We start from the raw sequence: 57,671 nt of genomic DNA on the forward strand, positions 1-57,671 counted from the left end.
CGGATTAACGGACTCATTGCCGAGGCAGTACACAAGCAGGCCGCTGCTCAGGAGGCTGAACTGCTAGCGCTCAAGCATCAGATTGATTCCCATTTTCTCTATAATACATTGGAAAATTTAAAAATGATGGCGGAGATAGAACGGCAGTATCCGCTGTCGGATGCCCTTACCTCCCTTGGCTCGATGATGCGTTATAATCTCCAATGGTCCGGGTCGTGTGTTGCGTTGCGGGATGAAATCCGACATATCCAGCATTACGTGGCCATCATGAACATTCGCCACGATAACCAAATTGGATTGGAAATTCATCTATCGTCGGCGTTTATGGAACTGGAGATGCTGAAAATGTCGCTGCAGCCTGTAGTCGAAAATGCTATCAAGCACGGTTGGAGTACATTGCAAAGCCCATTCAGCATCACGATTGAAGCCTGCTCTAAGCAGGATATCATAGAATTGCGTATACAGGATAACGGAGTGGGGATATCTGAAGAAAGAAGAAACGCCATCATGGCTGGTCTAGCGCGAACGGATATGGATTCCCATGAGCCCGGGATGAATGGGGGAATCGGTTTGTATAATGTGCATCGCCGTTTAAGTATGCAGTATGGCGAAGAGTATGGCATAAGACTGGACAGCATCCCCGGACAATCGACGACAGTGACCCTAATTTTGCCTAGACGTTACATGATGAGGGGGGCGGACCATGACGACCAAGCTGTTGATTGCGGATGACGAGAAAAATATTCGAATGGGACTTCAAGCTATGATCGAACGGGAATTTTCCGGTCTCTATGAATGTGTACTGGTCAAGGACGGAAGGGAAGCCTGGCAGCATGTGAAGCAGTTTTTGCCCGAGTTGGTGATAACGGATATCCGTATGCCTGTTATGGATGGCATTATGCTGATGCAGCATATTCGCGAGCTGGAGCCGGAACGCAGACCTTTGGTGATCATTCTCAGTGGATATGACGAGTTCCAGTATGCGCGCGAAGCGATTCGCTGCGGGGCACGGGAGTATTTGCTCAAGCCGATTGTAAGGGAGGAGCTGTTTGGTGCGCTGGCAGTTTTGAATGAGGAATTGAAGGAGAGGAACCACCTCATAGACGATAGTGTTGTCAGCGTAGAGAAAGGTAGACTGGCTGGCGCGAGTGTCATCCCCGATAGAAATGGTAGCATGACACGTGCTATCCAATACATCCATGCTCATTACAGCGAGGATTTAAATATGGCAGTAGTATCCAATTCAGTATCCTTGAATTATACGTATTTTAGTCAGGCTTTCAAAGCCTATACAGGCCTTAGCTTTGTTCAATATGTAAAAAGGCTGCGCATTGCAGAAGCCAAAAAGCTGCTGGAGTGTCAAGGGGGCAAGATTTATGAAATTGCGGCTAATGTGGGTTTTGACAATGCAAAGCATTTTAACAAAGTATTTCGTGAGCTGGAGGGGATGACCCCACAGCAGTTTCGAGTGCAGAATCAAAAGGGTAATTAGATATAAAGAGGCGGAAAACTTGCCTGCCTTTTTACCCTTATCCTGATATAATAAACGTAAGCATAACCATGGCCTTCGATCAGAGAGTTTGTACACTATCACACGAATCGCCGAACGGAAGGGGAGAGCATATGGTTATTTATGAAACGGACCAAGCTTATATCATGACGACGCAGCATGACCATGCCCATATTTCGGGTGAGTTGGCTTCGCAATGGGAAGAGAGTGCCTTCAAGAATAGACGTCATAAGCAGGATTTTGTATATGCAGCAAGGGAGCATGATCGGGGTTGGATACAGTTAGACGCTGCTCCTTTCTGGAATGATCATGTGTCTGCACCTTATACATTTATTGATTTTCCGCTCAGTCCACGTTTTGTTTTCTATCGTCTTGGGATTGATGAAGTCGAACAAGGAAGTATATATGCGGCGTTACTGTGTAGCTTGATGTACAAGGAGCTAGTCGGACGGACCGAGCATCAAAACGCTCAGGACAAGCAGATTACGCATGCTTATCAGGAGGCGGAGGAACAGCGTCGGCAGAGGCTCAAACAGGAGCTGGCATGTGGCGTAACCTTCGACCATCAAGTACGGACCGATGTACGGAGAATGTTGTTTTGCGACGAATTGAGTCTGTTTTTGTGCAGCCGAGAGCCGGGTACGCCTACAGCAGATTATGAATGGTTTGCTGAAGGTTTAAGCTTCCCGGCTGTTCGACATGAAAGCGGGCGAGTTTGGGCCGAGTGGCTATCGGATCAGACTGTAGGTCTTTCCTTTTTTCCTTTCAGGGGAAAGGTAGGGATTACTCATACCTTTAAGAAGGTGGACAAGGAGAAAATTCGTTCCTTTGGTCTCCTAGAGGCTTACCGTTCTTCCGAATGGACGCATCGAACCTTTACCGTTGAACATATCATGGAAGTAGAAGAACATAAGGAGAATGCCTGACCGTCTACGGATACAGCCTCGAACCATATTTTGTTCGTAGACGCAGAAAAAAGTCAGAGCAAAGCCTCCCTGAACCATGATTCAGAGAGGCTCGCTTTTTCTACCTTTAACATTCTACGATTTTGCAGATGTTTTCGCACGATTGACAATGGTCTGTACTTTATTCAATACCTTATCGCGTGCCCCTTTATTTTTCATCAGATACGTAACACCCATTCCCAATGCTGCTACCACCCATTTTTTATTCTTCATGAATAACGCCTCCTTATGATCATGTTGTCATACACGAATACTTTAAAAGTATCCAAAATGTGAAAAGATGAACGGGATTTTACGATTTAGTGATTCCTTGCACTCGTTCCGCATAACTATGATTTTACCCTTCTCCATCACATCTTACCCGTTCCTTCGCCAATGAAACGATTACGACTGTCTTTTCATGTTTAATGGATATTATCAAATATCCCGCCACAATTGCTTCAGACGCACATGACAGGGAGGTCTTTGTTATGAGAAAGAAGGAAGTGGTTGCCATGCTGCTCGCCGGCGGACAAGGCAAAAGACTCAAAGGACTTACCCGTACACTAGCCAAACCGGCAGTGTTTTTTGGAGGGACTTACCGCATTATTGATTTCCCTCTCAGCAATTGCACTCATTCTGGTATAGACACCGTAGGCGTATTGACCCAATACGAGCCGTTGGTGCTTCATTCCTATATCGGCGTAGGCAGCGACTGGGATTTGGATCGCCTGGATGGAGGAGTGTTCGTTTTACCTCCGCACGAGAAAGAAAATGGAAACAACTGGTACAGGGGCACGGCGGATGCAATTTATCGAAACCTGCATTTCTTGGATCAGTATGACCCGGAGCATGTACTCATTCTGTCAGGGGATCACATTTATAAAATGGACTACAGTCGAATGCTCCACTATCACAAGGAGAAGGAAGCAGACTGCACCATTTCTGTCATCAATGTCACGATTCAGGAAGCCCAACGATTTGGGATACTGAACGCCGATGATGATCTGAAAATATACGACTTCGAGGAGAAGCCTGAACAGCCGAAAAGTACATTGGCCTCCATGGGCATTTATTTGTTCAAATGGGAGGTGTTGCGTCGCTATTTACTGGAAAGCGCAAGCGATTCTGAATCCTCACATGATTTTGGCAAGGATATCATTCCATTGCTGCTTCAGCATGGCCGGTCGCTGTATGCGTACCCGTTTGCCGGGTACTGGAAGGATGTAGGTACCATTCAGAGCTTGTGGGAGTCCAACATGGATCTTCTGGTTCAGGATCCGCCTTTGGATCTGAACGATCCTTTCTGGCGCATCTATACCCGCAGCCCCAATCAACCGGCCCAGTATATAACCCAACGGGCGATTCTCAAAAACAGTATTGTAAATGAAGGCTGCATGGTGGATGGAGAAGTAAGGCATTCTGTACTATTTTATGGGGTCGAAGTAGGTGAAGGGAGCGTTATTACCGATTCTGTCATCATGCCGAACGTAAAAATTGGGCGCAATGTACGTATCCACCGGGCTATCGTGAATGAGAACATCGTTATTGAAGACAACGCGTTTATCGGACCTGAAGATAGTTCTGATGAGATTATTTTGTTCGATCAGGAAAGCCAGCTTCATGCACGAATTTAACCCGGATAAGGACGGTGTCTGCTATGAGCCGACTCATTGGAGTTATCAACCTGGATCACGAACTGGATCAATTGAAGGAGTTGACCTATTTCCGGTGCGGGGCCGCAGTTCCCTTTGCCAGTCGATATCGGCTCATTGATTTTACCTTATCCAACATGATGCATGCAGGGGTGCATGATATTGCACTGTTTATCCGCCGCAAATACCGTTCGCTGCTGGATCATCTGGGTGAAGGTCGGCCTTGGGATTTAGACCGCAGACGGGGCGGGTTGTTTATTTTGCCACCGGACTGGAATGATCCGACGGATGCATCACGTGGAGATTTGCAGCATGTGCACAACAATCTGGATTTTTTTCATCGCTCATCGGGGCAAACCCTTGTTCACGCAGGAACTCAGCATGTCAATAAGGTTGATATCGAGGATGTATACCGTTATCATCGGGAGAAAAATGCAGATGTTACCCTCGTATATAAACCCATAGACCAGCTCGAATCTGAACATGCTCCTTGTGCACGACTGGAGATTGATGAGAACGGACGGGTGACTGGTATTCATCAGGAGCAGGATCATCATAATATTTATCTGGAAATGTTCGTGATGGACAAAGGCTTGTATCTGGATCAGGTGAAGCATTGCATTGCCCATCAGGATAATCATTTCTTTCGCGATGCCATCCAGAAAAACCCAAGTGGGCTGCGCATTTATGCGTATCGTTATGAAGGTTATCATGCAGTCATTAATTCTATCGAGAGCTACTATAAAAATAGCATGAAGCTGCTGGATCAGCAGCAGTATCAAGCACTGTTCCAGAATCAGCCGGTGCACACCAAAATCAAGTATGAAGCCCCGACTCGTTATACGCACAGCGCCGAGGTGGATCATTCGCTTGTTGCTAATGGCTGCACCATTGGGGGCAAGGTCGAGAACAGTATTCTTTTCCGTGGAGTGCAGGTGGAGGAGGGCGCGCGGGTAAGCAACTCGATTATTATGCAAAAATGTGTCATCCGTAAAGGGGCAGTTGTGGAGAATGTGGTTTTAGATAAAGATGTACAGCTTTCACCAGATCGAACTCTGATTGGAGACATTAGAGTTCCCTATGTCATTGCCAAGAATAGCGTAATTTAAAGGATATACTTAGCCATTAAAACGGAAATAACAGGAGGTACAACTTTGTTCAGCAATAAAGAAGCTTTTAAGCAGGCTTTTCGAGAGCAACTGGTCGGAAGGCTGGGCAAACCGATGCAGGAGGCTCAGTCGGAAGACGTATATAAGGTTTTGGGTGGCATGATTCGTGAACAAGTCGGCAAGAATTGGGCAGAAACGAACCAAGCCTACAAAGAAGGACAAGAGAAGCAGATTTATTATTTTTCACTGGAATTTTTGATAGGTCGTCTACTGGGCAGTAATCTGCTGAATTTGGGCGTACTGGATATGGTTCGGCAGGCATTGGGTGAACTGGGCTGGGATCTGGAGGAAATTGAAGAACAGGAGGCGGACGCGGGGCTAGGCAATGGTGGTCTCGGCCGTCTGGCGGCTTGCTTCATGGACTCGCTGGCATCCCTTGGCTATGCAGGACATGGCTGCGGCATCCGATATAAATATGGTCTGTTTGAACAGCGTATTGTGGATGGAAATCAGGTTGAACTGCCGGATTACTGGCTACAGAAAGGGAATGTCTGGGAGGAACGCCGTCCTGACAAAAAGGTCGAGGTTCATTTTTGGGGAAGAGTGGAAACCCGTGAACAGGAGGGACGTCTTGTATTCGAGACACAGGATGCCGAAACAGTCTGGGCTGTCCCTTACGATATTCCGCTGGTGGGCTATGGTCATGCGCAGGTGAATACGCTGCGGATTTGGAGTGCGGAATCAGCGCTTGATCCCGTTCGAGGACCGATTCGAGGCGAGGGCGGTTATTACCGCTTTCTCGACTACAATCGATCGGTGGAATCCATCTCGGCATTTCTATATCCGGATGACTCCAATTATGAGGGAAAGCTGCTTCGCTTGAAGCAGCAGTATTTCCTGTGCTCGGCCGGATTGCAAAGTATTTTACGTACGTTCGAGAAGCTTCGTTTACCTTATAGCCAGTTGCCCGATAAAATAGCACTGCACATTAACGATACACATCCGACGCTGGTTATACCGGAACTGATGCGTATTCTGATAGACGTGAAGGGCTTGGGCTGGGACGATGCATGGGATATTACGACGCGAACCGTTTCTTATACGAATCATACGATATTAAGTGAGGCGCTGGAACAATGGCCTGTCAATATGGTACGGGAGCTACTTCCTCGCATTTCCTTGATCATTGAAGAAATGAACAAACGTTATTGCGCTATGCTACTGGAGCGTTACCCGGGTCAGGACATCAAAATTGGTGAAATGGCGATTATTCACGGTGAACAAATCCGTATGGCTCACTTGGCAATCGTCGGCAGCTACAGCGTTAATGGGGTAGCTGCGCTGCATACGCAAATATTAAAGGAACGAGAGATGAAGTCGTTTCACGAGCTGTACCCTGACCGTTTTAATAATAAAACAAACGGGATTGCCCATCGCCGCTGGCTAATACATGCCAACCCGGAGCTGGCAAGCTTGTACGATGAGACCATCGGCACACGTTGGAGGACCCGTCCAAGGGAGCTCATCGACCTGCTTCGTTACAGTGGGGACGAGTCGTTCAAAGAACGGATACAGGCGATTAAGCGAAATAATAAAGTCAGGCTCGCTGAGCATGTTTTTGCAAAACAGGGCGTGCGGCTGGATACGTCCTCCATTTTTGATGTACAGGTCAAACGGTTGCATGGTTATAAGCGACAGCTGCTCAACATTTTGCATGTGATGCATTTATACAGTCAGCTTAAAAGTAATCCTGGCCTGGATGTGACGCCACGCACGTTTGTTTTTGGAGCCAAAGCCGCCCCCGGTTATTTTCTCGCCAAACAGACGATCAAGCTCATTAACAACGTGGCGGACACGATCAATCGGGATGTAGATGTCAAGGACAAGCTGAAAGTCGTTTTCCTTGAAAATTATTCGGTCTCGCTAGCCGAGCTGATTATTCCTGCGGCGGATGTCAGTGAGCAGATTTCCACGGCAGGCAAGGAAGCCTCAGGCACAGGGAACATGAAATTTATGATGAACGGTGCGCTCACAATAGGTACATTGGACGGAGCCAATGTTGAAATGCATGAAATGGTAGGCGATGCCAACATGTTCATTTTTGGATTGAAGGTGGATCAGATCGAGGCATATTACCGAGACGGCCAGTATTCGGCGCGCAAAACAGCCAACAGTGACGAAAGACTGCGTGAAGTGTTGGATCAACTCGTGAACGATGCTCCTTTTACGCGGCATGAACGGGAATTTGAGGCCATTTATCAATCCCTGATTGATCATAATGATGAATACTTTGTGCTCAAGGACTTCGCATCCTATGTGGATACACAGGTTCACATTGAACAAGTGTATCGGAATCCCTCGGAGTGGACTCGGCGTGTTATTGTGAACATGGCCCATTCCGGGAAATTTTCTAGTGATTGTACGATTCAGCAGTATGCAACTGAGATTTGGGACATTGTACCTCTCCAAAACGATGTCAACAAGCGAATTCTGTCCTAAAACGGCGAAACAGGCGGAATAACATTGCTTTTCGAACGCTGAGGGTTATAATGACAGTATAGACATAAGTAAGGATGGGAGCTGTATTGACTCATTCCTGAACTTGAATAGTACTGTTGAAGGAGTCCTCCTATTGATAAAGCTCAATCCGAAAAGGCTCAAACCTCATAAATCGAAGAAGAAATATAATATGTTTCAAAATATATGGCGTGCGATTCGGCTGAATTTCATCAAGCTGTTGCGCGCCCCTGGTGGAGTTAAAAAGATTTCTTTGGGCTTCGCCATTGGCTTTGCGTTGGAGATGATCGTGATTTCCACGGCTTCTCTGGTATACCTTGTTTTTTATCCGATTGTTCGTCTCTCTGGCGGCTCGCTGCCTGCGGCCATTGTGGGTAACGTTGTAGGTAAGCTGACCTTTTTGCCAATTGTACTGATGCCATTCGCCAAGCAAGTGGGAGCTTGGATTTATCCAACTCATTATCCGGTACATGTCAGGGGTGGACGACTTCACGAGCATTCTTTTATGGAGCTGTTTCACGGCAACTGGTCTGTATTCAGAGACTTGCTGCACGGAGGCTTGCACATCCTGATCGGCATGTCGATTTTCGGTGTGGTGCTGGGCATTATCTCGTATTTTGTCATACAGGTTCTGTATAATCGTTCGCTGCACAAACGGTTGGAAAAGCGGAAGTTGCGTCATGGTGCAGCATTTTCGGCGGCCAGACTGCTGAAGAATGGATAATGTAGTGAATGAGAAGCTCCTTGAGCCTAAAAATTAGGCTTGAGGGGCTTCTTTTGGTTTAGGATTTCTGGATGAGGCTTGAAGAGCGATTAGAGTAGGTAGCAACTTTTTACTTTTGTGACACGTCTAAGGGATATTGTGCTTTAATCATTAAAGAATTTTTTGTAGACAACAGGAGGAAATGGACTGAATGAAAAAATGGAGTTCTGTCACAGTAACTGCGGCGGCAATATCAATACTTTTAGGATCGGCGCCAATGGCGTTGGCACAGCAGCCCGCTGCTGACAAAGTTCAAACCGCACAAACCACTGTTAAACTGGATCAGACTGTCACCAAACGATTAACGGATGTGTTGAACAAATTGGCCGGGAAGCAAACGATAGAGTTTACAAGTGTCGAGACTGCTTTTGATTCACGGATTATAAACGGAACTTTGCGCGGCACAGCTAATGCTGATTTTATCCAAAATTATGATTCCAAAAAAGGAATCGTGCAGTCCACCAGCATCATCTATGATTCCGCTGATATGAACAAAGTTATGGATCATAACCTGCGCAGCAAGGTTGCATCTTTCCTGAAATCATTCGATACCGATAAAGTTTTTAAAACGGAGGCCATATGGCGCGTATATTCCCCGGTAGACGAAGTAGGACTCCAAAATTATTGGGTGCTGTGGGGGAATGATCAAAGTATTTATATTGATCTTGATCATGGAAATCAAATAACAGCCAGCTTTATGTATTCGCTCAAAGACTTTAAAGCTGCCTTAACCAACAAAGCGAACCGTTCGCTTAAAACACTTGGTATGGCTACAATCAAGCCGTTTGAATACGTGCTCCGTCAGCAGGAAGGTAAGGATACTGTCTGGAACTTCCGGGACGATGGTGGATCAAACAACGTACTGATTGGTGTAAAAACCGGTAAAGTATGGGCCGTAAAAAGTGAGTATGGTATGGACTGGGATGGAGATAAGGGCTTTGCCAAAGCATTTGCCAAGCCAAGGCTCAGCAAAACCCAGGCACTTGCAGCCGCCAAGTCGAAAGTACAATCCCTTTTTGGAATTAACCTGAAAGGATACACCGTAAAAATGAAGGATAACGAGTATACATTCTCCAAAAAAGGTGGGGTTACTGTTGTGGGAAAAATCAATAAAAAAGGAGCATCTTATTCCCTAGAGGCTATGCCCGCGAATGGAGTTCGAAATTAAGCAGATTGATTTTATTGAAAAGCGTATGATCTCTATAAGTGTCATACGCTTTTTACATATTTTGTAACAGGATTGGCTTCATTCGCTCGAATCGTTTACAATACGTGTGCATACAACAATGGACGACAGGTTAATGTACATACGAGGAGTGATGAAGTTGCGGAAGATATGGCAAATCTACTTAACAGACTGGAGAAATGTATTCAAAGTATCGACCGGGACTTTATTAGTCATTGGCATCATTCTTTTGCCTTCCGTCTATGCATGGGTGAATTTGAAAGCGATGTGGGATCCGTATGCGAATACATCTGGGATTAAAATTGCAGTAACCAGCCAAGATCAGGGTGCAGAAGTGAATGGTAAAAAGATTAATATCGGCGATGAGGTTTTGCATAACCTTCAAAATAACAAGAAGCTGGGTTGGACTTTTGTCAATGAAGCGGAAGCACGAAAAGGTGTGTTGAATGGTGATTATTATGCCAGCCTGCTGATCCCCAAAGATTTTTCAGAGAAAATTACAAGTGTGCTGACGGAAAATCCGCAAAAGCCAGAAATTGATTACGCCGTAAATGAAAAAATTAATGCAGTAGCTCCGAAAATTACATCTTCGGGGGCAACCTCTCTGACGAACCAGATTAGCCAAAACTTTATTGAAACTGCCAGCCAGGCAGTATTGACGAAGTTGAAGGAAGCCGGAGTCAAGTTGGAGGAGGAGCTCCCGACGATTCGTAACATTGAGAACCGGGTGTTGGAGCTGAATAATCGATTGCCAGATATCGAAAGGTTGGGCAAACAGGCATTGGAACTGGAGCAAAATTTGCCGAAAATAAAGGCACAGGGACAAAAGATCATTGCATTGAAGGAGAAAATTCCTGAAATTAACCGTGCCGGTGACCTGGTACTCAAAATTGACAAAAACATGCCTGAGCTGGACAAGGTAGCCACTGTTATTTTGGATATCCAAAAAAGAATACCTGATATTCAAAAGGCAGGTGATCGAATTGTTGAACTGGATCAAAATTTCAGCAAGGTAGAAAGCGCACTGGCTACCGCTTTAGAGGACACGCAAACGGCCCTTAAGGTCATTAATGCTGCTCAGAAAGCACTGCCAGAAGTACAGAAAATAGCGGACACAGGCAAAGACTTTACAACCGGTTTACTTGAATTTCTGGACAAAAATGAGGGTGCGCTTGATTCGATTGGTACAGTAGTTAAAGAAGACTTACAGCTGGTACAACAAATCGCGAATGAAGTTTCTCAGATTACAGACATCATTCGTGGTGTGGATTTTGATCCTAAAGCAGCACAAGCTGCGGTGAATCGTGTCAGCGGTAGGCTGACAACTGCCGTGGGGGTGCTGGATCATATTTCTCAATTGCTGAACCGTGTGAACGGATACTTGCCAAGTCAACCTCTGGATTCACTTATTTCCCGTGTGAGCGGGGTGGAGGATCGTTTCCGTCGTCTGAATAGCACAGTAACTAGTATCGGGGATGCCATCCAGCGCGGTGAAAAGCCTGCGCAAAATCTGCTGGATGACACTGATCGCCTGGCAGGAGAAATCAGTAGCGAAATTGACAGCATTTTGGGCAATTATGATACGGAGTATGCACCCGCCATTCAAAAGGCGCTGGATCAGATCAAATCCGTTGCCCGCAATTCTGCCAATGTGCTGACTACAACTCAAGAGCAGCTACCGAATATTGAAAAGCTATTAAATGACGCACAGGCTGCAGCAGAATTCGGTCAGCAAGAGCTAACACGTCTCCAGCAGGATCTGCCACAATACCGTCAAAAACTGCATGAAGCGGCGACGACGATTCAGGGACGTATGGGCGAGTTTACGAATGCTGTGAACAAAGCCGCAGACTTCGTAAATAACGATTTGCCGGCGGTTAAAAATAAAATTCATCAGGCAGCAGATTTTGTGCGTAATGATTTGCCCAAAGCGGAACAACAGTTTGTCAAAATGGCTGATTTAATTGAAAATAAATTTCCTGAAGCTGAAAAAGCGGTACACCAAGTGGCCAATTTTGTAAGGACCGATCTTCCAGCTGCCGAGGATTCCATACGCCAGGCTGCAGACACAATTCGCAAGCTTAAGGGCGAAAATGCACTCGGACGCGCTATTGCATTGCTCAAGGGGGATGTGAAAAAGGAAAGTGATTTTCTCGGCAGTCCGGTATCGTTGAAGCAGGAGCGGATATACCCAATCCCCAACTATGGTTCTGCGATGTCACCTTTTTACACTACATTGTCGATTTGGGTGGGTGCGATGCTACTGGTCTCGATGTTCAGGGTAGATGTGGATGACCCGGAAGGACAATTTAAAAGCTACCAAGTGTATTTCGGACGGCTTATGACATTCTCCACGATTGGTATTTTTCAGGCGCTGAGCGTATCTCTCGGTGACTTGTTCCTGCTCGGGGCGTATGTGGATGCCAAAGTAGCTTTTGTACTGTCCTCTATGCTGATCAGTCTGGTGTTTACGGCGATGACCTATACACTAGTTTCTGTGTTCGGCAATATCGGCAAGGGACTGGCAGTCATCCTACTGGTGCTTCAATTCTCCAGTTCAGGAGGGACATTCCCGATTGCGACGAGTACACCGTTCTTTCAGGCGCTGAATCCGTTTGTACCATTCACCTATGCGGTTAGTCTGTTACGAGAGACAGTAGGAGGGATGTTGCCTTCGACGGTGACACGGGATGTGGTGATGCTGTTTGTATTTATCGGTGTTTGCTTCCTGTTTGGATTGGTGTTTAAGAAGCCGCTCAGCAAGCATACGAAAAAAATGGCCGAGCGAGCAAAAGAAACGAAATTGATTCCTTGATTGTAAAAAAAAGAATGAGTTACGGTGGTTGAAGTGAGCCGCTCCGCGAAGGATTTGATCTTACGATCGCTGTTGCCACGGGATTCTTTGGATTAGATAGACATGAAAAGGTAAGAATCCCGTGGCAAAGGCGAACGCTTCGCTTCTCCAGATTCAAATTCTCCGCTCCGCTGGTAACCACCGTAAAGTCACTTCTTTTAATATTTGGCGGGTAGTATAAGGGGAGATGGCCTCGCGCTTGCTGCTTCGGCGGTGCGTGGGGCTTTTTTGCATGCGCTATCCCTTTAAATTGATTTTGAGGTGTTTCAAAGGAGTTTGATTTGGTGAATAAACGAAGTATGGTCTTTTTTGGCATGTCATTTTGCGGAATTTTAAAATCCTTAAGCAAAGGCGGGAGATAGTATGGAGTATTCATACTTAGGAAAGTCAGGCTTGAAGGTTAGCCGGTTATGTCTGGGCACGATGAATTTCGGACCGGAAACCGAAGAAAAGGATGCGTTTAAAATTATGGATGCCGCACTGGATGCAGGCATTAACTTTTTTGATACAGCTAATGTATATGGCCATGATCGTAAAGGTTGGACAGAGGAAATTATCGGACGTTGGTTCCAGCAGGGCGGCGGAAGACGCGAAAAAGTCGTGTTGGCAACGAAGGTATACGGAGATATGAAAAATGAACATGACGGACCCAATGCAGGATCAGGCTTGTCTGCTTACAAAATTCGCCGTCATTTGGACGCGTCGCTGAAACGTCTTCAAACCGACCATGTAGAGCTATATCAAATGCATCACATTGACCGTAATGTGTCATGGGATGAACTATGGGGCGTATTCGAGTCCGTGGTGGATCGCGGACAGGTTGATTATATCGGTTCTAGTAATTTTGCAGGCTGGCATATTGCGGTGGCGCAGGCCGAAGCGAAGGCACGACGTTTTCTGGGGCTTGTATCCGAACAGCATTTGTACAATCTGAACGAACGTTCCGCTGAGCTTGAAGTATTACCGGCAGCTCAGGAGCTGGGTCTGGGTGTGATTCCATGGAGCCCGCTGGCGGGCGGACTGCTGGGACGGAATGCGTTAGCAGGTACTGGTTCTCGCAGCGCACGCGCCAAAGAAAAGGTGGAGCAGAATCGTGCGAAGCTGGAGCAATTTGCAGCATTGTCCCGCGAACTGGGTGAAAAAGAAGACGTGATTGCACTGGCTTGGGTACTGTCCCATCCGGCCGTAACGGCTCCAATTATCGGACCACGGACCTTAGAACAGTTAGAGGATGCTCTACGGGTACCTGAGGTCAAATTGAGCGAAGATGTGCTTGCCAAGCTGAATGAGATTTTCCCCGGTCCGGGAAAACCTGCGCCAGAAGCCTACGCTTGGTAATCATACTTCGTACTCGTCATAAAGCATCAATCTTTGTGAGAAATAATCGGCAAAAAGCAGCAGATCGGGAATAGTCTCCTTGATCTGCTGTTTTTGTACTAGTGTCCCATCCTAAATCGTGGTTGGTAAAACGGCTATAGTCAAGGGCTTATATTAAAGCTAATCGGAAAAGCTAACAACTATTCGCTAATCTTTCGTACGATCCGTACATACTCCCGGGGGAGAAAGGGAATGCTTATTAGAACAGGTTCAGCAAAATTGGCGGATCGGAATTTGTAACTTTCATTTGCTGATAACTTTTGGTTGCTCTTCACTGCTTTTTCATGGATATTATATTCAAGTCTCCAACCCACGACAAGCAACAGGATAAAGAGACTGGTGCAGATCATCACTTTGCGCATCAACATGTTAACCACTCCTTTGTATGAAGATTCTCCATTTATACTAGGTGCTATACGCAAAAGGATTTACCTTTACAATCTCCCCGGTAAACTATATAATTAAAACTAATTGTATATTGGTTTACCCGGAGGAGCCTGCCAACAGCGGGCTCTTTTTGTGTTTTTTTCGTAAATTGGAAACAGGAGGAAGAGAAAATGATGGCGGAGATGAACAATGAGAGCATTATGGTGTGTGTCCATTATGGTCCGCACGGACAGCGGTTAATTCAAAGAGGCAGCGAGTTGTCCCGGTTTCTCGGGGCTCCTTTATATGTGCTTACAGTGGATGAAACCACAGATCATGAATACAACCAAAACAAGGAACAATACCTCTCGGGATGGGAAGAGCAGACTAAAAATGCTGGAGGAGCGTTTCTGATTCGTAAATGCAATGGGAAAAAGACAGCTGAGGTGATTGTGGAGACAGCCCGGGAAAAAAAGGTTACTCAAATCATCATCGGCCAGTCCAGTCAAACGCTATGGCAAGAGATTACCCGTGGTAATTTTGTCAACGATTTGATTGAACAACTGGGTCCTATTGATCTTCATATTGTGGCTGTACAGCGTTATCCCGAGCTTTTAGAGCACTCACATGAGAAGGGATTTTCCGCTTATTTGGTGAAGCAGGATGGAAGTTATGTACTGAGTGAAGAGCCTGGTGGAGAAGATACGATAAAAGGGATATTTTTCCGTGAGCTGGATACTGATTTCAACAGCGGTCTATTCAAAATCGTTAGAAATGGCGAAGCCCAGTATTTGAGAATTCTACAAAGTGAATGGATAAAGCCGCATTCCTAGAAGTTCATATACAAAAAAATAAGTTTATATAGGGGGAGTGCTCGACTGTGTTGCATGCTGCAATTTTGATTCCATTTCTGCTGGCTGTTCTAATCCCGTTGACCAAGGGCATTTCGCGCTTTCATACAGGTTGGACAGTCTTGCCCCTACCCACAGCTCTTTTCCTGTATTTCCTGACAAGGATATCTGACATTCAGGCTGGAAATGATACGATGTCAACTATACCTTGGATGCCATCGCTTGGGATTAATATTACGTTGTATCTGGATGGACTCAGCCTGCTGTTTGCTCTGCTGATTACGGGAATGGGAGCGCTGGTGATCTTGTATTCCATTTATTATCTTAATAAGCGGACGGAAGCGATTCGCCATTTCTACATCTATTTGCTCATGTTTATGGGAGCAATGCTTGGTGTCGTTTTGTCCGACAATTTGATGGTTCTATATGGATTCTGGGAGTTAACCAGTATTACTTCATTCCTGTTGATTGCCTTTTGGCACCGACGGGAAAGATCCCGTTATGGAGCGCTGAAGTCGATGCTAATCACGCTCTTTGGCGGGCTGGCGATGTTCGCGGGGTTCAATCTGCTCTACGTAATGAGTGGAACGTACAGCATTCGGGAGATTATAGCCCAAGTCGGCTTATTGACCGAGTCCCCGTTGTTTATTCCGGCGATGCTGCTGATTCTACTGGGGGCATTCACTAAGTCCGCACAATTTCCTTTTCACATCTGGCTGCCCGATGCCATGGAGGCACCGACACCTGTCAGTGCTTATCTGCATTCAGCTACAATGGTTAAGGCGGGGTTATACCTTGTGGCGCGTCTTAGCCCCGTATTCGCTGGTCAGTCCGAATGGTTCTGGTTGGTCTCACTTTCCGGTCTGGTCACGCTTTTTTATGGATCGTTTAAAGCGATTAAACAAACAGATCTTAAAGCTCTGCTTGCCTATTCCACCATTAGTCAGCTCGGTCTGATTATGTGTTTGCTCGGGCTGGGATCGGCTTCTGCCTTTTTTTCTGGTACAGAGGAGTCGTTATTCTATACGACGGCTACTGCGGCGGCCATCTTTCATCTGATCAACCATGCCGTCTTTAAAGGCTCTCTATTTATGGTGGTTGGTATTGTCGACCACGAGGTGAACACTCGGGATCTGCGCAAGCTCGGCGGTTTAATGTCCTTAATGCCAGTCACCTTTTCTGTGGCGTTGATGGGGGCTTTCTCCATGGCAGGGTTACCACCATTCAGCGGTTTTCTGAGTAAAGAAATGTTCTTTACCGCTGTGTTGAATATTCGGGAGTTGGATGCTCTGAATACACAGTCGTGGATGATTCTAATTCCGGTGATTGCATGGATTGCCAGTGTATTCACTTTTGTTTATAGTATGATTCTGGTATTTAAAACTTTTACTGGTAATCTCCAGCCGGAGAAGCTCGATAAAATACCGCATGAAGCGCCGCTGGGTCTGTTGATTTCCCCAGTCCTGCTGGTTTCACTCGCTGTGGTATTCGGCTTATTTCCTGATCTCTTGTCTTATTCTCTGATTGAGCCGGCTATGGGCTCGATCTATAACGAGCTATTGTCGCCAGTGGAAACCTTTGATGTCTCCATACATTTCTGGCATGGTTGGACACCTGAGATATTCATGACACTGGGTGTTATCGCTGCCGGGACACTTCTCTATAGAAGATACAGCCGACTGCGGATTCTGGATCGGGAATGGAACGGTAGCAATTTTCTTAATCTCATGTATGATGGATCTCTTCAAGTGCTGGAACGTGGATCGAACCGCTTCACAAATCTCTATATGACGGGATCAAACAGACACTATTTGCTTTATATATTTGGCTTTTTCGTCATTGCCTTGGGAAGTGTGATGCTTGGGACGCAAGGGATATCGCTGGGTATGATCCACTATGCTCCGTTAACCTTTTATGAGGCTGTCATTGTTGTTGTAATGCTTCTAGCAGCGTTTGCCGTACCCTTTGCTAAGTCGCGGGTCAACGCGATTTTGTTCACCGGTGCAGTCGGGTACATGGTGACCCTGCTGTTTGTTATCTTCCGTGCACCGGATCTTGCGTTAACACAAATGATCGTGGAGACAGTATCCGTCATTCTGTTCCTTCTGTGCTTTAAGTATCTTCCAAAGTTAAAGAAGGAGAAGGAGCGTCCGAGCGTTAGATTGCCGAATTTGATTATCGCTGTGGGTGTAGGAATTACGATAACACTCATTGCGCTGGCAGCCATGGGCAGCAGTCCATTCGCTCCCATTTCGGAGTTTTTCCTTAAAGAAAGCTATTCCTTGGCCGGAGGGAAAAACGTAGTCAATGTCATTCTCGTTGACTTCCGGGGATTCGATACTTTGTTCGAAATTATGGTTCTCGCTATTGCATCCCTCGGCATTTATGCCTTGATTAACTTGAAAATGGAGCCCGGCATTTCACCCGCCAACAAAAATAAGAAGGGAGGAAGAATTGCCTTTCCGTCCCAGAGTAATGATGTGATCCTGCGAACCCTGTCCAAGGTTATCATAATTGTGATTCTCACCTTCTCAATGTATTTGTTCTTTGCCGGACACAATAATCCGGGAGGTGGCTTCATCGGAGCGCTGATGACTTCAGCTGCGCTTATTTTGATGGCGATCTCCTTCGGAATGGACACGGTTCGTAAAGTCCTTCCGGTGAATTACCGCATGATCACGGCGGTGGGGCTGCTCATTGCAATTCTGACTGCGGCTGGCTCGTTTGTTTTCGGAGCCCCTTTTCTCAGCCATGCCTTTGGCCACTTTGATCTGCCTATTATGGGGGATACCGAGCTGGCTACAGCAGTCCTCTTTGATCTGGGGGTATACCTGGCTGTAGTAGGTGTGACCATGAGTATTATTTTTACCATAGGGGGGGATGAGTGAAATGGAACTGATTATGGCTGTAGCAGTCGGTATTTTATTTACAATTGGAGTGTACCTGATTCTATCTAAGGGTCTTTTGCGTATTGTTTTGGGTACTTCCTTGTTAACACATGGCGTCCATCTGCTGCTACTGACGATGGCCGGACTAAAGACAGGAGCTGCTCCAGTATTAGGAGGTAAAACGGAAACTTATGTGGACCCTTTACCGCAGGCGTTAATTCTGACCTCTATCGTTATCAGTTTTGGAGTCACTGCCTTTTTCTTCGTGCTTGCTTACCGCTCATACCAGACGTTGGGCACCGATGAAATCGACAGTGTCAAGGGGGAAGAACAATGAGCAATCTCTTGGCACTACCGATTTTAATTCCCTTATGTACCGCCGTTATATTGATTTTTCTGAAGGAGAAGATTCTGCTTCAGCGGTTCATTAGTACAGTTAGCGCCATTTTGAATATTATGATTGCTCTTGTGCTGATTTACCGCGTTCATAGCGAGGGTATACAAACTTTGCAAATGGGAGGATGGGTGCCGCCGTATGGCATTGTGTTCGTGGGGGACATGTTTGCGGCTCTACTTGTGCTGACCGCTTCAGTGGTAAGCTTGGGTATTCTTCTCTACTCCTTCCGCAATATTGGGGCAGAACGGGAACGTTTTTATTACTATACCTTTTTTCACTTCCTGCTTGTAGGTGTCTATGGATCATTTCTTACAGGAGATATGTTCAATTTGTTCGTTTTCTTTGAGGTTATGTTGATTTCCTCCTATGCCTTGATTTCTCTGGGGGGAACGAAGCTCCAACTTCGGGAAACGTCCAAATATTTGCTCATTAACATTGTGTCTTCCACACTTTTTGTGGCGGCAGTTGCTTATCTATATGCGGCTGTAGGCACCCTGAATATGGCTCATTTGTCTCAGCGGGTTGCTGAAGCGGGGCAGGGCGGCGTACTCAATGTGATCGCTGTTCTATTCCTGATTGTGTTCGCATTGAAAGCGGGTTTATTCCTCTTTTTCTGGCTGCCGGGTTCTTACAGTGCGCCGCCGTCTGCTATAAGGGCCTTGTTCGGTGCGTTACTGACAAAAGTGGGACTGTATGCAATCATTCGGACCTTTACTCTTATTTTTGTGAATGATCCCGGACTCACGCATACGTGGATCGCCTGGCTGGCGGCGGCTACGATGATTCTGGGAGGACTGGGAGCGGTAGCTTATAACGATATTCCTCGTATCTTTAATTACAACGTCATTATCAGTGTAGGTTTTGTGGCCTTCGGTCTGGCTGCAGCGACACCAGATGCATTGAATGGGGCGGTTTTCTATTTGCTGCACGATATGTTGGCGAAAGGATTAATGTTTATTCTTGGGGGCATCATTATCACTGCAGCGGGAACGGACCAATTAAAAGATATGGGGGGCCTCATCAAACGCTATCCCTTAATCGGCTGGATGTTCTTTATACTGGCCCTTGCACTTGTAGGTATTCCACCGCTTAGCGGGTTTGCCGGTAAAGTGTTGATCACTCGGGGCGGACTGGATGCCGGAATGTTGACATTATCCTTGATTGGGCTAGGCTCGAGCTTCCTTGTGCTGTATTCGCTGATCAAAGTATTCAAGCTTGCATTTTGGGGGAATGAACCCGAAGGCGACCTGCCGAAGATAAGGCTAAAAAGTGTGAATGCTGTGGCGGCCGGTTTGCTCGTCCTGGTTATATTGATGGGCATCGGGGCGGATTGGGTCTATTCCTATGTTGCACAAGCCGGTGATGTGCTGGCTCATCCCGCGCTATACATCGAAGCTGTAATAAAGGAGTAGATGAAGATGGTCTTTCAAATATTATTAAATCTGATGATTGCGTTGCTGTGGATGCTACTTAACAACGACTGGTCAGGGTCGCGGTTCACCATGGGCATTCTGCTAGGGATAGCCATATTGCTTGTTTTGCGTAAATTCCGTCCAGAACCTTTCTACCTGAAGCGCATATGGGCCATCCTGAAGCTGCTACTTCTATTTATGCGGGAGCTGATCGTTTCCAGCTTTGCGGTTATCCATCATATTCTCCGCCCGAAGCTGACCATCCGCCCAGGCATTTTTGTCTATGAGACCGCCCTAAAGTCAGATTGGGAGATCACTATTTTATCGTGCCTCATTTGTCTAACACCAGGAACGCTCACTCTGGAAGTATCCGAAGAAGGTCAAATGCTGTATATTCATGCCATGGACATACAGGACGCGACACTGCTTTCTGAGCAAATTAGAGGGACATTTGAAAAAGCGATCATGGAGGTGACACAGTGATAGTTTCGGCACTTTTGGCTGCATCACAGGCTATTCTCTCCTTAGCCATATTAGGTTGCTTGTACCGTTTGATTAAAGGACCGACCCGTCCAGATAGGGTAGCCGCACTGGACACGATAGGTATAAATCTGCTAGCTATGATTGCTGTGATCTGCATGCAGCTGAGGACACAGGATTTTATTGAGATTGTTCTTGTTATAGGAATCCTGACGTTTATAGGAACAACGGCGTTGGCGAGATATATAGAAAGAGACGCCGTCATAGATACTGGGGGGGATGAACTTGATCGGTGAGTTGCTTATTGCGATCCTTGTTTTATTCGGCGCTCTGTTCTGTGGATTGAGCGCGTTTGGATTGATTCGGCTGCCAGATGTTTATTTACGTTCTCACGCCGCAACCAAAAGTGCAACGCTTGGCGTGCTTTGCGTATTAACAGGAGCCTTCCTTTATTTTTTGTTTTATGTAGACGTGGTCAGCATCAAATTACTGCTTGCCATTGTGTTTGTCTTTATCACTTCTCCCGTAGCCGGACATCTAAATGGAAGGGCTGCCTACCGTTCGGGAGTCCCTTTATGGGGGAACAGTGTTCAGGATGATCTGGCACCGATATTGGAACAAAATACATCTTCAAAACAACCAAAATGAAAGCAACCCATAGTGCGGGATTTGCGTCATATCCGTCTGGATTGATAATAAATGTGGAGGGATCATGTGCACAATACTATTTCAGTCCAGCCGTATTACAAAGCGGAAAGGATCGTAACTCCGTTAAAACAGGAAACAGTCATTCATCGCCGAGTTTTACACTTGTATACAACTAAAATTGTATCAGCGTACCGGGAGTTTTCTCTCAATGAGGTATATGATATATCGTTTAAAAGTATCGGGCAGGGTCATGGTGTTCTTTAATTGCATACGAAACAAGGCGTATTTCCTTATACTGTAGAATCAGATCCTAAAGACTTTATAAGCGAATTCAAAAAAAATGTAGAAAAGTAAGATTGTTCGATTCAAGAAATTTGAAAAGACCGCATCTATTTTGCGGTCTTTTTTAATGCCTGAAGTTACATAAAGCTTTTAGCATCTGTAACATAACTGTGTAGAATCATGCCGAAGATGACGATGAACATACAGATCCATGATAAAGGAGATGGAATTAGAATAGACAGAAAGATTAATTCTCCCATTAATGCAAAAAGCACTTCCAGAGATTGTGTCGCTTCTACCGTCACCAGCTTTTGCATATTTCCACGAACCTGATTTGTAGCTTTAAAAAATAAAACCGTAGCGACCACCCCTGAAAACACAGCTACCAAAGCAGACTGAATCGTCTGATCCTTACTTGGCATTCCCGCGCTGAAAACTCCATATAACGAAAGCAATAACCAGAAGGGCAAACTGGCTAAAGTCATCCCGAGCACACGCTGATAGGCATCTAACCGCCCCGCACAGACTTCCATCATTTTGCGATTACCTAATGGATATATTATTCATTTCAAGAGTTTCTTCACAGTTGACAAGGCAAAAGGGATGCTGTATATTACTGAAAGTTAATGTTAATAGTAATTATTACGATTTAAAAGAATGAAAAGTTAATATTCAAGGGAGCGTACCAGCGATGAATAAGAAACCAATACCGGTAACCGTGTTGAGCGGATATTTGGGTGCAGGAAAAACAACGATTTTGAATCATGTATTAAACAATCGGGACGGAATGAAAGTGGCAGTCATCGTCAATGACATGAGTGAAGTGAATATAGATGCTGAGCTGGTTAAAAAAGAGGGCGGCTTGTCCAGAACAGAAGAAAAACTGGTCCAGTTGTCTAATGGTTGTATTTGCTGCACATTGCGTGAAGATTTATTACTGGAGGTCAAGAAGCTGACGGAACAAGGCGAGTTTGATTATATTTTAATCGAATCTACAGGCATCAGTGAGCCCGTGCCAATCGCTCAAACCTTTACGTACGCCGATGAAGAAACTGGCATTGATTTGGCTTCGCTGGCAAAACTGGATTGCATGGTGACCGTAGTTGATGCGAACCGTTTCTGGCATGATTTTGAATCAGGAGAAACGCTACTGGATCGTAGGCAGGCTACTGGTGAAGACGACATGCGTGATATCTCGGACTTGCTGATTGACCAGATTGAAACCTGTGATGTATTGATTCTGAATAAGTGCGATCTGGTTCAGCCTGTGGAGCTAGACAAGCTGGAGGGTGTGCTGCGGAGATTACAGCCTGAAGCCCGAATCATTCGAACTTCTAAGGGAAAGGTCGCTCCTTCGGACATTTTGAATACAGGGCTGTTCAATTTTGACAAGGCTAGTCAATCCGCTGGATGGATTCGGGAGCTAGAGCTTGAAAGCCATGCACCGGAAACAGACGAATATGGGATCAATTCCTTTGTATATCGCCGTAGAAGGCCATTTCATCCTGCGAGATTGGCTGAATTTATGAGCTACTGGCCGCAGGAGGTCGTTCGCGCCAAAGGTTTGGCCTGGATTGCAACCCTGCAGGATTGGGCAGCGAGTATTAGCCAGGCAGGACCATCTATTCAATTTGGCCCTGCGGGAAGCTGGCTTGCTGCGTTATCTGAAGAAGAACGGCAGGAGATCGTGGCAGCCGATCCTGAGGCTCTGGACCATTGGGATGAACAATGGGGCGACCGCATGAACGAAATCGTCATGATAGGTATCGGAATGAATCGACCGGACTTGGAAGAAGAGCTAGATGAATGCCTACTGAACGATAACGAAATGGATATGGACTGGTCCAGTTTTGAGAATCCGCTTCCTTGGCCGACATGATGAAGCTAGTTGATCCATTCAGTAATAAAGTCCATACATTTTTTAGCGGCTGGAGAAACATTTTTTAAGGAAGCGGTAGCGATACCGATAGTACGGGAATGCCTTTCGTCCAAAGGTCGAATAGAGATGTCGTAAGGAATGTGAGACAGGATCATTTCAGGAAGAATGCTCACGCCTAGGCCATTCTGCACCATAGCCATAATCGCATGGTCATCTTCTAATTCATATTTGATTTTAGGTGACATATTATGCTGTGAAAAAATATTTCTTACATCCGTGTCACAGCCTGCAACAGGCATAATGAAAGGCTCATCTCTGAGCTGTTCTACTCGAATTGAGGCTTGCTTTCCAAGAATATGATCGGAAGGAAGTAGACAAAGCATGCTTTCTTCTTTTAATGGCAATGCCTCTAATGCGTCTAACGTGGGTAGGTTCACAAAGCCGAAATCAGCTTCCCCACTGACTATCCAGCTCTCAATTTCATGGTAGTTCCCATCGAGCAGTTTTATCTCAATAAGAGGAAACTGCTCATTGAATTTTTTTAGAATACGGGGCAGCCAATGAATAGAGACGCTTGAAAATGTGCCGATCTTTACGGTTCCGATTTCCAATCCTTTAATTAAAGCTACCTCTTGGTAGAGCTTTTCGTCCATTTGTACAATCTCTCTAAATCGCTTCATTAATCTTTCCCCGTTATTGGTCAATCGGATGCCTGAACGACCTCGGATCAGAAGAGTCAGCCCTAGTTCATGTTCCAATCCAGAGATCGCATGGCTGATTGCTGATTGTGTAAGATTTAAAACTTCCCCGGCCTTTGTGAAACCTCCCATTTCAACTACGCAAAGAAAAATCTTATATTTAAACAAATTCGTGTTCACTCCTATTTTTTATGAAATATATTCATGTATCATATCAGATATATTCATTTTTTTATTTAATATTTATGATTATAATCAAATTAAAGAAAGATTATTTAATTTTGTTTTAGGAGGCTCATATGAATTCAATTGCTAAAACTCCTCGTCCGCCCTATTATGCGGCTATCTTTACTTCTGAACGTACGCAAGGAGATGGCGGATACGGAGTGATGGGAGACAAAATGGTGGAACTGGCTGCCCAACAGCCAGGTTTTCTAGGTGTGGAAAGTGTTCGTGACCACAATGGAGTAGGCATTACAGTTTCCTATTGGGAGTCTCTGGACGCTATAAAAAATTGGAAACATAACGAGCTGCACAAGGTAGCGCAGGAAAAAGGGAAATCCGAGTGGTATAAAAATTTTGGTTTAAGAGTGAGCAAGGTAGAACGAGATTATTTTTTTACAGTGTAAATAGGTTCAATATCCAAGTTAGTGCTTAGCATGAAGCCGAATCTGGAAATAAAGGTTTTCCATTATTCATTAAAAGGACAAGCCAAAGAAGTCCCATATAGGGACTTCTTTGGCTTCTCTGTCAGAAAGAAATTATCATCAATTTTGGAAACCGTAAACGGTTCTATTCATATTCAGTTCATAAACGTGGGTTATCCTCTCTATAGAAACCGTATAGGGAGGATATGAATGTGGATTATACAGACAGAAAAGAGACCTTGGCCATTGAAGCAAGGGGACTCGTTAAAGTTTTTGGTGATAAGCATGCAGTTGACGGTGTCGATTTGAATGTACGTGCTGGCACGATCTACGGGGTACTCGGTCCTAATGGAGCAGGCAAAACGACTACCATCCGAATGCTGTCAACGTTATTACAACCTGATAAGGGATCGGCCCGTATCTTCGGGCACGATGCAGTAAAGGAACCGCAGGTGGTGCGTCAATTGATCGGGGTGACAGGCCAGTACGCATCGGTCGATGAGTCGCTTAGCGCTACCGAGAACCTGATCATCTTCTCCAGACTGCTTGGGCTGGGACGTGCCGAGGCGCGTCATAAGGCAGCGGAGCTGCTGGAGGAATTTGGATTGGCCGAAGCGGCCAAACGACCGCTAAAGCATTTCTCTGGAGGTATGCGCCGCCGGCTGGATTTGGCTGCAAGTCTCATTGCCAAGCCGCCGCTAATCTTCCTGGATGAGCCGACTACCGGACTAGACCCGCGCACGCGTGTCCAGATGTGGGACACGATCCGGCGTCTGGTCAAGACCGGTTCCACCGTACTGCTCACAACCCAGTACCTCGATGAGGCGGATCAACTTGCTGACCGAATCGCAGTGATCGATCATGGTCGGGTAGTCGCTGAGGGTACGGTGGATGAACTGAAAGCGGCAGTAGGGGCGTCGACTCTGCAACTCAAAGTGCAAAATCAACAGGATATTGAGAGAGCTGTTCAGATCGTTGAACAGGTGCTTTCAGTCAAGTTCAGCGTGTCAGTGGAAGCTGGAAAGATTATTTCTCCGATGGCCAATGCAGATCGGGTAACGGACCTGCTGTTTGCCCTCCGTGCTGGAGAGATTCGCTTAGCAGAGATGAGTGTGCAAAAGCCGACGCTTGACGAGGTGTTTTTGTCCATCACTGGTCATGGAGCACAAGTAAACAAGCAGCAGACGTCCCAAGGAGCGCATGCTGTGGAGGGGGCGAGAGCATGAAGAGTACTACTGTTATGACAGGTTCTGATCGCACATTGAAGAAGTCTGTGAGTTTCAGGCAGGCGTTCTCCAATTCCATGACGATGGCCTACCGGGGCATTCTAAAGATCCGGCATACTCCCGAACAATTGTTTGATGTCACGCTCCAGCCGATCATTTTCACCCTTATGTTTACCTATATCTTTGGCGGCGCCATCTCAGGAGACGTGCAGCATTATTTGCCGGTTATTATTCCAGGCATCCTCGTGCAGACTGTGATCTCGACCTCCGTCGTTACCGGCGTCCAACTACGTGAGGATATGGACAAAGGAGTGTTCGACAGGTTCAAGTCACTCCCAATCGCACGTATTGCGCCTTTGGCTGGAGCTCTGCTGGCTGACAGTATCCGGTATACTATTGCAACTGTACTTACCTTCGCCATGGGGTATATTTTGGGGTATCAGCCAGGGGGAGGACTGCTGAGTGTAGCTATCGCCGCGTTTCTGGTCATTGTGTGTTCCTGGGCGGTCAGCTGGATTTTTGCCTTCTTTGGCGTGATTGCCCGCACTGCTTCTAGTGTACAGGGCATCTCCATGATTGTTCTGTTTCCGCTCACTTTTGTTTCCAACGCATTTGTGCCTGTCGGCACAATGCCTGGTTGGCTGCAGTGGTTTGTGAACGCCAACCCGATTTCACATCTTGTGAACGCAGTCAGAGAGCTTGCGAATACGGGAACGATTGGCGGGGAACTGGCGATCTCCCTACTTGGCGCTACAGTCATTGTGGCGATCTTCGCGCCGCTTACGGTGCGTGCTTATATGCGTAAAGCATAAGATGGCAGTCTTCTTGACGAGGACGAGAGATTTAAGGCAGAGTTAGTTAGGGGGGATTGGAATGACGCGTGTATTGGTCGTTGATGATGATCCGCATATTCGTGAACTGGTCGGACACTTTTTGAGAATGGAAGGTCTGGAGGTAGTCGAGGCGGTGGATGGTTTGGACGCGATGCGCATTTTTGATGAAATCAAGGTCGATTTGCTTGTTCTTGATATCATGATGCCGGGAATGGACGGTTGGGAGCTGTGCCGTAAGCTGCGAGAGCAAACCGACCTGCCGCTGCTTATGCTTACAGCCAAAGGAGAGACGTCACAGATCGTGAAAGGCTTCGCGCTCGGAACGGATGACTATCTTGTCAAGCCATTCGACCCCATGGTGCTTGTCGCACGCGTGAAGGCTTTATTAAAACGTTATCGTATCATGGCTTCAAAATCAGTAACTGTCGGAGATCTTGTCCTGCGTAGCGATACATTTGAGTGTCGGGCTGGAGAGAAGGAGATTACCCTGCCGCTCAAAGAATTTGAGCTGCTCTTCAAGCTGGCCAGCTATCCTGGCAAAACCTTTACCCGCGACCAGCTGATCGAACAGATCTGGGGTTATGATTATGAGGGAGACGAAAGAACGGTTGATGTCCATATCAAACGCCTTCGGGAACGGTTTCCGGAGGCAAGCCACTCCTTCCGGATCAGTACGATCCGGGGATTGGGTTATCGGCTGGAGCTACGGCAATGAAGAGGGAACCGGGGTTACTCCATATTCTTGCGAGAGTCCTGCTGGTAGTATTGGTGCTATATCTTAGCTGGGCTGCCGCGTACTTTATTATGGAGGCGATCTATTCGCACATGTCATGGGCTCCCCATGGTTTGTTCGTCTTTCTTATGAATACGACGCTAGGCTTTTTCTTCTTCGGTATTATCAGTATGACGGTAAGGCGTTTCTTCCAGCCTAGAGAACAGCACGCTTTTACCGAAATGATCGATGCTTTAAAACGTATTTCGCAAGGAGACTTTCACATTAACCTGGATTGGGACCTCGGCGGGCGGAACGGAAAACATCGGAGGCCGCATCCTTATGTACAGTTGGTGGACAGCATCAATGATATGGCTGCAAATTTAAAGGCTATGGAAAAGCTGCGGGAGGAGTTTATTTCGAACGTATCCCATGAAATCGGCTCACCGCTGACCTCGATAATCGGATTCGCCAAAGCGCTCAAGGACGAAAATCTGGATCGTGAGCAACGAGATCGGTATTTGACGATCATCGAGACGGAGTGTATTCGTCTATCCAAACTAAGCGATAATCTCATGAAGTTGGCGATTCTGGATTCGGAGCGGCATCCGTTTCGTCCATCCCTTTATCGGCTGGACAAGCAGCTAATTTCGCTTATTCTTGCCTGCGAACCGCAATGGGAAGCTAAAAAAATCGAGATGACTGTTGAGGTGGATATAGTTGAGGTCAACGCAGACGAGGATCTGATGGGCCAGGTTTGGGTGAATCTTCTTCATAATGCCATTAAATTTACACCGCAGGGTGGAAGCATATCTGTTTCTCTTTCAAGTAACGGTGATCAGGCGGTTATCTGTATTGCGGATACGGGACAGGGTATCAACGAACAGGATCAGCAACGCATTTTTGAACGATTTTATAAAGCAGACCAGTCACGGACCCGAACTGCAGGAGGCAGCGGCTTGGGACTGTCCATTGCTTATAAAATAACAGAGATGCATACTGGCTCTATCTCTGTATCCAGCAAGGTGGGAGAAGGAACGGTATTTACAGTTATGCTGCCGCTGCGCCAGAAAGTAATGAAAGGCAGCAACAGTGAAATGTACACCGGCACAGTAAGTTAAAAAGGAGCGTCTTCAAAGCCATAAGTGGCTGAAGGACGCTCCTTTTTAGTTCCCATGCTTCTACTTTTATGGCATATGCGTATGTGCTCAGGACTTAGATGTATTTACCGGCTGCATCTCCTGTATAGCCTCTTTCAAGCTTTGTGAGCATTGCTCATATAGCTGTTTTCTTTGTTGCTCACTGGAACCAGATGCGAGTTTTTGCAACTCCGTTGTGCATTGTTCCAGCAAAGTCAGCACGGCTTGATTCGAATCCTGCACCTTGCTTAGCTGTACATTATCACTATATTGGTCAATGTACAGTTCCCCTTGTGGGTCCACCTGTGCGAAAAACACATCTTTGACCGTTAGGCTCTTTTCCTTTAGCTTGGCATCCAGCCATTGTTGCGTAATTCCCATGTATGCCATTTGCTGCTCCATAACTTGTCCATCCATAATAATGGCTGTTGGTTCCTTCTCCGGCAGCTGCAGCATATTGAGATCTTTAAGCGTCACGGCCTGCTTGTCTTTGGTCAGCAGCACGTTGATCGCACCACTGGTCTCCATAATGGCAAATTCTACGTCTGCTACCTTGAATGCATTTTTGCTCCGCAACTGTTCCATGAGTTCATCCAGGGTAAGCCGTTCCTTTTTCATATTATCCTCTAAAATTTTGCCGTCTTTGATCAGGATTGTCGTCTTTCCATCTGTTATATCTCTGATTTTCTTGCTTTTAATTTGCAAAAATTCAATGCCAAGTGTTGTCAGTACCCATACTGACAAGGCTATGAGGCCTAGGTACCAGGTGGATTCACGCTCCATAGGAATGGTAGCAGCCAGGTTACCTATCGTGATTCCTGTTATATATTCGAACAAGGAAAGCTGGGATACCTGACGTTTTCCAAGAATTTTGGTGATTAAAAATAATATAGCGACAGCCATTAATGTGCGTATAGCAACCTCGGCCCAATCCTGCATTTGCTCAACCTCATTTCATTTCGCCACAAGGGCGGCGCTACTATTCCAAGGATATCCGCGTCAAGGCACATTTAAACTCCAATTCCCCTAAATTTTAATAACCAAGCTGCCAATAAGCGATGAAATACGATATAAAATTAAAATTTTCTATCGATGAATTATCATTCTCTATTGAACAAACGATTGACGGAAAGGAGGGGGGAGGATACATTATAAATATAATTCTTATTTAATTCATCGGGATTATAAACATTAAGCTCACGGAGGTATGTATATGTCGTCCAAACCTAAAGTTGTATTGTGGAGCAAAACCGGCTGTCATTTTTGTGGAGAGATCAAATCGTACCTGGAATCCCAAAATCAGCCGTATGAAAATATCCAAGTGGACGGAAATGATGCGCTGCGTGACGTGCTGGAGACCAAATATGGTATTCGTTATGTCCCTGTCGTCGAGGTAGGCGGCGATAACAAATATGAAGCACTGCTCAACCCAAATCTGGAAGAGTTGGGTAAAGTGCTGGAAAGTTACAATCAAGTGGTATAAGCCGACGGGAAATCATTATTTTCAAGAGAGGTGGAAGAGTTATGGCTAAGAATAGACAAATTAAATTTGGTGCGATTATTCACGGTGTTGGGGGAAGCATGACGACTTGGCGTCACCCTGAAGTACCTGCGGATGCGAGTGTTAACTTTGAATTTTATAAAACGCAGGCGCAAAAGGCAGAGGAAGGGAAGTTTGACCTCGTATTTATCGCAGATGGCCTGTTCATTAACGAAAAATCCATTCCCCACTTTCTGAACCGTTTTGAACCAATTACGATTTTGTCCGCTTTGGCTGGGGTGACGAAGCATATCGGACTGGTCGGCACACTGTCGACTTCCTATAGCGAACCGTTCACGGTAGCACGCCAGTTTTCTTCCATTGATCATATAAGCGGAGGTCGTGCAGGCTGGAATGTGGTGACTTCCCCGCTGGAAGGCTCTGCCCTTAACTTTAGTAAAGGCGAGCACCCGTCGCATCCGCAGCGCTATAAAATTGCAGAGGAATATTTACAGGTTACCAAAGGACTGTGGGACTCGTGGGAAGAGGATGCGTTCGTTCGTGATAAGGAAGCCGGCGTATTCTTTGATCCTGAAAAGCTGCATACATTGAATCATAAAGGCGAGTTTTTCTCTGTGCAGGGTCCGCTGAACATTGGACGATCCAAGCAGGGACAGCCGGTTATTTTCCAGGCAGGTTCCTCGGAGGATGGCAAAAACCTGGCCGCCAAGGAAGCGGATGCTGTATTTACAGGACATGAAACGTTAGAGGAAGCGCAGCAGTTTTATCGTGATGTGAAAGAACGTGCGGTACGTTATGGTAGATCCGAAGAGGATATTGTCATTTTGCCGGGCATTTCGCCGATTATTGGCAGCACGACGGAGGAAGCAGAACGTAAGTATGAAGAGATCACGAATCTGGTGACGATTGAGGCTGCGTTAAAATATTTGGGACGTTTCTTCGATCATCATGATTTCTCACAATATCCGCTGGATGAGCCATTCCCTGAGCTTGATGGTATTGGCAGCAATGCGTTCCGCAGCGGTACAGATAAAATTAAACGAGTAGCCAAGGAACAAAATTTGACCTTACGCGAGGTTGCATTGCGTTCAGCTACACCGAGAACCTCTTTTATCGGAACCGCTGAGCAAGTAGCGGATCGAGTGCAGGAGTGGTTCGAAAGAAAAGGGGCAGACGGATTCATTATTGGTTCTGATGTGCCATCGGGTCTGCATGACTTCGTCAATCTGGTTGTGCCTATTTTGCAGGAACGCGGTATTTACCGTCAGGATTATGAATTTAGCACACTACGTGAAAACCTGGGCGTGCCTATTCCTGAGAACCGCTATACAGCAGCCAGATCCAAAGTGAAGGTTGACGCATAACAGAAGGAGGGAAAAATATGTCCAAGGTTGTCATCCTATCAGGCAGTCCGTCTACACAATCCCGTTTATACGGCTTGATTAACTATACAACGGAGCAGTTGCAGCAGGCTGGAGCGGAGGTCACATTACTGAATGTGGTCGACTTGCCAGCGGAGGATCTGGTCACAGCTAACTTTAACAGCCCCGACGTCACAGCATCACTTGCATTGATTGCAGCAGCGGATGCCGTTATTGTGGCTTCTCCAGTCTATAAGGCGTCCTATTCAGGGCTATTGAAAATATTCCTGGATTTGGTTCCGCAGGAGGGGCTAAGAGGGAAACCAGTCTTGCCTTTATTTATCGGAGGTACACTGGCTCACCTGCTGGTCATTGACTATGCCTTGAAGCCGGTTATTAATGCACTGGGCGGAAGACATATTCTTGGCGGGGTGTATGCAGTGGATCAGTGGGTCGAACGTCTGCCAGATGGAGCATACGGGTTGTCGGAAGAATTGGTTGCACGGTTGGAACGTTCTGTTAAAGAACTAAATGAGCTATTAAAATTATAAATATTTTCAATATTTCCATTGACAGGTCGTTCAGTGAGTTTTATGATAAAAAAACCAAGTTAACTTATTGGATAAATGTATATAAAACTTACTGGGGGACTTGCGTATGAATATCGAGAATATGGAAGCCTTTGTATACGTGAATCATTATGGGAGCTTTAATAAGGCTGCAGAAGCCTTGTTCTTGTCCCAGCCCTCTGTTACAGCCCGGATTCAGACGCTAGAGCGCGAGCTAGAATGCAAGTTGTTCGACCGCCAAAGCAAGCAAACGGTTCTGACGGAGGATGGACGAAAGTTTCTTCCTTATGCGGAGCAGATGCTTCAGGTGCTGCAAAAAGGGAAACAAAAGCTCCAACAGCGTAAGAAAGCCCCTCAGCAAATTCGAATTGGTTGCACGATATCGGTGTCGAACTACATCATTCCTGAAATATTAAAGCAGCTTCGTGCCCGTTATCCAGAGGTTAACTACAAAATTGTGACGGCTACGACGGATCAACTGGTACATAAACTGTTGAACCGTGAGGTAGACATTAGTTTTGTGCGTAAAGTGATGTATCCGGCTATCCGTACGCTTGCTTTTTATGAAGATCCGATTTCCCTGTATGTATACGACGGCCATCCGTTTATGAAGACAGGAAAGGCCAGTATACAGGATATTCAACGTGAAACACTGGTGTTTTTTGAATGCGGATCATTAGATTGGATGAGAATTCATCGCGCTTTTGAATCACTGGAGCAGCCACCGGACATTGCTTTTCAGGTAGACAATGTGGTCACGGCCAAAAAGCTGGTATTGGAAGCAGCGGGTATTGCCTTTTTGCCGGATGTCTGTGTGAACCGTGAAGTAAAAGATCAGAAACTGTTCCGTGTCCATGTTCCAGAGGTAGCTGGGGTGTCGATGCAGATTAGTATAATAGCGACCAAAGAAGACTGTGCAGTGACCTCGGATTTTGCAGATGCACTGACAGAAGGTTTCCGGGGTGCTGTTTTGTTATAGAAAAGTTCTATGGCTTAATGGATTGACGTATAGGTTTCCAGGTGTTAAATTAATCACATCCTAAAACCGATTAAACTTATAGGAATTATTAATTATTGGATGTTGTAGCTACCATGTATGTCGCAAACTGCTGATATACAAAGAGATGAGGGGGATTCATATGAAAAAGTGGTTTGCAATATTGTCTGTTATGGCAATCATCCTGGTGTTGGCAGGCTGCGGTTCCTCGGATAACGCGTCTAGCGCGTCAGGTTCAAGCGGAGACGTGAAGAAAATTATCGTAGGCACAGGTACTCAATTCAAAAATGTATGCTTTATTGACGAAAACGGAAATTTAACAGGTTTTGATGTGGAGCTGATTAAGGAGCTGGACAAGCGCCTGCCTCAATACGAATTTGAATTCAAAACGATGGACTTTGGAAATTTACTGCTAAGTCTCGATGCCGGCAAGATTGATCTGGTATCGCATCAAATGGAAAAAAACCCGGAGCGCGAGGCCAAGTATCTGTTCAACAAAAATCCGTATAGCATTTTTCTGAACAGAGTCGCTGTAGCGAAGGATAACAATACCATTCATTCAATTGATGATTTGAAAGGGAAAAAGGTACTCACCAGCCCAACCAGTAATGCGGCGTATGTGCTGAAAGAGTATAACAAAACCCACGGAGATGCCCTGAATATCGTTTATACGAGTGGTGCAGCCAATGATACGGTACAGCAAATTACGAGCGGCCGTATAGATGCTACCGTTACGACAGACTTTGCGAACCGTTTTAACACCGATGAAAAAGGAGAAGTAGCTCTGAAAACCGTTGGTGATCCTTTGACTCAATCGGATGTACTGTATGTACTGAACAAAAATGAGCAAGGGTTGGCGGATGACCTCGACAAAGCCATTCAGGAAGTGAAGGACGACGGTACGCTGTCGAAGCTGAGCATTAAATGGCTTGGAGAGGATTTCACTAAGTCTCTGGAAGATGTGAAAAAAGAAGGTAGCAGCAGTAAGAAGTAAGGATAGACGTGGACATTTCAGCGGTCAGGGTACTCTATGTATTCTGGCCGCTGATGTATAGAAAGGAGGCAGGCATATGAGCAGAGAGTTCAATATTGACTATGTTTTTAGCTTTATCCCGAAAATGCTGTCTTACTTACACATCACCTTGTTTATTGTGGCAAGCTCGCTTGTATTGGGGCTTATCATTGGTCTGTTGGTTGCGCTGCCTCGCATGTATAACATTCCATTTCTCAAACGTGTTTCTCAGGTGTATGTTTCCTTTTTTCGCGGAACACCTATTCTAATCCAATTGTTTCTGGTGTATTACGGCCTGCCAGAGCTACTAAAGCTGGTGGATATCAATTCCTCCAGATGGGATGTGCTGTGGTTTGCCGTAGCAACCTACGCACTCAATAGTGGAGCCTTTATTTCCGAAATTATCAGGTCAGGAGTAGAGGCTGTAGATCGGGGACAAATCGAGGCTGCACAGTCCGTCGGCATGTCAGGCTATCAGACCTTTACACGTATCATTATGCCGCAAGCGCTGGCTGTCGTGGTTCCGGTATTTTCTAATCTGGTGATTGGCAATCTGAAGGATACTTCGCTGGCATTTACGATCGGAGCGATGGAGATGACAGGGAAATCACAGACATTAGGGTCGGCTACCCAACATTTTGTTGAAACCTATATCGCGTTATCCCTTATCTATCTGGTGATCAGTCTGATTTTACAAAAATTGTTCAAGGTGCTGGAAAATACGCTTCTCCGGCATGAGCATCGGGATGCAGTGCAGAAAGAACCCGAAAAACGAAAAAGCTTTGTGGTGCGTTACCTGAGAAGTCCCCGTCTTAGTAAAGGAGGTAAAGGCATATGAGTCTGGATTTTGGCTTTATATATACTGCCTTTTTAGGGTTGTTCTCCGCGTTGCCCAACACCTTAATTATTACGGTGGTTTCCGTACTGGCAGGGTTGGTCATCGGTATTATAACGGCGCTGGCGCGAATCTATAAGGTTCCTGTGTTGTCCCAGATTTCTCACGGTTACGTTACCTTTATCCGTGGCACACCGATGCTGATGCATTTGCTGCTTATTTATTTCAGTTTGCCTTTGTTGATTGATGCGGGAGCGAAGCATTTCGGCTGGCCGCTGCAATCCAAAGATGTTCCTTATATGGTATTTGCACTCATTTCGTTTTCCATTACCAGTGGCGCGTATATGTCTGAGGTCGTCCGTTCTGGAATTCAATCGGTCAACAAGGGACAAATCGAGGCGGCTTATGCCGTCGGTATGACGACGTGGCAAGTGCTAAGACGGATTGTATTTCCGCAGGCGTTCGTGGTGAGTTTGCCAAACCTGACGAATTCCGTTATTGGGATGCTTCATGGCTCTACCTTGGCCTTCACGGTTTCGGTCACAGAAATCCAGGCACAGGCTGAGATTCTGGCATCTACCAACTGGAAATATTTAGAGGTATATATTGCAGCTGCACTGCTGTTTTGGGGCTTGACGGTATTGATTGAACGAATATCCGGCTTGGTGGAGAAAAAAATCAATGTGTTTAATGGAGGTCGAGCATCATGATCCGTCTGCAAAATATTACGAAGTCGTTCGGCAAACATGAGGTGCTCAAAGGCATTGATTTGACCGTGAACAAAGGCGAGGTCGTCGTTATTTTAGGCCCGAGCGGTTCAGGTAAAACGACTCTGCTACGCTGCATTAATTATCTGGAAAAGCCGAATGATGGGGAAGTTAGCATTGGCGATTTTACAGTAAACTGCAAGCGACCTGCAAAGAGGGATGTTTTGGCTCTACGTCAAAAGACGGCTATGGTTTTCCAGCAATACAATTTGTTCAAGCATAAAACAGCACTGGAAAATGTCATGGAAGGACTTGTCGTTGTCCGCAAGGTCAAACAGGAGGAAGCGAAAAAAATCAGCATTGAAGTGCTGGAAAAGGTCGGTCTGGGTGAAAAGCTGAATCATTATCCAAGCCAGCTGTCTGGCGGGCAGCAGCAGCGTGTCGGCATAGCGCGTGCTTTGGCGCTGAACCCGGAAGTGATTTTGTTCGATGAGCCGACTTCGGCGCTGGACCCTGAATTGGTGGGTGAGGTGCTGTCGGTGATCCGCAAGATTGCAAAGGAAGGCATTACGATGATTGTCGTTACACATGAAATGGGCTTTGCGCGCGATGTTTCAAATCATGTGGTATTTATGGATGGCGGTCATATTATCGAGGAAGGCACACCGGACGACATTTTTAACCACCCCAAAGAGGAACGTACCAAACAATTTCTGAAACGGATTACACCGGAATATAACTATTCAATTTAGACGGGAGAGGGAGACATGAGTATTAAAATCGGAGTATTGGATCAAAGCCCTATACACGAGGGGGAAACGGCAGCGCAGGCCCTTCGTAATACGATTAAGCTAGCACAGCGTGTAGAGGAATTGGGATTTACGCGCTTCTGGGTATCAGAGCATCACGATTCCGAGCAGGTTGCGGGCTCTTCGCCAGAGGTACTCATTTCCCATTTGCTGGCACGCACTGAGCGTATTAAAGTCGGTTCTGGTGGAGTGATGCTTCAGCATTACAGCCCTTATAAAGTAGCTGAAAACTTTAATGTGCTGTCCTCTCTTGCACCGGGTCGCGTAGATTTGGGAATCGGACGCGCACCGGGCGGGTTGCCGAAATCCACACAGGCGTTACAACGAAACGTTCATGATGCGCCTTCTCTCGAAGAAAAAATTGATGAAGTAAGTCGCTATATTCATAATATTCCGTCTGAAGAAGGACCGTTAGCCGGGTTACAGGCGAATCCGATTCCAGAAATACCAGCGGATATTTACGTTTTGGGTACAAGTACAGACAGTGCTGGAATTGCTGCGCGTTTGGGGTTGCCCTACGTTTTCTCGCAATTTATCAATAGTAATGAGCAGGTTGCATTGGAATCATTCCGTACGTATCGGGCGTCTTTCGATTATAGTTATGGACGTGAGCCGAAAGCTCTTTTTGCGCTTTCAGTCATTGTAGCGGACACTTCCGAGGAAGCTGCGGAGTTAGCAGGTGAACACAAGCTGTACAAAATTCATCTGGCCAGTGGCAAGACGGCTACGGTGGGCACGCTGGAAAGTGCAGAAGAGTTTGGCAAGCAATCGGGTGAAGAATATACAATTGAAGCTACACAAGCGCAAATTAACAAAGGGAATAAAGACGAAATCTATGCAGTGCTGACGGAAATTCAAGCGAAGTATCAGGCCGATGAGCTGATCGTTACGACAGGAATAAGAGATATACACAAGCGTGTGCGCTCGTTCGAGTTGTTGCATGAAGCTTTTGCCGGATTGCCTGTGCAGTCCTAGATGTTGTTGGTCTGAGAGAATTGTAACTATTTTGGGTTCACGAAGGAGGAATAGGGATGAGTGGATCAACCGGGACGAAGGAGCAGGTTTTGGAGCAGAAGTTGGTGGACATTCGCCGCCATCTGCATCGAAATCCCGAGCTATCTAACGAGGAGGTTGAAACTACCGCCTTTATCCGCCGTCTGCTGGAAGAACAGAACATAACCATTTTGGATGTGCCGCTGCGTACCGGATTAGTTGCGGAAATCGGCGGACAGCAGGAAGGGCCAACTGTTGCGCTTCGTGCAGACATTGATGCGTTGCCCATTCAGGAGGAGACGGGATTGCCTTATGCTTCGGTGCACCCCGGCAAAATGCATGCCTGTGGGCATGACTTTCATACCGCATCCCTGTTAGGAGCAGCCATACTCCTGAAGCAGCGGGAGCAGGAGCTGAAAGGCACGGTTCGGCTGGTGTTCCAGCCAGCCGAGGAAAAGGCCAAAGGCGCTGCCCAAGTGCTGGACAGCGGTGCGTTGGCAGGGGTGCAGGCCATATTTGGCCTGCATAACAAGCCGGACCTGCCCGTAGGCACGGTCGGCATCAAAGAGGGCCCGCTAATGGCAGCGGCGGATGGTTTTTACATCGAGGTGGAGGGTCTGAGCACACATGCGGCAGTGCCGCATGCAGGGATTGACCCCATCGTGGTATCGTCACATATCATTACGGCGCTGCAATCCATTGTGAGTCGGAGCGTTAATCCGCTGGATAGCGCGGTCATTAGCGTCACGAAGCTACACAGTGGCAACGCCTGGAACATCATTCCAGACCGAGCCCATTTGGACGGAACCATTCGCACATTTGACGAGAATGTTCGCGCCCAGGTGACTGAGCGCTTCGAGCAGGTCGTAAAAGGCGTTGCCGATGCTTTCGGCACGAAAGCGACCATCCGCTGGATCGAGGGTCCGCCGCCTGTGCTGAACGACGGTAAGTTGGCCGCCATCGCGGAGGAGGCGGCCGAAGCGGTCGGTCTGGACGTAGTTCGTCCCATACCATCCTCGGCGAGCGAGGATTTTGGGTTTTATCAGAAGAACATCCCCGGTGTATTTGTCTTTGTTGGCACTGCGGGAAGCAAGGAATGGCATCATCCTGCCTTTGATCTGGACGAACGCGCGTTGCCCGGAACAGCGAAGCTACTGGCTTCACTGGCAGATTCGGCATTGATATCCATAGAGTAGGAGTGCGAGCCTAGTCTATGGATACTTATCCCCTCTACAAGGAGGGGATATTTTTGTTTGACGCTGTATCATTCCAATTATAGTATAATTTTGTGATTTTATTAAAAATCAAGAGTGGGTGTAATAAGAGAGTAAGCGTTGTCCTTTTAGATGTCTCGTAAAAATAAAAGGTAGCTCAACCAACCGTAAAAATTTGATTTTTGGTCAAATCTATGCGGGAAAAGGAACGCTAAATTTATGTAGTGCGTTGGCAATCCTTTAAAAATATCACTCTTCAGCAGCGTAAAGATATGGCTTCCATGCTGAGTCGGCAAATCAATAATTGGAATAAGCAGTTGAAAGGGTATGATAAGGCGGAGCCAGCGGGGATTGTGGAATTGATTTAGTGAATAAACGGTTTTTTCATTTTATAAAATACTAGTTTTGTACATGCAAAGGGTATGTGTATATTCCAAGATACGATTAAAATGACTAATTTAAATCATTAAGGAAAATATTGACGATGCAATAATCCAGTAATAATATGATTTGTGATTATTTACAAAAAACGACAAGGAGGTTTGATAGTGTACTCTTGATCTCTTAGATTTGTTCGTAAATGCGAAAAGAGAGGTGATAGAGATCATCGTTTCAAGAAAACTACTGCAATAAGACAAATGGATATGGAGGTACATACATGCTGAACAGAAAAGGAATGGTGATGGCTTCTTTTTCAGTAGTCATTGCTAGTTCACTACTGATGGGAAACGCTAGTTTTGTATCAGCGGATTCTCATCTAAACGGGGATTCTGTAAGTGCGGCAACGGGTGATTCGACATTGGCTGACATGCCAGCTTATCTCAAATCATCGGTGGAATGGGTTTGGAAGAATAGAATGTTGACCGAAGGCTCGACGGCGCGTAAAAATACGATTTTTGATCAAATTTTTGCGGGAAAAGGGACTCTTAATTATGTTATACGCTGGCAATCCTCTAAGCCCGTTACACTGAAGCAACGCCAGGATATTGCTAGAATGATAGATCGGCAGATGAACCATTGGACAGATCATCTTCAAGGATATGACGGCTGGCCCTATAAGAATATTAAAGTAAAAGTGGTAGGCTGGGCTGTTGCCGATCCTTCACTGCTCCTAGACAAGCAGCCTGACGAGGTCATTTATACGGATACCATTACAGATACACTAGCTTCTGAAAAACCGGAAATTCCTGCTGCGCTTCCCGTTGCACCTAATGAAATATCGCGATTTGAGCATTTTTCGGACCCGAACTATTCGTATCCGGGTGGATTGGATAAACGCTTTGATATGTATCTCTGGGCCACAGAAAATTTTGGCGGGGGAGCCGGCGGCGACTGGGGACAGCGTATGAATGATGAATACGTTCTGAGTACGGTGAATTCGGATGAGATTGAGATTACTGAACATGAAATTGGGCATGGATTTGGATTAAACGATTTTTATGAAGAACATGAGCGTCCACCAGGTGGATTCCCAACGAACACTATTATGTGGGCCGGTAATTCCGATCATATCACCGACTGGGATATCTGGATGCTGCGTTATACCTGGAGTCAGCTCAAAAAAGATACTTCTCGTTTCCCAAGCGTGACTAACGGCGATGAGGGTCCCATCGATCCATCACCTGATGAAAACGTAAACATTGCGCCAGCTGCAACGGTCAGCACTTCTTATACTTCGCCTTGGGAAAATGTGAGCGCGCTTAATGATGGATTTGACCCAACCAGCTCTAATGATCGAAGTCATGCCGTGTATGGTAACTGGCCTGAGACGGGTACACAATGGGTCCAATATGATTTTGATCAAGAATATACGTTATCCCAAACGGATGTCTATTGGTTCCAAGATGGCGCTGGCGTTGATGTTCCTAAATCTTACAAGATTAAGTATTGGAATGGTCGTAGCTGGTCCAATATCAAGCAGGCTAATGGATTGGGTACTTCGGCAGACCAGTATAATACAACCACTTTTACGCCTGTAAAAACAACGAAATTAAGAATTGAAATGGTATCCAAAGGTTGTCTCCTGCGATTATTTGTGGGAGACAACCTTTTCTAATTCATAGCTGAACAGTTAGAGTCTGATGAGATCAGGCTTTTTTTGCGCCTTGATTATGGTGCTTGTTTACGTTCATATTTGTATCTGTGTTTTGCTACATTCGCGTATGAATGGATCACTAAGAATGAACGGGTGTACGATAGTATGTATAATGGACATCAGATATGAAAGAAAAGAGGACAGAAAGCGATGAGTCACGACGTGAATGCTCCTTACGATGTACATGTAGCATATGGACCGGTGTTTGAGCTGCTCAGCAGCTTACACACCTTTATTTGCCGCAAGGCTTACAAGAAGACCGATTTATCAGCCGAGTGGGCGGAGCAAGTGCGTGGAACGCTGTCTCCAGGTTTGTCCGAATTGCTGGAGTCCTTGGAAATCAATGCAGATTGGAAGGTTATTTATGGACTCGTCTGTATGCTTTCTGATCAGGGGAACGTTGAAGAGGTCGTAGACCGTCTGGAGAACCGGACTGTACAGGAATTAAACGAACAGGCATCAGCCTATGGGATACCGCTGCCTGACGACATGGAGAAGCTTCGCAAACTTGCATTGCAGCTGCTATCCGGTTGGGATAAAGAGTATTTTCGTCATGTGGATACAAGGATTCTAAGCGGGCTGAAACAGGAAGCAGAACGTAGAAACCGGGAGAAGGGCGCATATAGCTCTATGGAGTGGGTGGATCGTACAACAAATGGCTTCCGATTCGAGCCTTCCGAAGGGCTGACGCAGGTGTTGCTGGTACCGCAATATCATTTTCAGCCGATAAATATTTTTTATCGATTTGGGTCGCTCCTGTTGTGCCATTACTCGGCAAGAATTTATGTTCAGGAGGACGATTTTTTATCCCCACAGGAATATCGAATGATCCGAAGCTTGGGGGAGAAGAGCAGGCTCAAGATTTTAAAATATTTGTACCAAAGCCAGTCTCCACGCACCTTTATTGAGATTGTCCGTCATCTCAAGCTGTCCAAGGGAATCACGCACGACCATATTTTTAAGCTTCGTGCCTCTGGCTTCATCCATGCACATTTTGACGGTGAAACATTGCTCGGCTATAGCGCACGGCTTTCGGCAGTAGATGAAATGCAACGGAGCATCCTGGGCTATATGGAGCGAAATTAGGCTGTACGCACCAGTTAGACTTTAACACTTTAAACAAATAGACGTCGACCATTTGGAATCCAGATGAGTGGACGTCTATTTTTTTACATAAAAAATGGAGTTCTCTCTTTACAGAACCGGAATAGATTCCTATAATGAGATTTATCTTATTAATTACAACTTGTTCGATCGGAATTTACTAAATTAACTTGGGGGGATTATTTTGAAAAAGAGAATCATTCTACTCAGCAGTCTACTTCTGGCAAGTTCTACCTTATTAGCAGCTTGCTCTAGTGGTGGATCAGATAGCGCTAGCGATGCTGCTTCGCAAAATAGTGATGCCGCACAGACAGCCGCTACAGCGCAGCCATTAACAAGTCTGGTACAAGCTTCTGATTTATCCAAATTGCCGGAAGTGTCCCAAAAGAGAAGCGACACGATTATTGTTGGTCTGACTGACCCAGCTGGGGTGTTTACTCCGTATTTTAACCAAAGCGGCTATGACGGCAACGTGATTTCGCAGTTGTGGACTCCGCTGGTCACGGTAGACGAGAAGGGGCTTCCGCTGCCCAATCTGGCTAAGAGCTGGGATATTTCCAAGGATAATCTAACGTATAGGTTTCATCTGGTTCCCGGTACAAAATTCAGTGATGGCTCTCCTTTGACAGCTGAGGATGTCGCTTTTACCTGGACGTTGATCTATGACAAAGCCTATCCTGGTGACAGCCAAATCCGAAAGCTGAACATTAAAGGCGGCAAAGATTATACGGAAGGCAAGGCAAAACAAATTGCAGGAATCAAGGTGATTGATGAGCAGACCATTTCTGCGACGTTGGAAAAACCAAACGCGCTGGCTCTGCCGATTCTGGGTGAGTATGTACTGTCCAAAGCCTACTACGGCAAGGATTACAAGTTCGGAGAGCTGGATTATTTTAAAAATCTACATAGTAGCCCACTGGGAAATGGGGCTTATAAGTTAGAAAAATTCATTCCGGGGCAAGAAGTTCGTCTAGAGGCGAATGATTACTTTTTCAAAGGCAAACCGAAAACACAGCATTTCATTTACAAAACAGCAGAAGGCGACGCTTGGCAATTCATAGAAACAGGCGATACCGATTTTTCTCAATTCACCGCAACTCAGGAAAATATCGACAAACTAAAAGGGCTTGGCTTTTTAAACATTTTGCCGTATACCCCTAGCACTTACGGATATTTGCAAGTAAATCTTGAAAATGAAAAGCTTAAGGATAAAAAGGTTCGTCAAGCATTGACCTATGGACTGGATCGGAAAAGCATTTATGTCGACGCAGCTCAGGGAGCAGGGGCGGTCGCAAACATTCCAGCTTCCCCAATATTCTGGTCTTACACGACCGATGGAATCAATCCATACAACTACGACCCGGAGCAAGCAAAAAAGCTGCTGGATGAAGCGGGTTGGGTAGAAGGTAGTGACGGTATCCGTGAGAAAAACGGACAGAAGCTGACTATTCACCTGCTGACCTCTAAACGTCCAGAAACAGACACCTTTATTGCGCTTGCGGCTGAAAATTACAAAGCGATTGGTGTTGACCTTCAACCGGAAATCTTTGCAGACTTTAATGCAATGGTCGCCAAAGTGGAAGGTAAAGATTATGATCTTGCCGCCTTCTCGACAGGCATGCTGACAGATCCATCAGATGGAATCGAGCAATTCGTCAATGGAGAAGTCAAGGGATATAACAATCCAAAGGTAAAAGAGCTATATGAAAAAGGCTTGTCTACAACGAATATGGAAGAACGGAAGAAAATATATCAAGAATTATATGTGCTGCTAAACGATGAACTGCCCGTTATTTTTACCAACTATAAGAAGACGGTGTATGCCTACAATGGTCGGATGGAACATGTAAAGGTCAGTCCGTTCATTGGCTTGTCTGGTAATCTGTTCGAATGGTCCCTTAAATAAGCCACATTTGCGGGCCCCTTGTGAAGAACATCAGGTTCGGATCAAGGGGCCTCCCAAATGGGGAAAACGTAATGAGTAGCCTGACCTTGAATTGAAAGGAGTCTGTCATGAGCTCGTTTTTAACGAAAAGACTGACATATATGGTTATTATTTTGTTGGCCGCTTCGATGATGATTTTTTTCCTGTATGCCATGACACCGGGAGATTTCATTAGCGGCAATCTGAAGCTGTCGCCAGAGAGAAAGGCGGAGCTGAGGGGAATTTACGGCCTGAATAAGCCTATTCTTGAACGCTATGGAAATTGGCTGGGCAATGCGTTGCATGGAAATTTTGGTTATTCGCTTGCCCAGCAGAAGCCGGTGCTGACCTTATTTAATGAGTATATCTGGAACTCGTTTTTGTTGGCCGTTGTATCGACCTTCCTGACCTGGTTTATCGCGGTCATTATCGGTGTGGTTGCTGCTTATAAGCAGTATTCATGGTTTGATACTTTGGTAATGGTGGTGATTTTCGCAGCCATGTCTGTGCCCTCATTTTTTATCGGGTTGTATCTGATTAAAATTGCAGCGGTTGACCTGAAGTGGTTGCCACCCGGTGGCATGCTCAATACGGGCAGTAACGCTACAGGTATGGAATATGTGAAGGAGGTTCTCCAGCATATGACCTTGCCAGTGATCGTTATGACGCTGCTGGGACTGGGGTCGTTGACCCGCTACTTCCGTAGCAATATGATCGACGTGATCCAGCAGGATTATATACGCACAGCCCGTGCAAAGGGCTTAAAGGAAAGAAAGGTACTTTTTACGCACGCATTGAGAAATGCATTGCTGCCTGCCATTACGCTCGTTGGCTTCGAATTACCTGCGCTGTTTGGCGGGTCCCTGATTATTGAAAAGATTTTTAATTGGCCAGGAATCGGTCAGTTGTACATGCAATCCTTTTCGCTCCGGGATTATCCGCTACTTATGGGCTTTACGATGCTGATTGCCATATTGAGCGTGATCGGGACACTGTTGTCCGATATTTTGTATCGCATCGCGGACCCGCGTGTGAAAGTGTAAGAAGGGGGCTAAGGAATGTCATCCGTGAGCAGTAATTTGAGCAAGAGCAACGGCAGACTGCGAACAACTGTTAAATCTTCAATGTGGCAGCAAGCGCTCCGGCAGCTGTTCAGAAACAAGCTTGCTATGGCTGGTCTGCTCGTCGTGGTATTTATGTTTTTGCTCTGTTTTATCGGTCCGTTATGTTCTCCTTATTCCGATAATAAAACAAATATATTAATGATGAACAAGGCGCCCAATATCCATCACTGGTTAGGAACTGACAAGCTGGGGCGGGATGTGATGACACGCGTGATGCAAGCAGGTCAAATTTCTCTTACCGTGGGTTTAGCCTCAATGGTATTGTCAGTCTTTCTGGGGGCTACGCTGGGGGTCATATCCGCATATTTTCGCGGGATTGCGGATCAGATTATTATGCGTGTTGCTGATTTGCTGCTGACGATTCCCAGTTTGCCCCTGCTATTTATTATGGGCGCGCTGCTATCTGACTGGAAGGTTCCACCCGATCAGCGGATGTATATTGTCATGTTGATGCTTAGTCTAGTCAACTGGCCGGGGATTGCACGGATGGTGAGGGGCCAGATGCTTAGTTTGCGGGAACGTGAATTTATGCAAGCCGCGACGGTACTGGGACTCTCGAATCGTCGAAAGCTGTTCAAACATCTGCTGCCGAATATTTTACCGTTGTTGATCGTTATCGCTACATTGAATATTGGCGGAGCTATCTTGAGTGAATCTGTACTCAGCTTCTTTGGCCTTGGCGTGCTGCCCACGACACCGACTTGGGGCAATATGATTGATGCCGCTAACAATGTGCTGGATTTTCAGCAACGACCGTGGTTGTGGATACCGCCAGGACTGTCTATTTTTGCTACAGTCATCGCTATTAATATTTTTGGTGACGGGCTGCGGGATGTACTTGACCCGAAACATAAGAGGTAGGTGATCATACACCATGGACAATTTACTTTCTATTGAACATTTAAGCACTCATTTTTATACAGAAGAAGGAACGGTTAAAGCGGTGGATGATATCAGCTTCCGTGTGAAGCCGGGGGAAACGGTATGCATTGTCGGTGAATCGGGATGCGGCAAAAGTATTACCGCGATGTCCATCATGGGTCTGATCCAGAGTCCTGGTGGTAAAGTGGCAGGCGGAAGCATCCGCTTTGAGGAAACCGATCTGCTAGAGCTTAGCAGAAATGAGATGCGCACGATTCGCGGACATGAAATATCCATGATCTTTCAGGAGCCGATGTCTTCATTGAATCCAGTCATGACCATTGGTGAACAGCTATCCGAACCACTGATTGAGCATTTGAAAATGGGCCGTAAGGAAGCTCGTAAGCGAGCACTGGAGCTGATCGAACAGGTTGGTATATCCCGGCCGGAGCAGATTTTAAAAAGCTATCCGCATGAGCTGAGCGGGGGGATGCTGCAGCGAATTATGATTGCCATTGCTGTTTCTTGTGGTCCCAAGCTGCTTATCGCGGATGAGCCAACGACGGCGCTGGATGTAACGATTCAGGCGCAAATCCTGGATATGCTGCGTGAATTTAAAGCCCAATCCAATATGTCGCTCATGCTAATCACCCATGATCTGGGTGTTGTCGCCGAAATGGCTGATTACGTCATTGTGATGTATGCAGGCAAGATCGTCGAGGAAGGCGAAGTGGTACAGCTGTTTAATCATCCCAAGCATCCTTATACACAAGGGTTACTAAAATCCAAACCGGTGCTTAATCAGCGCCAAGAGGAACTGTATTCCATTCCCGGGCAGGTCCCTAATCCGCTGGAGCTGACGACTTTCTGTTATTTTCACGACCGCTGTGGGCATTGCATGGACATTTGTCGTGTAAAGGATCCTACATTAAAGGAAGTTTCAGCTCAGCAGAAAGCATCCTGCTGGTTATATGAGGAGGCGGTTGTTCATGGCTGAGCCGTTGTTGGAAATAGACCGCTTAAAAACGTACTTTCCGGTGAAGTCCGGGTTTATGAACCGTACTTCAGGACATGTGCGGGCAGTAGACGATATCAGCTTTACGATCCGTCAGGGTGAAACTTTCGGATTGGTAGGGGAATCGGGGAGCGGTAAAAGCACGGTGGGCCGCACGATTGTTAGATTGACGGATAAAACGGACGGTACCGTAAAATACAAAGGGGTAGATGTGCACAGCCTGTCTGCCAAAGGGATGCAGGAACTTCGTCCCAAAATTCAGCTGATCTTTCAAGACCCGTACAGCTCGCTGAATCCGCGTGTACGGATTGGTGATGCCATTGGTGAGGCGTTACTGGATCACGGTATAGCAACGAAGGAGGAGGTCCGGCAGATTGTGCTGGACGTGCTCAAGCTATGTGGATTGTCAGAGTATCATATCGACCGTTTTCCCCATGAATTTTCGGGAGGTCAACGCCAACGGATCGGCATTGCCCGAGCGCTGGCGCTTCAGCCGGATCTAATTATCGCTGATGAGCCGGTATCAGCGCTGGATGTGTCCATACAGGCGCAGATTATTAACCTATTCGCCAAATTGCAGGCCGAACGAGGTCTGACATATTTGTTCATCTCGCATGATTTGAGCGTGGTAGAACATTTGTGTTCCCGTATTGGCGTGATGTATTTAGGCTCCATGGTCGAAACGGCTTCGCGTGACGAGCTATTTGGGAATCCGTTGCATCCGTATACGAAGGCGTTGCTGTCGGCTGTACCTATTCCGGTGCCGAAGCTGAAAAGAGAACGAATTTTGCTCAAGGGGGATGTTCCAAGTCCGGTTAACCCGCCATCGGGCTGTAAGTTCCACACTCGCTGCCCCTTTGCAATCGATCGTTGCTCTAAAGAAATTCCACTCTATCGTGAGGCTCGTCCAGATCACTGGGTAGCTTGCCATTTGGCTGAATGAACAGAGCTAGTCAACAAATTTTAAAGCCGTTGAAACGGCAGACCGTTCACCACAATGAATCGGTTCTACTGTTTCAACGGCTTTTTAATGTTGTGATTCAAACCGCTTGGGTTGACAACGCACCTGGAGTAACGTTATATTAAATGTTAATCGTAATTATTACTATTTAATATGTGAAATCAAGTCCATATCCGTGTTCATCCATCTCGCGGTAGTGAGGGTGAACCTTCATGATTGGCATATATCACAAGGAGGAGCTTTACATGGCCAAGAAGTCAAAAGTCGTAAAAGAGAAGAAACGCCAGGAAATTGTAGCTAAATATGCGGATCTGAGACGTGAATTGAAAGCAAAAGGGGACTACGAGGCTTTGCAAAAGCTTCCGCGTGACTCATCTCCAACCCGCATGAAAAGCCGTTGCGAGCTGACAGGCAGACCTAGAGGATATTTGCGCAAATTCAAGCTGTCTCGAATCGCGTTCCGCGAGTTGGCACATAAAGGTCAAATTCCAGGAATTACGAAATCAAGCTGGTAAATAGGCACTTATGTCAATCGTCAGCGCATGGAGATTATCTGTGTTGTTAACCTGAGGGTATGTCTGATAGAAGGTTGTAACGGGAATGCTTCATGTCGTAGGGACATGGGGCATTCCTTTTCCATGGAAAATATTATCGTTTGTATTGATTCTCCTCAGATGGTTAGGTAGAATATGGACGGGTTAAAAATAATACATAACAAACGATGATATATCACATTATGTATACCTCAGGAGGAGCTACAAGATGGAAGTGAAACAGAAAGAGGACTCCTTTTGGAGTATGGTCAAAAAAGGAAACAAATCCTCGGGCTCGGCGGCGTTAGGTAATACCGGCATTGCCTTGATTAAGGGGATTGCTTTTGCCTTGACAGGCAGCGGTTCTATGTTTGCTACGATGATGCATTCCATTGCGGATGCAGTGAATCAAATGTTTGTATTCGCGGGCAGTGTACTGGCAGAGAAAAAACCGACAAAACGCTTTCCTACCGGCTTTGGACGAGTGATTAACCTGTTCTGTATGGTTGCCGTTATTGTCGTAACGATTATGGCCTATGAAACCGCATTGGAAGGCATTCATTTGCTGCAGCATCCGGCTGAATCTACACATGGATTTTGGATTAATGTTATAGTACTGATTTTGTCACTGGTGGTGGACGGATTTGTATGGAGCAAAGCGATGAAAGAAGTGCTGCATGAATCCAGAGTAGAAGCGAAGGGGTTAGGCATTTTCACCTCTGCGTTCCGCCATGTGGGGCGTGCTGCACCGCCAACCCGGCTGGTGTTCTATGAAGATTTGGTAGCAACAACGGGTGGAGTACTCGCTTTGCTAGCAGTGGTGGTCACATCGCTGACAGATTTTAAACTGCTGGACGGCATTTCAAGTATTCTCATCGGTTGTCTGATGGTCGGTGTTGCTTTCCGGGTCGGTTACGACAACATGGTAGGTTTGATCGGTGTATCTGCTCCTCCTGATATCGAAGAACGTGTGGCTTCCATTATTCTCGCAGATACGCATGTTACTGATATTTATCAAATGCGTATTTTACAGGAGGGACGCTATTATCACGTGGAAGGGTTGATTGAGCTTACGCCGGGCATGACGCTGGCAGATGCTGACGATATTAAATTTAGAGTCGAGGACGCTTTGCTGCGTGATCCTAATATCTCAGATGCAGCACTGGGTATTCTGGAGGATGACGGGATTAGAAAGTGGAAACAAGAGAAACCCACAGTTTAGAAAACATGATCAAAGCGAATCTGGACGGAGATTGGCACTAGTGTAAAACAAGAACTTCCATGACCACGGCAACGGGGCATAGAGGTTCTTTTATTTTTTCTCAATTGTTTTGCTACCCCTTTGAATTTACAATGATTGTTAGATACAATGAAAGCGTTAACAAAAAAAAGAGGGTGAAACAAATGCTTCTCATGAGGAGGAAATGCAGATGAGTCTTCTGAGGGAGGCTTGGCCTGCTTCGCGGCTCGTTAAGGCGCTGGCTGGCGGCATGCAGGATTCAGCAAGGCAACGGTTAAGGAGTAATTGGACAAAAAGGCTACGGACGACTGTCTCTGAGCCGATATACGCCGAGCTTTGGATGGATATTGAGCGTGTCTGTAAAGATAATCGGGAAGCATCATGGCCTGAACTGCCGTTGTCTCTGTTTCGGCAATTTGCTAATACAGGAGAGCGCAAGCCGTATGAGGATGTGTACTTTGAACGGCGTGGACGACTGGTTGCTATAGTGCTGGAAGCTGTTGTCAAGCCGGAGCCTCGAAAGATGAAAGAGGTGGAAAGCGGTCTGCTGGACATATGCAGTGAGTACACATGGGCGCTTCCTGCACATGTCAATGAAGAGGACACCGTAACACCGCCTTGGCAGCAGGTGGATTTATTCGCGTCCGAAACAGCACAAACGCTGGTTGAAATTTTATTGCTGCTAGGAGAACAACTGGCTAGCCATGTGGTCGCTCAGGTGCACGAAGAGATCGAACGTCGTGTACTGGAACCTGTTTTTTGGAAGCCTCGTCATTTTGGATGGGAAACCGCAGATCATAACTGGTCGGCAGTATGTGCTTCCGGTTGCGGAATTGTAGCACTGCTGCTGGTAGAAGATGACTCTTCCAGAGCGGTAGCCATCGAGAGTATGCTGGGCGCGCTGGATTGTTTTTTGGCAGGCTATAGTGAGGACGGGGGATGCCCCGAAGGCGTAGGATACTGGGTGTACGGCTTTGGTTATTTCATTTATTTTGCCGATATGCTGCGTGAGTTTACCGAGGGAGCTGTGGATATTCTGAACTCGAAAAAGATTAGGCAAATTGCAGCCTTTGGGGAGCGGGTTCATCTGTCGAATGGAATTTTCGCTAATTATTCGGACAGTAGTGAAACTGAACGATTGCCTTCCGGACTCATCTCTCAGTTGAATTCATTGCAAGAACGACCATCTACACTCCCTTTCCGCGTACCTGGTCTGTTGGAAGACCCCTGTCGCCGCTGGGCTCATGTATTGCGTAACCTGGTTTGGACGAATTCTTTGGCATTTGGGAGCGGTGAGACCGTTGCTAATTATTTGCCGCAACTCGGTTGGCTGATGTGCCGCAGCCGCAGTTCCAGCCATAGTGGACCCGGAAGCCAAAAGGGTGAACCAGGTGTCATGCTTGCTTTTTCAGCGAAGGCTGGGCATAACAATGAACCGCACAATCATAACGATCTTGGACATTTCATCCTTCATGGCGGTGGCGAAAATATATTGTGTGATCTGGGAGCAGGCTTGTACACGAAAGCCTATTTTTCATCGGGACGAGAGTCGATTATCAATATCTCCTCCGGCGGTCATTCCGTGCCTGTCATCAATGGGACTATGCAGCAATCGGGAGCACAGGCAAAGGCGGCTGTGCTGGATATTGCTTTGGATGAGCAGAAGGAGGTACAGACGGGCACAAGGCTTAAGCTTGATTTGACATCTGCTTATCCCGTAAAAGAATTGGCGGTCTTCACCCGCTCCTTTATATGGAATGTGCTGGAGGGAAACGAGGGGGCAAGGCTTACCGTCACCGATCATTTTGAGTTTGAAACGTCTGGCGTGAGCATGAAGTCATGGGATGTGGAGGAGTTTTTCATCAGTTGTATTCAGCCTAATCTGGGAACAGGCTTCGTAGAATGGAAGGGAGCGAACGCAGTCGTCAGGCTAGATTATGATGCCGGCGTGCTGCGGGCGGGGTTGGAGGCTGTGAAGCACATAGATTATGACGGAGCTCCCTTTGTGTTTTATAAAACATCGCTGCAACTAGACTCCAATCACTGGAGCGATTCTGCAAGCGTAGATTGCAATCTGTTTTTTACCATACATTAATTTTCATTTTGAATGGGAGGCAGACAGGATGAATAAGCTGCAGACAGGCAGCGTGTACCCTTGGCAGACGGAGCTGGAGAGATTTATAGAACAGGTGGAAAGCGCGCCCAATCGAGTGAATGACGGATGGACTCACCAACGTAAGCTGGCCGTGCTGGAAAAGCTGGTTCGCGCATATGCCCTGCATCAGGATGATACCGGAGCTATCATTGACCCCCATTCTGAAAGTGAACGGTACTACTCCACCCCGTCCTATGCGTTGGCAGCGACGGTGTTGGTCAAAGAAGGCCGGCATGATTTACTGGAATCTGCTGCTGCGGCCTTGACGCATAGCATAGCTTGTGTAGTGGAGGAAAAAGCTCCAGATCACCACCCAGACTTTTTTCCAATTATGATAATGGGCGCGTATCGGCTCCTTAAAAATCTGCTGCCAGAGCAAGCCACGGCTTGGAAACAGCAACTGAGCAGGATTCAGCCGGAGCAGACCTACATTTTTACGATGAGTAAAATGAAAAATCCGAACCGGATGATCAACTGGAATGCGATTATGATTTCCGGCGAGTTTTTGCGTGCAGCGGAAGGAATTGCAGCCGATTCGGAATGGATGGAGACGTATATCCGCAGCTACCATTTGCCTCGTTTTACCGGGTTGGGCCTGTATCAGGATGGACCGCTGGATCGGCCCAATAGCCCATTTGCCTACGATATCGTTACACGTTTTCATTTGGGCGTGATGCTGGAGAACGGATATGATGGCAGCTGCGCACTCGAACTGCGTGACCACCTTCGCAGGGGAGCGCTCAGCACATTGCTGGCGCTATCCCCGCACGGGGAAATTCCGCCGCGTGGAAGAAGCGCGCAGCATCAGTGGAACGAAGCGGCCGCGGCCTTTGTCTTTACAACACATGCTCAGCAGGCTTTTACAGCAGGAGAGCATGGGCTCGCAGGTGCGTTCCGACGGGCAGCAGATCTATGCTGGCAAGCGATTAGCCGCTGGCAGACCGATGACGGCAAGCTGCATATCGTCCGCAACCATTATTCGTCCGAGGCACGGCATGGCTTTGAGGTGTACTCGAATCATACCTGCTACAGTCTGTGGACGACGGCTGTGCTGGCCCACACCCTTCTACATGGTGAGGAGATGGATCGCATTTCCCCAACCTTCATCCCGGCGGAGATCGGCAGCCGGGTGTTGGCAACGGACGGTTGGTTCCAGACTGTCATTGCAGCCGTAGAGGGGCAGCAAATGCTTGTGCAAACATCGGTCAACGATCCGTACAATGTTCCGGGCATCGTGCGAATTCAGCAGTCTGCGTTGCCGTCGCTGATCGGTCCGTCCTCAGCAGGTCATGCAGACCGTGGCTTTACAGGCTTCGCGGAGGGAGATATTTTCCCGCTAAGCTATACCCCGGCCTGGCAAACGGAGGACGGAAAGTGGCACAGCTTGTCGGAAGGTATTCCCGGTACGCTGGAGTTCGACCGGGATGGAGGGATTGACCCGCAGGATGGTGGAGGAACCGTACAGATGGAACAAAGCTCAGCGTCTGACGGAGCAACGGATTTTACACTCCTGTGGAAAGGCCCATTCCCGGGAGTGAGGGAAATCCGAACGCATTATCGTCAGGTACCCGGCAAAATTGAAGTGGCGTATGAGCTTCAAGGCAATATTCAGAATGTAGGGGCGCTTATTCCCTTAATGGCGTATGACGGTCGGGAGCGCAGCGTTATTCATCATGTCATGTCAGCCGGGAAAGAAACGGAAAGCATTCGAGTAGAATACGCAGGTGCAAGCCTCGAAGTCATCCCGACGACGGAAGGAACGAGCGTGGTATGGCCGGAAGAATTAGCTTCTGTGGCCTGTCGGAATGGTTTACTTAAGGGAGCGCGTCTGGAATGTGAAAGTAATCGCATTTCCTTTATCATTCGGTTACCTGAATAGATAGAGCTAGAGCCATAAATATGATTTAACACGTGGAAAAAGGAGAGGAAAAAGAAATGACAAAAGTAGAAGCGTGGCTGGAGCAATCGTGGGAGCTGGCTTTGGATAAGACGCTTGCCTTGGCGGCAAGACTGGGAGATGCTTTTCCACATGTTGCTGAGGGTGGACGTTATGATAATCGTGAAGAAGCGTGGTGGACAGCAGGTTTTTATCCGGGGCTGCTATGGCTAGTCAATCGGGCGCGTCCTGACAGTGTGGCTGCCGGGATTGCACAGCGGTGCGAGGGTCGTTTGGAAAAAATACTCTATAATAGCGAAGCTGTAGACCATGATCTTGGCTTTATTTGGCTGCTCAGCGGTGTGGCCGCCCATCGGCTGACCGGAGATTCAGAGTCCAGAAGACGTGGGTTGTTGGCTGCCAATCTGCTGGCTGCCCGTTTTAACGTGAATGGCCGTTTTATTCGCGCGTGGAACTTTCCCTCGAAGGGCATGGATACACGGGGCGTTGCGATTATAGACAGTATGATGAATCTACCCTTGCTTTATTGGGCTTCGGAGGAAAGTGGAGATCCACGTTTTGCCGCTCTCGCTGTGCAGCATACAGATACCATAGCACGTGAATTTGTCCGTTCGGACGGCTCTATCGCACATGTAGTCGAATTCGATCCGGAGATTGGAAAAAAGGTCGCCGAGCATGGCGGACAGGGATTTGCTCCCGGTTCTGCCTGGGCACGCGGCACGGCTTGGGCTTTGTATGGTTTTACGCTTTCGTACGGGTACACGCGCGATTCGCGTTATTTGAAGGTGGCCGAGAACACGGCTGATTTTTTTCTATCCCAGCTGGGTGATGCTTGCCTGCCTGTGTGGGATTTTAGAGCAGAGGAAGAGCACCGCGGGGCATGGGATTCATCGGCTGCGGCAATTGCGGCCAGTGGTTTGCTGGAGCTAGCAAAATATTCGGCGCGTGCGGAGCATTTTACAGAAGCTGCAGAATCTATCCTCGAGGGCTTGCATCATACGTGTACAGCGTGGGGCGAGGAGCATGAGGGATTGCTGTTGAACGGGACCGTACATTATCCTGAGCAAAAATACATCAACGTTCCCATTATCTATGGCGATTATTTCTTTGTCGAGGCATTGGCAAAGCTGCGCGGTGAAGAAGGTTTGTTTAGTGTTGAATGCAAAAAAATATAGTGTATAAGCGTGCAAGAACGAACTCATTTTTAATCGTCCTATAATTAGTCAGATTTACGGAATGAATTGTGAGACAGCGTGTGTGTAATTTCATTTACATATACGCTGTTTTTTTATGCATGAAAAGGCTGGATTTATTTCGATGCCAAAGTACTACTTATGGGTAGTTAAGAGATCATAGCTGCGCTTATTTTGTGCCCAATCAGAGAAAAATCATTGTATATAAGCTCTTAATTCCTATGAAAATTTTCATTTTGATGCATGGAAATAGGTCCTTTTACTTGTTTAAGAGCATTTGCTCGTAAATTGACAATATAGGTGGGTAACCGTATGATACCTTCTTGGATAAAGGGATAAACTGGATTTTTAAGTCTCATTTGCAAAAGGAGTTATACATATCATGACAGCAATGAGCGATAGTACAAAAAGAATATACGGAGGATTTTGGATAAGAACAGCAGCGTTTTTGATTGATCTGATCATCATGACTTTATTAGTCATTTTAGTAGGGAGTATGCTTTCTATTACTCCAGACCTACTGGGCATAGAGGAGACTGGCTTCATATTAGAGTTTTTAATTTGGATGCCGCTGATTTTTTGGCTCGTGCTACCATGGCTGTATTGTGGTTTATGGGAATCATCGAAAGTACAGGCTACACCGGGTAAGCTTGCGTTCTCTTTGGTTGTCGTGGACAAGGAAGGAAAACGTCTTGGATTTTTACACGCCTCAGGGCGTTATTGGATTAAGGCTATTTCTTTTGTAATTGCTCATATTATTTATATTGTGGTTGCTTTTACTGCTAAAAAACAGGGACTCCACGATCTTTGTACCAACACCTTTGTTGTACATAAAAAAGAATTGCAGCGATATGGGCAGCAATCGTCTTTTCTGTAAGTATTAGAGGAGATCACCAAAGCTTCTGTTTAATGTATATTCTTCAATTAACAAGAAACCAGCTAATGCTTGCAATACATTAGGTGGTTATTTGTTTTTTCATTTTGTTATGGTGTTTTACTTTTTTTGTCAGGAAAGCAAGACATTTTTCATTTATAAAATAACGATACTACGGTGGTGTGCAGCGTAGTGGAGGATTTGAATATGGAGAAGCGTAGCGTTCGCCTTTGCCATGGGATTCTTACCTTTTAAAAGGTTTATGAAAATCTGAGAATCCTGGGGCAACAGCGATCGTAGGATCAAATGCTACACGTAGCGTCTCACTCAGACAAAAGTATGTCCCTTTATTTTAAAGGGATTCTTATAGCGAAATAAAAAATGTAAGCTGTTCTTACAGTTTTCATGTTCTTTTTAGCTTGTTTTGCGTTATAATGAAAGGATGCACATTATGAACGAATTGGAGGCACAGCCCGATTGACTACTTACCCTTTTGCCTTTGATCCGTCCAAGCCGTTTATTGAGCAGGCAAGTGACTGGATTGCGGATGTATTTTATGAAGTTTTGCCTGAAGTCGGCTTTGAGGTTCGGGATGAACAAATTTATATGGCATTCCAGCTAGAACGTGCCTATAAGGAAAAAAAGACCATTTTTGCAGAAGCAGGTGTGGGCACTGGTAAAACGCTCGTATACCTGCTGTACGCTATTGCATATGCCCGATACATGAGAAAACCGGCGATTATCGCCTGTGCGGACGAATCGTTAATTGAACAATTGGTAAAGCCGGAAGGGGATATTGCCAAGCTGGCACAGCATTTGAATCTGACGATTGATGCCAGATTGGGGAAGTCGCCGGATCAGTATATTTGTCTGAATAAGCTGGATGAGGTGCGAGGCGGACTGGATGAGGACGCAGATGTTTTCCGTGATATTTATCTGGAACTGCCGGATTTTGTTCATTTTCCAGATACGTTACAATCCTTTACTCCTTACGGGAACCGAAAGGAATATCCCGAGCTAACAGATGGACAGTGGAGCAGACTCGGATGGGATGTATTTCAAGACTGTCTCGTTTGCCATCAGCGGCATCGTTGCGGTCAGACGTTGTCTCGTGATCATTACCGTAAAGCGGCAGATCTGGTCATCTGCTCTCATGACTTTTATATGGAGCATGTATGGACCTACGAAGCGAGAAAGCGCGAGGGTCAGCTGCCGTTGCTGCCGGAGCACAGCTCTGTTGTCTTTGACGAAGGGCATTTGCTGGAGACAGCGGCACAAAATGCGCTTACCTACAAGCTTAAGCACGCTCAGTTTGAATCTATAATTACCCGATTGCTGGAGGGAGAAGTACGGGAATCTTTGGCAATGACGATCGAAGATGCGATCTCCCAAAGTGAGGCTTTGTTCGCTGCGCTTGATAAGAACAGTCAGCCTGTACAGGGTTCTAATCGCAAGGAGTTCATTCTGAATGAGTCACTGATTAGAGAGGTAAACCGCTTTGGTGAACTGATCGGCACGATCGAAGAAGAGCTTGTATTTGAAAGCGGGCTATTCTCTTTGGATGAGTATCAAGTCAAAATTGTGGAAGAACATTTGGAAATGATTCAAACCGCGTTGGCTTTGTTTAAGCGTCCTGAACTTCTCATTTCGTGGGTGATGGAGGATCAGGATGGATTAACGCTTGTGGTTATGCCGAAGATGGTAAAAGAGATTCTCAAAGAACGAGTATTTGCGCAGCATATACCGATCGTATTCTCTTCAGCTACACTTTCCGTAGAAAGCTCTTTTGACTATATGGCGCAGAGTCTCGGTATTGAAAATCCGCTAACGTTTTCTGTTGCTTCACCTTATGACTACAGCGATCAGATGCAAGCTGCACTGTACCCGTTGCAAGCGGGGGATGATCCAATCCCGAGAGCACTGGCACTGCTGGAGAAATCACAGGGAAGAGCGCTTATCCTGTTTCCTTCACAGGAAGAACTGGCTGCATTCCAGACGGGTCTCGTTGCCTACCCGGAGGCGTCTGCTTATCGTTTTCTGTACGAAGGTTCGGCTGAAATCAGCCATCTGATCTCAGCTTTTCAGAATGATGAGGAAAGTGTGTTGTGCGCTGTTACATTATGGGAAGGATTGGATATTCCTGGACCTTCTCTGTCGCACGTCATTATCTGGTCACTGCCATTTCCTCCGAATGATCCGGTTTTTACGGCTCTGCGCAAGGATGCAGCAGATCCGTTTATTCAGATAGATATGCCTCACATGGCACTTAGACTCAGACAAGGCATAGGGCGTTTAATTCGCTCGCGTAATGATCGGGGCTGGAT

The 57,671-nt window shown here is 46.4% G+C and carries 51 protein-coding genes and 2 pseudogenes (2 of these 53 only partly in view); 48 read left to right on the forward strand and 5 right to left on the reverse strand.

Annotation, left to right across the window (positions count from 1 at the left end; translation table 11 throughout):
- The 3 genes from AOU00_RS23465 to AOU00_RS23475 form a co-directional block, all read left to right on the forward strand.
- Positions 1 to 732, forward strand: partial view of a sensor histidine kinase gene (locus AOU00_RS23465; protein WP_069291772.1) — the 3' end only. 1,230 nt of this gene lie to the left of the window's left edge; the window shows 732 of its 1,962 coding nt (coding positions 1,231–1,962); its start codon lies off the left edge, out of view; its stop codon occupies positions 730 to 732.
- The gene (locus AOU00_RS23470; RefSeq protein WP_069291773.1) at positions 704 to 1,492 is read left to right on the forward strand and encodes a response regulator transcription factor; all 789 of its coding nucleotides are present in this window, start codon (positions 704 to 706) and stop codon (positions 1,490 to 1,492) included. The genes AOU00_RS23465 and AOU00_RS23470 overlap by 29 nt, the downstream gene beginning before the upstream one ends.
- A 131-nt stretch (positions 1,493 to 1,623) precedes the next feature.
- Positions 1,624 to 2,436: a DUF3891 family protein gene (locus AOU00_RS23475; protein WP_069291774.1), complete on the forward strand. Its 813-nt coding sequence runs from the start codon at positions 1,624 to 1,626 to the stop codon at positions 2,434 to 2,436.
- 114 nt (positions 2,437 to 2,550) lie between these two features.
- Here AOU00_RS23475 and AOU00_RS26740 read toward each other — a convergent pair whose 3' ends face one another.
- Entirely contained in the window at positions 2,551 to 2,688 is a 138-nt protein-coding gene (locus AOU00_RS26740; protein WP_023988334.1) for a hypothetical protein, read from the reverse strand.
- Between the two features lie 257 nt (positions 2,689 to 2,945).
- Between AOU00_RS26740 and AOU00_RS23480 the strand changes: the two genes are divergently transcribed.
- The 7 genes from AOU00_RS23480 (at position 2,946) to AOU00_RS23510 (ending at position 13,876) form a co-directional block, all read left to right on the forward strand.
- A complete protein-coding gene (locus AOU00_RS23480; protein ID WP_069291775.1) occupies positions 2,946 to 4,091 on the forward strand; it encodes a glucose-1-phosphate adenylyltransferase in 1,146 nt (381 codons plus the stop codon).
- 23 nt (positions 4,092 to 4,114) lie between these two features.
- Positions 4,115 to 5,218: a glucose-1-phosphate adenylyltransferase subunit GlgD gene (gene glgD / locus AOU00_RS23485; RefSeq protein WP_061830347.1), complete on the forward strand. Its 1,104-nt coding sequence runs from the start codon at positions 4,115 to 4,117 to the stop codon at positions 5,216 to 5,218.
- 45 nt (positions 5,219 to 5,263) lie between these two features.
- Positions 5,264 to 7,717 (forward strand): glycogen/starch/alpha-glucan phosphorylase, encoded by a 2,454-nt coding sequence (locus AOU00_RS23490; protein WP_069291776.1) that lies wholly within the window; start codon positions 5,264 to 5,266, stop codon positions 7,715 to 7,717.
- Positions 7,718 to 7,907: 190 nt separating this feature from the next.
- Complete coding sequence (locus AOU00_RS23495) at positions 7,908 to 8,459, forward strand: DUF2062 domain-containing protein (RefSeq protein ID WP_061830376.1); 552 nt, start codon at positions 7,908 to 7,910, stop codon at positions 8,457 to 8,459.
- Between the two features lie 190 nt (positions 8,460 to 8,649).
- Entirely contained in the window at positions 8,650 to 9,666 is a 1,017-nt protein-coding gene (locus tag AOU00_RS23500; RefSeq protein ID WP_069291777.1) for a hypothetical protein, read from the forward strand.
- Between the two features lie 157 nt (positions 9,667 to 9,823).
- Positions 9,824 to 12,499, forward strand: coding sequence for a YhgE/Pip domain-containing protein (locus AOU00_RS23505; RefSeq protein WP_069291778.1), 2,676 nt, complete (start codon positions 9,824 to 9,826; stop codon positions 12,497 to 12,499).
- A 402-nt stretch (positions 12,500 to 12,901) separates the two neighbouring features.
- Complete coding sequence (locus AOU00_RS23510) at positions 12,902 to 13,876, forward strand: aldo/keto reductase (protein WP_023988341.1); 975 nt, start codon at positions 12,902 to 12,904, stop codon at positions 13,874 to 13,876.
- 179 nt (positions 13,877 to 14,055) lie between these two features.
- Here AOU00_RS23510 and AOU00_RS23515 read toward each other — a convergent pair whose 3' ends face one another.
- On the reverse strand, positions 14,056 to 14,283 hold the full coding sequence (locus AOU00_RS23515; RefSeq protein WP_069291779.1) for a hypothetical protein: 228 nt from the start codon (positions 14,281 to 14,283) through the stop codon (positions 14,056 to 14,058).
- A gap of 189 nt (positions 14,284 to 14,472) precedes the next feature.
- Between AOU00_RS23515 and AOU00_RS23520 the strand changes: the two genes are divergently transcribed.
- Genes AOU00_RS23520 through mnhG form a run of 7 tightly spaced genes read left to right on the forward strand, consistent with a single transcriptional unit; the run spans position 14,473 to position 20,957 of the window.
- Positions 14,473 to 15,114 (forward strand): universal stress protein, encoded by a 642-nt coding sequence (locus tag AOU00_RS23520; RefSeq protein ID WP_061830352.1) that lies wholly within the window; start codon positions 14,473 to 14,475, stop codon positions 15,112 to 15,114.
- Positions 15,115 to 15,161: 47 nt separating this feature from the next.
- Positions 15,162 to 18,020, forward strand: a complete 2,859-nt coding sequence (locus AOU00_RS23525; RefSeq protein ID WP_069291780.1) for a Na+/H+ antiporter subunit A — start codon at positions 15,162 to 15,164, stop codon at positions 18,018 to 18,020.
- A gap of 1 nt (position 18,021) precedes the next feature.
- Positions 18,022 to 18,357: a Na(+)/H(+) antiporter subunit C gene (locus tag AOU00_RS23530; RefSeq protein ID WP_069291781.1), complete on the forward strand. Its 336-nt coding sequence runs from the start codon at positions 18,022 to 18,024 to the stop codon at positions 18,355 to 18,357.
- A complete protein-coding gene (locus AOU00_RS23535) occupies positions 18,354 to 19,829 on the forward strand; it encodes a Na+/H+ antiporter subunit D (protein ID WP_061830355.1) in 1,476 nt (491 codons plus the stop codon). The genes AOU00_RS23530 and AOU00_RS23535 overlap by 4 nt, the downstream gene beginning before the upstream one ends.
- A gap of 6 nt (positions 19,830 to 19,835) precedes the next feature.
- Complete coding sequence (locus AOU00_RS23540; RefSeq protein WP_061830356.1) at positions 19,836 to 20,312, forward strand: Na+/H+ antiporter subunit E; 477 nt, start codon at positions 19,836 to 19,838, stop codon at positions 20,310 to 20,312.
- Positions 20,312 to 20,605, forward strand: a complete 294-nt coding sequence (locus AOU00_RS23545; RefSeq protein ID WP_061830377.1) for a Na(+)/H(+) antiporter subunit F1 — start codon at positions 20,312 to 20,314, stop codon at positions 20,603 to 20,605. The genes AOU00_RS23540 and AOU00_RS23545 overlap by 1 nt, the downstream gene beginning before the upstream one ends.
- A complete protein-coding gene (gene mnhG / locus AOU00_RS23550; protein ID WP_061830357.1) occupies positions 20,589 to 20,957 on the forward strand; it encodes a monovalent cation/H(+) antiporter subunit G in 369 nt (122 codons plus the stop codon). Before AOU00_RS23545 ends, mnhG begins: the two co-directional genes overlap by 17 nt.
- Positions 20,958 to 21,376: 419 nt before the next feature.
- On the opposite strand, the pseudogene AOU00_RS23555 reads toward mnhG, so the two are convergent.
- Positions 21,377 to 21,796, reverse strand: a pseudogene (locus AOU00_RS23555) (multidrug resistance efflux transporter family protein); the annotation flags it as partial.
- Between the two features lie 134 nt (positions 21,797 to 21,930).
- On the opposite strand from AOU00_RS23555, the gene AOU00_RS23560 reads away from it, so the two are divergent.
- Positions 21,931 to 23,118 carry a GTP-binding protein gene (locus AOU00_RS23560; protein ID WP_069291782.1) on the forward strand — a complete coding sequence of 396 codons (1,188 nt, stop codon included), beginning with the start codon at positions 21,931 to 21,933 and terminating at the stop codon, positions 23,116 to 23,118.
- Between the two features lie 5 nt (positions 23,119 to 23,123).
- Here AOU00_RS23560 and AOU00_RS23565 read toward each other — a convergent pair whose 3' ends face one another.
- Positions 23,124 to 23,984: a LysR family transcriptional regulator gene (locus AOU00_RS23565; RefSeq protein WP_081330749.1), complete on the reverse strand. Its 861-nt coding sequence runs from the start codon at positions 23,982 to 23,984 to the stop codon at positions 23,124 to 23,126.
- A gap of 131 nt (positions 23,985 to 24,115) precedes the next feature.
- Here AOU00_RS23565 and AOU00_RS23570 point away from each other — a divergent pair, with 131 nt between their 5' ends.
- From AOU00_RS23570 to AOU00_RS23590, 5 genes are all read left to right on the forward strand, one after another.
- Complete coding sequence (locus AOU00_RS23570) at positions 24,116 to 24,445, forward strand: antibiotic biosynthesis monooxygenase family protein (protein WP_069291783.1); 330 nt, start codon at positions 24,116 to 24,118, stop codon at positions 24,443 to 24,445.
- A 224-nt stretch (positions 24,446 to 24,669) separates the two neighbouring features.
- Positions 24,670 to 25,689, forward strand: coding sequence for an ATP-binding cassette domain-containing protein (locus AOU00_RS23575; RefSeq protein WP_069291784.1), 1,020 nt, complete (start codon positions 24,670 to 24,672; stop codon positions 25,687 to 25,689).
- On the forward strand, positions 25,686 to 26,501 hold the full coding sequence (locus tag AOU00_RS23580) for an ABC transporter permease (RefSeq protein ID WP_069291785.1): 816 nt from the start codon (positions 25,686 to 25,688) through the stop codon (positions 26,499 to 26,501). The genes AOU00_RS23575 and AOU00_RS23580 overlap by 4 nt, the downstream gene beginning before the upstream one ends.
- Before the next feature lie 61 nt (positions 26,502 to 26,562).
- The gene (locus AOU00_RS23585; RefSeq protein ID WP_069291786.1) at positions 26,563 to 27,237 is read left to right on the forward strand and encodes a response regulator transcription factor; all 675 of its coding nucleotides are present in this window, start codon (positions 26,563 to 26,565) and stop codon (positions 27,235 to 27,237) included.
- Positions 27,234 to 28,355, forward strand: a complete 1,122-nt coding sequence (locus AOU00_RS23590; protein ID WP_069291787.1) for a sensor histidine kinase — start codon at positions 27,234 to 27,236, stop codon at positions 28,353 to 28,355. Before AOU00_RS23585 ends, AOU00_RS23590 begins: the two co-directional genes overlap by 4 nt.
- Positions 28,356 to 28,442: 87 nt before the next feature.
- Here the strand turns inward: AOU00_RS23590 and AOU00_RS23595 are convergent, their stop codons facing one another.
- On the reverse strand, positions 28,443 to 29,312 hold the full coding sequence (locus tag AOU00_RS23595) for a DUF421 domain-containing protein (protein ID WP_069291788.1): 870 nt from the start codon (positions 29,310 to 29,312) through the stop codon (positions 28,443 to 28,445).
- Between the two features lie 274 nt (positions 29,313 to 29,586).
- On the opposite strand from AOU00_RS23595, the gene AOU00_RS23600 reads away from it, so the two are divergent.
- The 25 genes and pseudogenes from AOU00_RS23600 to AOU00_RS23715 form a co-directional block, all read left to right on the forward strand.
- Positions 29,587 to 29,856, forward strand: a complete 270-nt coding sequence (locus AOU00_RS23600; RefSeq protein ID WP_013310066.1) for a glutaredoxin family protein — start codon at positions 29,587 to 29,589, stop codon at positions 29,854 to 29,856.
- Between the two features lie 41 nt (positions 29,857 to 29,897).
- Positions 29,898 to 31,238, forward strand: coding sequence for an LLM class flavin-dependent oxidoreductase (locus AOU00_RS23605; RefSeq protein WP_013310067.1), 1,341 nt, complete (start codon positions 29,898 to 29,900; stop codon positions 31,236 to 31,238).
- Between the two features lie 17 nt (positions 31,239 to 31,255).
- The gene (ssuE, locus tag AOU00_RS23610; RefSeq protein ID WP_029519116.1) at positions 31,256 to 31,786 is read left to right on the forward strand and encodes an NADPH-dependent FMN reductase; all 531 of its coding nucleotides are present in this window, start codon (positions 31,256 to 31,258) and stop codon (positions 31,784 to 31,786) included.
- 106 nt (positions 31,787 to 31,892) lie between these two features.
- Positions 31,893 to 32,783, forward strand: a complete 891-nt coding sequence (locus tag AOU00_RS23615) for a LysR family transcriptional regulator (RefSeq protein ID WP_069291789.1) — start codon at positions 31,893 to 31,895, stop codon at positions 32,781 to 32,783.
- Positions 32,784 to 32,943: 160 nt separating this feature from the next.
- Positions 32,944 to 33,795, forward strand: a complete 852-nt coding sequence (locus tag AOU00_RS23620) for a transporter substrate-binding domain-containing protein (RefSeq protein ID WP_028542376.1) — start codon at positions 32,944 to 32,946, stop codon at positions 33,793 to 33,795.
- A 76-nt stretch (positions 33,796 to 33,871) separates the two neighbouring features.
- Entirely contained in the window at positions 33,872 to 34,651 is a 780-nt protein-coding gene (locus AOU00_RS23625; protein ID WP_023988355.1) for an amino acid ABC transporter permease, read from the forward strand.
- Entirely contained in the window at positions 34,648 to 35,358 is a 711-nt protein-coding gene (locus AOU00_RS23630; RefSeq protein ID WP_061830372.1) for an amino acid ABC transporter permease, read from the forward strand. The genes AOU00_RS23625 and AOU00_RS23630 overlap by 4 nt, the downstream gene beginning before the upstream one ends.
- Positions 35,355 to 36,107 (forward strand): amino acid ABC transporter ATP-binding protein, encoded by a 753-nt coding sequence (locus AOU00_RS23635; protein WP_023988357.1) that lies wholly within the window; start codon positions 35,355 to 35,357, stop codon positions 36,105 to 36,107. The genes AOU00_RS23630 and AOU00_RS23635 overlap by 4 nt, the downstream gene beginning before the upstream one ends.
- Positions 36,108 to 36,122: 15 nt before the next feature.
- Positions 36,123 to 37,139 carry an LLM class flavin-dependent oxidoreductase gene (locus AOU00_RS23640; RefSeq protein WP_061830373.1) on the forward strand — a complete coding sequence of 339 codons (1,017 nt, stop codon included), beginning with the start codon at positions 36,123 to 36,125 and terminating at the stop codon, positions 37,137 to 37,139.
- A gap of 56 nt (positions 37,140 to 37,195) precedes the next feature.
- Positions 37,196 to 38,353, forward strand: a complete 1,158-nt coding sequence (locus tag AOU00_RS23645) for an amidohydrolase (protein WP_069291790.1) — start codon at positions 37,196 to 37,198, stop codon at positions 38,351 to 38,353.
- Positions 38,354 to 38,516: 163 nt separating this feature from the next.
- Positions 38,517 to 38,703 (forward strand): annotated as a pseudogene (locus AOU00_RS27620) (dockerin); the annotation flags it as partial.
- 326 nt (positions 38,704 to 39,029) lie between these two features.
- Entirely contained in the window at positions 39,030 to 40,427 is a 1,398-nt protein-coding gene (locus AOU00_RS23650) for a discoidin domain-containing protein (protein WP_069291791.1), read from the forward strand.
- A 189-nt stretch (positions 40,428 to 40,616) separates the two neighbouring features.
- Entirely contained in the window at positions 40,617 to 41,552 is a 936-nt protein-coding gene (locus AOU00_RS23655) for an ArsR family transcriptional regulator (protein WP_069291792.1), read from the forward strand.
- Between the two features lie 202 nt (positions 41,553 to 41,754).
- Positions 41,755 to 43,476, forward strand: a complete 1,722-nt coding sequence (locus AOU00_RS23660) for an ABC transporter substrate-binding protein (protein ID WP_172828314.1) — start codon at positions 41,755 to 41,757, stop codon at positions 43,474 to 43,476.
- Positions 43,477 to 43,583: 107 nt separating this feature from the next.
- Positions 43,584 to 44,537, forward strand: coding sequence for an ABC transporter permease (locus tag AOU00_RS23665; protein WP_061831922.1), 954 nt, complete (start codon positions 43,584 to 43,586; stop codon positions 44,535 to 44,537).
- A gap of 15 nt (positions 44,538 to 44,552) precedes the next feature.
- Entirely contained in the window at positions 44,553 to 45,479 is a 927-nt protein-coding gene (gene opp4C / locus AOU00_RS23670; protein ID WP_069291794.1) for an oligopeptide ABC transporter permease, read from the forward strand.
- A 13-nt stretch (positions 45,480 to 45,492) separates the two neighbouring features.
- Positions 45,493 to 46,476, forward strand: coding sequence for an ABC transporter ATP-binding protein (locus tag AOU00_RS23675; RefSeq protein WP_069291795.1), 984 nt, complete (start codon positions 45,493 to 45,495; stop codon positions 46,474 to 46,476).
- On the forward strand, positions 46,469 to 47,437 hold the full coding sequence (locus AOU00_RS23680) for an ABC transporter ATP-binding protein (protein ID WP_069291796.1): 969 nt from the start codon (positions 46,469 to 46,471) through the stop codon (positions 47,435 to 47,437). The genes AOU00_RS23675 and AOU00_RS23680 overlap by 8 nt, the downstream gene beginning before the upstream one ends.
- 263 nt (positions 47,438 to 47,700) lie before the next feature.
- Positions 47,701 to 47,970 carry a 30S ribosomal protein S14 gene (gene rpsN / locus AOU00_RS23685; protein WP_069291797.1) on the forward strand — a complete coding sequence of 90 codons (270 nt, stop codon included), beginning with the start codon at positions 47,701 to 47,703 and terminating at the stop codon, positions 47,968 to 47,970.
- Positions 47,971 to 48,217: 247 nt separating this feature from the next.
- Entirely contained in the window at positions 48,218 to 49,210 is a 993-nt protein-coding gene (locus AOU00_RS23690) for a cation diffusion facilitator family transporter (RefSeq protein WP_069291798.1), read from the forward strand.
- A gap of 208 nt (positions 49,211 to 49,418) precedes the next feature.
- Positions 49,419 to 51,323, forward strand: coding sequence for a heparinase II/III domain-containing protein (locus tag AOU00_RS23695; protein WP_069291799.1), 1,905 nt, complete (start codon positions 49,419 to 49,421; stop codon positions 51,321 to 51,323).
- Positions 51,324 to 51,351: 28 nt separating this feature from the next.
- Entirely contained in the window at positions 51,352 to 53,262 is a 1,911-nt protein-coding gene (locus tag AOU00_RS23700) for a glycosyl hydrolase (protein WP_069291800.1), read from the forward strand.
- Positions 53,263 to 53,318: 56 nt separating this feature from the next.
- Positions 53,319 to 54,455, forward strand: coding sequence for a glycoside hydrolase family 88 protein (locus AOU00_RS23705; protein WP_069291801.1), 1,137 nt, complete (start codon positions 53,319 to 53,321; stop codon positions 54,453 to 54,455).
- 400 nt (positions 54,456 to 54,855) lie between these two features.
- On the forward strand, positions 54,856 to 55,350 hold the full coding sequence (locus tag AOU00_RS23710) for an RDD family protein (RefSeq protein WP_069291802.1): 495 nt from the start codon (positions 54,856 to 54,858) through the stop codon (positions 55,348 to 55,350).
- A 474-nt stretch (positions 55,351 to 55,824) separates the two neighbouring features.
- A protein-coding gene (locus AOU00_RS23715) for an ATP-dependent DNA helicase (RefSeq protein ID WP_069291803.1) crosses the window boundary here: on the forward strand, positions 55,825 to 57,671 show its 5' portion. 121 nt of this gene lie beyond the right edge of the window; only the first 1,847 of its 1,968 coding nucleotides appear in the window; its start codon is at positions 55,825 to 55,827; its stop codon lies beyond the right edge, outside the window.

Source organism: Paenibacillus polymyxa, assembly GCF_001719045.1.
In the GTDB taxonomy this organism is placed as follows: domain Bacteria; phylum Bacillota; class Bacilli; order Paenibacillales; family Paenibacillaceae; genus Paenibacillus; species Paenibacillus polymyxa_B.

Excerpts from the sequence above, each read along its gene's own strand:
- AOU00_RS23470 (WP_069291773.1), top strand. The coding sequence starts at position 704 with ATGACGACCAAGCTGTTGATTGCGGATGACGAGAAAAATATTCGAATG.
- AOU00_RS23475 (WP_069291774.1), top strand. The coding sequence starts at position 1,624 with ATGGTTATTTATGAAACGGACCAAGCTTATATCATGACGACGCAGCAT.
- AOU00_RS26740 (WP_023988334.1), bottom strand. The coding sequence starts at position 2,688 with ATGAAGAATAAAAAATGGGTGGTAGCAGCATTGGGAATGGGTGTTACG.
- AOU00_RS23480 (WP_069291775.1), top strand. The coding sequence starts at position 2,946 with ATGAGAAAGAAGGAAGTGGTTGCCATGCTGCTCGCCGGCGGACAAGGC.
- glgD (WP_061830347.1), top strand. The coding sequence starts at position 4,115 with ATGAGCCGACTCATTGGAGTTATCAACCTGGATCACGAACTGGATCAA.
- AOU00_RS23495 (WP_061830376.1), top strand. The coding sequence starts at position 7,908 with ATGTTTCAAAATATATGGCGTGCGATTCGGCTGAATTTCATCAAGCTG.
- AOU00_RS23500 (WP_069291777.1), top strand. The coding sequence starts at position 8,650 with ATGAAAAAATGGAGTTCTGTCACAGTAACTGCGGCGGCAATATCAATA.
- AOU00_RS23510 (WP_023988341.1), top strand. The coding sequence starts at position 12,902 with ATGGAGTATTCATACTTAGGAAAGTCAGGCTTGAAGGTTAGCCGGTTA.
- AOU00_RS23515 (WP_069291779.1), bottom strand. The coding sequence starts at position 14,283 with ATGTTGATGCGCAAAGTGATGATCTGCACCAGTCTCTTTATCCTGTTG.
- AOU00_RS23520 (WP_061830352.1), top strand. The coding sequence starts at position 14,473 with ATGATGGCGGAGATGAACAATGAGAGCATTATGGTGTGTGTCCATTAT.
- AOU00_RS23530 (WP_069291781.1), top strand. The coding sequence starts at position 18,022 with ATGGAACTGATTATGGCTGTAGCAGTCGGTATTTTATTTACAATTGGA.
- AOU00_RS23535 (WP_061830355.1), top strand. The coding sequence starts at position 18,354 with ATGAGCAATCTCTTGGCACTACCGATTTTAATTCCCTTATGTACCGCC.
- AOU00_RS23540 (WP_061830356.1), top strand. The coding sequence starts at position 19,836 with ATGGTCTTTCAAATATTATTAAATCTGATGATTGCGTTGCTGTGGATG.
- mnhG (WP_061830357.1), top strand. The coding sequence starts at position 20,589 with ATGAACTTGATCGGTGAGTTGCTTATTGCGATCCTTGTTTTATTCGGC.
- AOU00_RS23560 (WP_069291782.1), top strand. The coding sequence starts at position 21,931 with ATGAATAAGAAACCAATACCGGTAACCGTGTTGAGCGGATATTTGGGT.
- AOU00_RS23570 (WP_069291783.1), top strand. The coding sequence starts at position 24,116 with ATGAATTCAATTGCTAAAACTCCTCGTCCGCCCTATTATGCGGCTATC.
- AOU00_RS23575 (WP_069291784.1), top strand. The coding sequence starts at position 24,670 with ATGAATGTGGATTATACAGACAGAAAAGAGACCTTGGCCATTGAAGCA.
- AOU00_RS23580 (WP_069291785.1), top strand. The coding sequence starts at position 25,686 with ATGAAGAGTACTACTGTTATGACAGGTTCTGATCGCACATTGAAGAAG.
- AOU00_RS23585 (WP_069291786.1), top strand. The coding sequence starts at position 26,563 with ATGACGCGTGTATTGGTCGTTGATGATGATCCGCATATTCGTGAACTG.
- AOU00_RS23590 (WP_069291787.1), top strand. The coding sequence starts at position 27,234 with ATGAAGAGGGAACCGGGGTTACTCCATATTCTTGCGAGAGTCCTGCTG.
- AOU00_RS23595 (WP_069291788.1), bottom strand. The coding sequence starts at position 29,312 with ATGCAGGATTGGGCCGAGGTTGCTATACGCACATTAATGGCTGTCGCT.
- AOU00_RS23600 (WP_013310066.1), top strand. The coding sequence starts at position 29,587 with ATGTCGTCCAAACCTAAAGTTGTATTGTGGAGCAAAACCGGCTGTCAT.
- AOU00_RS23605 (WP_013310067.1), top strand. The coding sequence starts at position 29,898 with ATGGCTAAGAATAGACAAATTAAATTTGGTGCGATTATTCACGGTGTT.
- ssuE (WP_029519116.1), top strand. The coding sequence starts at position 31,256 with ATGTCCAAGGTTGTCATCCTATCAGGCAGTCCGTCTACACAATCCCGT.
- AOU00_RS23615 (WP_069291789.1), top strand. The coding sequence starts at position 31,893 with ATGAATATCGAGAATATGGAAGCCTTTGTATACGTGAATCATTATGGG.
- AOU00_RS23620 (WP_028542376.1), top strand. The coding sequence starts at position 32,944 with ATGAAAAAGTGGTTTGCAATATTGTCTGTTATGGCAATCATCCTGGTG.
- AOU00_RS23625 (WP_023988355.1), top strand. The coding sequence starts at position 33,872 with ATGAGCAGAGAGTTCAATATTGACTATGTTTTTAGCTTTATCCCGAAA.
- AOU00_RS23630 (WP_061830372.1), top strand. The coding sequence starts at position 34,648 with ATGAGTCTGGATTTTGGCTTTATATATACTGCCTTTTTAGGGTTGTTC.
- AOU00_RS23635 (WP_023988357.1), top strand. The coding sequence starts at position 35,355 with ATGATCCGTCTGCAAAATATTACGAAGTCGTTCGGCAAACATGAGGTG.
- AOU00_RS23640 (WP_061830373.1), top strand. The coding sequence starts at position 36,123 with ATGAGTATTAAAATCGGAGTATTGGATCAAAGCCCTATACACGAGGGG.
- AOU00_RS23645 (WP_069291790.1), top strand. The coding sequence starts at position 37,196 with ATGAGTGGATCAACCGGGACGAAGGAGCAGGTTTTGGAGCAGAAGTTG.
- AOU00_RS23650 (WP_069291791.1), top strand. The coding sequence starts at position 39,030 with ATGCTGAACAGAAAAGGAATGGTGATGGCTTCTTTTTCAGTAGTCATT.
- AOU00_RS23655 (WP_069291792.1), top strand. The coding sequence starts at position 40,617 with ATGAGTCACGACGTGAATGCTCCTTACGATGTACATGTAGCATATGGA.
- AOU00_RS23665 (WP_061831922.1), top strand. The coding sequence starts at position 43,584 with ATGAGCTCGTTTTTAACGAAAAGACTGACATATATGGTTATTATTTTG.
- opp4C (WP_069291794.1), top strand. The coding sequence starts at position 44,553 with ATGTCATCCGTGAGCAGTAATTTGAGCAAGAGCAACGGCAGACTGCGA.
- AOU00_RS23675 (WP_069291795.1), top strand. The coding sequence starts at position 45,493 with ATGGACAATTTACTTTCTATTGAACATTTAAGCACTCATTTTTATACA.
- AOU00_RS23680 (WP_069291796.1), top strand. The coding sequence starts at position 46,469 with ATGGCTGAGCCGTTGTTGGAAATAGACCGCTTAAAAACGTACTTTCCG.
- rpsN (WP_069291797.1), top strand. The coding sequence starts at position 47,701 with ATGGCCAAGAAGTCAAAAGTCGTAAAAGAGAAGAAACGCCAGGAAATT.
- AOU00_RS23690 (WP_069291798.1), top strand. The coding sequence starts at position 48,218 with ATGGAAGTGAAACAGAAAGAGGACTCCTTTTGGAGTATGGTCAAAAAA.
- AOU00_RS23695 (WP_069291799.1), top strand. The coding sequence starts at position 49,419 with ATGAGTCTTCTGAGGGAGGCTTGGCCTGCTTCGCGGCTCGTTAAGGCG.
- AOU00_RS23700 (WP_069291800.1), top strand. The coding sequence starts at position 51,352 with ATGAATAAGCTGCAGACAGGCAGCGTGTACCCTTGGCAGACGGAGCTG.
- AOU00_RS23705 (WP_069291801.1), top strand. The coding sequence starts at position 53,319 with ATGACAAAAGTAGAAGCGTGGCTGGAGCAATCGTGGGAGCTGGCTTTG.
- AOU00_RS23710 (WP_069291802.1), top strand. The coding sequence starts at position 54,856 with ATGACAGCAATGAGCGATAGTACAAAAAGAATATACGGAGGATTTTGG.